A 56,023-nucleotide genomic window follows, 5' to 3' on the forward strand; every position below is an offset into this window, starting at 1 on the left:
GGGCTCGACGTCTCTCCCGACGCCAAGCAGCTGCTGGCCGACCGCGGCTACGACCCCGTCATGGGCGCCCGGCCGCTGCGCCGGACGATCCAGCGCGAGCTGGAGGACTCCCTGTCGGAGAAGATCCTCTACGGCGAGCTCCGGCCCGGTCACATCGCCAAGGTCACCGTCGACGCGCTCGGGTTCGTCTTCACCAGCGAGGACGCGCCCAGCAGGCAGGATGAGAAGGTGACGGCTCCGGCTTGAGATCCCGGCGGGCCCGTCAGTTCTTCGGCTCGGCTTCCTTCCCCCGAGGTACGGCCGGCGGTTTCGGCGGCGGTCCCGGCGGGAGGGGGATCGGATCGTCCTTGAAGAGTTCGGGTACGGCCCGGTAGAGGATGGCGGTGATCGGCACGGCCACGACCGCGCCCGCGATCCCGGCCAGGATGCCGCCGACGGCCAGCACGATGATGATCGCCAGCGGGTGGAAGTGCAGCACCCGGCCGACGATCAGCGGCTGGAGCACGTGGTTCTCCAGCTGCTGCTCGACGATCAGGATGCCGATGAAGATCAGCGCGTAGATCGGGCCCTTCGCGCCGAGCGTGACCAGCGTCGCGACCGCGCCGGCGAACAGGATGCCGACGATCGGGATGAAGCTGGCCAGGAAGATCAGCACGGCGAGTGCCGCCCAGAGCGGGACGCCCATGACGGCCAGCACGACGCCCATGAGCACGCCGTGCACCGCGGCCACGGCCACCGTGCCCTGCACGTAGTGCGACAGCGTGGTCCAGGCGGTCCGCCCGGCCCGGTCGACCCGCGGCGCCATCCGGCCGAACCCCTTGAGGAACCATGACCAGATCTGGTCACCGTCCTTGAGCAGGAAGAACGTCACGAACAACAGGAGCACGATCGAGGCCAGCACCTCCACGACGACCACCGTGCCCGCCAGAACCGTGGAGGTGATCTGCTGCTGCCGCTCAGTGACGAACTTGGCGATCTCATCCACCCAGCCGCTGAGCTGGATCGGCTCCAGGTGCAGCGGACCGGTGTAGAGCCAGCCCTCCACCGTCTTTGCTGTCTGCCTGACCTGTGTCACCAGGCCGGGGAACTCCTCGTTGGCCCGGACGCCGACGATCCAGCCCGTCCCGCCCAGCACGGCGAAGGCGACGAGCATGGTCACCCAGGTGGCGTAGATCGGCCGCAGCCCCGACGCGCGCAGGCGCCGGGTGAGCGGGAACAGCAACGCGGTCAGCAACAGGGCGACCGCCACCGGCAGGGCGACGATGCGCATCGTCGCCACGAAACCGAACACGTAGTTGGCCACGATGCCGATGACGATCAGACACGCGCACCACGCGGCCATCCTCGCCAAGGTCGCCGGAACCAACCGCAGCAGGCGCTCCTGACGTGGATCCATACCCGTCAACTTCCCCACCGGCCGGAGATAGGCACTCTTTCAAGCTTCAAACGAGGGAAATACCGAGAGCAGGCCGGCGGGTACCGCTCTCGCCGAGGCCGCCCTCCCGGCGATCCGGACTTGCTTCGCCGGCCGGCGTGGCCGCGTCTATCGTGCTCCGCCGGGGTTGTCTCTGGCCGCTCGCGTGATGTGCCGCTGTGCCCAGTAGACGACGTGGTCGGCGACCTTCTCCCATTGGGGGGCGCCGAGGGAGAAGTGCGGCATGCGGGCGAACTCCTGGTAGTCGGTGACCGCACGGGACTTGCGGTAGCGCTGGTAGATCGCCCGTACCAGCGTGGTGGGGACGGTGTGGTCGGCGCCGCCGGCGATCAGGAGGAGCGGGGCGCGGGTGTCGTTGTCCACGTCGACCCGGGTGGCGGCGTGCCGCCGCAGGTTGGCGGTGGCGGCCTGGAACAGCGGCCGGCCGGGGGCCGGCACGTGGTAACGCTGGTAGATCGCCTCGGACTCCTGCGCGGTCAGGGTGTTGGTGAAGGCGTAGTGGAACTGTTCGGCGCTGAGCGCCACGGTTCTGGACCGGTTGCGGGGGTTGGCCAGGACCGGCAGGGCCGAACGCAGGCTGCTGAGCGGCAACCGCAGCACGCCCTTGATCGGGGCGGGGTGGATCGCGACGCCGGCGACGCCGAGGCCGCGATCCAGCAGGATCTGCGTGATCAGGCCGCCGAAGGAATGGCCGACGATGATGGGTGGCCGCGGCTGCTCGCGGACGACCTTCTCGTAGAAGTCGGCCACTTCGGTCACGCCCAGGCCTTTCATGACGGACGGATTCTTGCGCAGGGCTTCGACCTCGATCTCCATGCCCGGCCAGGCCGGAGCGGACACCTGGTGGCCGAGCGCGGTGTAGCGCGCTGTCCAGTGTTCCCAGGCACGCGGGGTCAGCCACAGCCCATGAATGAGGACGATGGGACACTTGCTGTCTGTGCTCTCGTTCATGAGGGTTTCTCCTGCCAGGTCATCGATAGGACAGCCGGTGGAGCTCGGGATCCGCGCTGTCCCCTTCAGCGCACAGGAATGGACGGCCGGAGGAAACGGGCAATTCATGCACTGCTCATCTCCTGAGCTGATAACCGAGCCTCGGATGACGAGACCGGACCTGCTCAGAGCTCAAGGACGGCAAGGTGAATGATGTCGAACACGCGACCTCCGCAGGAGGCGGATCCCGCCAACGGTGCGGACCCGGCCCTGGCCGGCGTCCTGAAGGCGATCGGCGAAGCCTCGCGAGCTCTCGCCCTGCGGAACGCGATCGGCCTGGCCCGCGCCGCCGACCGGCAGCGGCTCGCCGTCTACCTGGAGACGATGACGCCTGACCAGCTCGCCGGAATGGCCGACGCCGCACAACTGCTCAGCGTCGAGGCCGGCCGGGCGCTGGCCAGGAGGGCCGAGGACGGGGGTGCGTCACCGGCCGACGCGGCCTCCGGCGACCTCTGACCGCCGGCCCCTTCGTGACGCGGGCGGCGGCGTCAGGCGGGACCGTCCGTGGGTCCGACGGCGGCGCCCGGAGCGCCTTCGACTTATGCGGGCCCGGTGGCCGGGCTGACGGGTTCGAGCCAGCCGAGCCGCCCGGCCAGACTCCGGGCGCTGTCGATGACGGCGGCGATGTGAGGTGAGGGGTTGTCCTGGTGCCACAGCAGTGACCAGGGATAGTGCGTGGCGGGCTCGATCAGGGGCCGCCAGGTGGTGCCCGGCCGGTTGGAGGTGCGGAAGGAGGAGGGGACGCAGTGCACGCAGCGGTGCTGGAGGACGAGATCGGCGGCGGCGCGGCTGCTCTGCACCGTGCCCTCGTAAAGGGTGGGGGCGAACCCGGCCGAGCGGCACAGCGTGAAGACGAACTGGTTGAGCTCCGGCGTCTGGGATTCCTCGCCGAGCAGCAGGAGCTCATCGGCAAGGGCGGCCACGGGTACGCCGTCGGACTCGGCGAAGCGGTGCTCGTCGGGCACCAGCACGCCGAGCGGATCGAGCCTGATCAGCTTGGAGGTCACCTCGCCCGGAGCCTGGGAGGCCTGTCCGATGGCGATGTCCAGGCGGCCGTCGGCCAGTTGCCGGTACTGCTCGGGCGTTCCCGCTTCGACCTGGTGGATGGTGATGCCGGGATGGGTGCGCTGCAGTTCGCGCAGGATCTGCGGCATGGTGTCGTAACCCGCGTCGAGGATGCCGGCGCGCAGCGTGGGTACGGGCGCGGCGGCGTTGCGGGCCACCTGCGCGGCCCTGCCCACGCGATCGAGGATCTGCCGGGCCTCGACGAGGAAGGCGGCACCGGCCGGGGTCAGGTCGACGTGGTGGGTGCTGCGGTCCAGCAGCCGCACCCCCAGCTCGCGTTCCAGCCGCTGGATCTGCTGGCTCAGCGCGGACTGCACGATGTGCTCGCGCTCGGCTGCCCGGCCGAAGTGCAACTCCTCGGCTAGCGTCACGAAATAGCGCAACTGCCGAAATTCCATACACACCACCCCTTCCCGGCCGGGCGGCGACTATCCGGGCCTTCTCCTCCCCCACTCTAAGTGCCACGGGACGGCGTGGCCCGTGCGGACAGAGGCCGTCCGTCAGTCTCCAGCCAGGGCGCGGGCCTGTTCCCGCCGGGGGACGCGGCGGCGTTCGAGGCGCTCCTGATCGGGCCAGTGCACGTTACTCACCCAGCCGAGCCGTTCGAACAGGCCGATCACGGCGGCGGACGGGTCGAGCTGGCCGCGATCCACGCCGTGGCGGGCGCAGGACGGCTCGCTGTGATGACCGTTGTGCCAGCTCTCCCCGAACGACAGCAGCGCCAGCGGCCACAGGTTGGTGGAGCGGTCGTGCCGGCGCGTCTTGAACGGCCGGTTGCCGAGCACGTGGCACAGCGAGTTCACGCTCCAGGTGACGTGCTGCAGGAGCGCGACCCGGATCAGGCCGGCCCAGAGGAAGGCGGTCAGGGCGCCGTACAACGTGCCGGTGATCGCCCAGCCGGCCAGGAACGGCAGCGCCAGCGACAACGCGCACAGCGCGGGAAAGGCGCGCGCCACCCGCGTCATGGCCGGATCGTCCAGCAGATCAGGGACGTAGCGCTGGGCCGGGGTCTGGTCGTCGATGAACAACCAGCCCAGATGGGCGTGGGCAAGCCCCCGAAACTGCCCGCGCAGGCCCGTGCCGTACCGGTAGGGCGAGTGCGGGTCGCCCGGCCGGTCGGTGAAGGCGTGATGACGGCGGTGCACCGCCACCCAGTCGATCACGTTCCCCTGAAAGCCCATCGATCCGGCGACCGCCAGCGCCACGCGCAACCATGGACGGGCCGTGAAGGAGGCATGGGTCAGCAGCCGATGGAAACCGACCGTCACCCCGAGGCCGGTCACCGTATAGAGCACCACGGCGAGCAGGAGGTCGGTGAGCGTGAATCCCCGCCCCCACATCAGGAAGATCGCGACGCCGAGCGCGAGGAACGGCGCCACCACGATCGCCCCTGTCAGTCCCACTTGGAGTCTGCCTGCCGGAACGTGCTCTTCCGCCTCGGGGAAGGGCGATGCGCCGTCGTAGTCCTGACGGCGTTCCGCCGTCTGTTTCGAAATGGTCATGAGTCTCTTTCGTCTCGTCTACACGGTGCGGCGGTGCACGTAGCACCAGCGCCAGGTCGATGGCGATGCCAGGGTGGCGACGACCGGATGGTCGGTCTCCTCGTAGTGGGTGCGGGAGTGACCGCCTCGTGCATCGTCGGAACAGGCCACCCACCCGCAGGTCAGGCACACCAGCAACCGCGCCCAGGCGCGGCCCAGCGCAAGGCATTCCTTGCATTCGGGCAGCCCGGGCTCCACCGTCGGGAGCTGGTCGATGTGTTCGCAGCGCGGGGCCTGACCGTTCAGGCCGGCGCGGTCGGTCGTGTTCGCTCCTTGTGCGTCCAGGGCCATGACGACCCCCTCACGATGACAGCGACGCAAGCTGCGCCGTCTGTTCATCCACCAGTCAAGGCGACCGGCGAACAGGCGGAAACGCGCAATCGCAGCAAGGCTCATCATCTGCCGCGATAAAGGGCCTCCCGGTGGACGTCGTCCGGTCCGGCCCCGGAACCGCCCGGCTCAGTCCTCCGGCTTCTCCTCGGGCGATTTCCCGTCGACGCCGGAGTCGAGGAGGTGGGCCCCGGCGTCGTGCAGGGTGATGCCGTGGCCCAGCACGTGGCCGGGGCCCGGCTCTTCGGGTGTCACGCCGGTCGCCTGGAAGCGAGTGTCGCGGGTCGGGCCGTCGCCGACGAGGTGACCGCGCAGCCGGTGGGCGCGGTCGTACACGGCCCACCGGCCCGCGCCCACCTGCGGCATGGAGTCCGGGTTGTCCTTGAGCCACTGCGCGTTGGCCGCGTGATCGGGCCGCTCGTCAGCTTCTTCCTGCTGAGAGGGGGCCTCTGTGGCATGATCTTCGATCTTGCGAGCACTGCTCATGTCGCGTCTCGCTCTCTGGTGATGGCTGTCGCCTCCGAGACATCGAAGGAGCGTTCTCAGCCTTGCACCACAGGGTATGGCACCGACCCGCACCACACAGGTGATCACGAGTGATGCGCGACTGTGGAGTCTCTTGCCGCCGCTCCCCGGTCATCAGCCGTGGTGATGACCGCTTGCCGCATCAGCGGTTACCGGCCGGCGCGCCGTGGCGTTGACTCGGCTGGGACAGGGCAGGAAGCCGGAGCGTGGGCCCGCGTCCGGCTGCTGTCACTGCCATCGCAGGGTTCTCGCGGAACCGCACCCCAGGGAGAGAAGGCGCGCCATGCCGGACGTACGCCGGAGCGAAACCTCCAACACGTGAGGATAGCGCTGCTGGGACCGATCGCCTGGCGCACGCCTCCACGTCATTACGGCCCGTGGGAGCAGGTGACGAGCCTGCTCGCCGAGGGGCTCCGCGCCGCCGGGGTCGATGTGACGCTGTTCGCCACCTTGGACTCCGTCACCTCCGGAGCGCTGGACGGTGTGTGCCCGCGCGGGTACGCCGACGATCCGTCGCTCGACGGGCGGGTGTGGGAGGCGATGCATGTCGCGCACGCGCTGGGCCGTTCCGGCGAGTTCGACCTCGTCCACAGCCATCTCGACTGGCTGCCGCTGGCCTTCGCCGAGCACTGCCGGGCCCCTTTGCTCACCACGGTCCACGGATTCTCCGGCAGGGGCATCCTGCCCGCCTACGCCCGCGCCCGATCCGCCTATGTGTCCATCTCGGACGCGGACCGTGCCCCCGAGCTGGACTACGTCGCCACCGTGCACCACGGCGTCGAACTGGACGCGTTCCCCTTCGACCCCGTGGGCGGCCGGCGGCTGGTCGTCTTCGGCCGCGTTCATCCCGACAAGGGAACGCACACGGCCATCGAGATCGCCCGGCGGTCCGGGATGCCGCTGACGATCTGCGGCATCGTCCAGGACGAACGGTACTTCGAGGAGGAGATCGTGCCGAAGATCGACGGCGAGCGGGTCAGCTTCCTCGGCTCCGTCGGGCCGGGGACGCGGGGCCGGATCCTCGGCGGCGCCGCCGCACTGCTGCATCCCATCGCGTTCGACGAGCCTTTCGGCCTGTCGGTGGTCGAGGCGATGGCCTGCGGCACTCCCGTCGTCGCCTACCGGCGCGGGTCCATGGCCGAAGTGGTGGATCCGGGCGTGACGGGTTTCCTGGCGGACTCCCTCGACGAGGCGGTCACCGCCGTGGCACGCATCGCGACGATCGACCGCGCGAGCTGCCGCGCGCAGGCGGAACGCAGGTTCAGTGCCGATCGGATGGTGGGGAGTTATCTGACCATATATCGCGAAATGTTAGGACAAATCTAGCGACTGATACTGTCAGGCGTACGCGAACCACGCCATCAGCTGATCGGTCGCGTCGGCCGGGCCCCCGAATGAGGACGGGCCCCCGGTGAAGTCTCCAGGTTCCCCCGCGGACGCACAGGCAGACGGGTAACCGTCTTCACCGAGCGAGCAGCACCCGAGTCCCATCGTGGTGCGGCCGGATGACCGAAAGGCGAGACAGTTGGCCCTCACATACGGGTTCCTCAGCACCCACCCGCCCACCCAGTGCGGGCTCGCGACCTTCAACTCCGCCCTGGCCTCGCATCTGGCCAGGGGTGAAAGGTCCGGCGGAATCGTCCGTGTCACCGCGGAAGGTGACGACGAACGCCCGCAGCCCGGAGTCGTGCACACCTGGACTCCCAGCGGGCCCGGCGGCTGGCAGGCCGCGGCCTCCGCTCTCGAGGACTTCGACGTGGCCATCGTGCAGCACGAGTACGGCATCTACCCCGGCCTGGACGGTCAGGACGTCCTGCCGTTGCTGCGGTCCCTCACCGTGCCGAGCATCGTGGTCCTGCACACCGTCCTGGTCGGGCCCACTCCCCCGCAGAAGGCCCTGCTCGAAGAGATCGCGGACGCGGCGGACGCGATCGTGACCATGACCGGCACCGCTCGTGACCGGTTGACGGCCGGTTACCGGGTGGATGCCGGCAAGGTGTTCGTCATTCCGCACGGGGCCGCCGACCACCTGCGGGTCCCGGCGCGGCGGCGCCCCCGTCCGCATCTGCTCACCTGGGGGCTGCTCGGCCCCGGCAAAGGAATCGAATGGGCGGTGCGTGCCCTCTCGCTCCTGGTCGGCCTCGACCCCGCACCGATCTACACGATCGCCGGCAAGACCCACCCCAAGGTGCTGGAGTTCCAAGGCGAGGCCTATCGCGACGGCCTGCACGACCTCGCCGCCCGGCTGGGAGTGTCCGCGGCCGTGCGGCACGACCCCGTCTACCGGGATCAGCACTCGCTGAGCCGGCTGATCCGCTCGGCGGACGTCGTCGTGCTGCCCTATGACTCGGCGGAGCAGGTGACGTCCGGTGTCCTCATCGAGGCCGTGGCCGCCGGTGTGCCGGTCGTCGCCACCTCCTTCCCGCACGCCGTGGAACTGCTCACCAACGGCCCGGGGCTGCTCGTTCCCCACGGCGACCCCGCCGCGCTCGCTTCCGCCATCCGCCGCGTCCTCACCCGGCCGGGGCTGGCCCAGCAGCTCACCGGGCGTACCCGCGCCCTGCTCCCGACGCTGCTGTGGCCGTCGGTCGCGGCCCGATACGACGGGCTCGGCCGGTCGCTCGTCGCCGCGCGACCGGCCGCGATGCTGCCGTGAGCGCCGCCACACCGGGTTTCGAGCATCTGCTCCGGCTGAGCGACGACACGGGCCTGTTCGAGCACGCCCGGTACGCCGTCGTCCGGCGGGAGCACGGCTACTGCACCGACGACGTCGCCCGCGGCCTCGTCGTCGCCTGCCGCGAACCGCGCCCCGGCCGGCGACTGACCCGGCTGGCCGAGTGCTACCTGGCCTTCCTCACCCACGCGCAGGATCGGTCCGGCGCGTTCCGCAACCGGCTCACCTTCGGCCGTCGCTGGGTCGAGCCGCCGGGCGTCGGCGACTGGTGGGGACGGGCGATGTGGGGCCTGGGCACCGCGGCGGCCCGCACCGCCATCCCCTGGATCCGGGACGAGGCGCTGCACACCTTCGTTCGCGGCGCCGAACAGCGCTCCCCGCATCCCCGCGCCATGGCCTTCGCCGGGCTCGGCGCGGCGGAGGTCCTGCGCATGACACCGGACAGCACCGTGGCCGCCTCCCTGCTGATGGACGCCGTGGCGGCGATCGGCACACCCTCGGAGCAACCCACCTGGCCGTGGCCGCAACCTCAGCTGACCTACGCCAACGCCGCTCTCGCAGAAGTGATCGTCGCCGCCGGGGAGCTGAGCGATGACCGGCAGCTGCTCACCACCGGCCTGCGCATGCTGACCTGGCTGTCGGACATCCAGACGCACGACGGCCTGCTCGCCGTCGTGCCCGCCACCGGCTGGCGGCAGGGCGCGCCCCGGGCCCGCTACGACCAGCAGCCGATCGAGGTGGCCGCGCTCGCCGACGCCTGCGCCACCGCGGCCTGCGTGACCGGCGACGACGTGTGGCACGAGCGGGTACGGCGGTCGGTGGCCTGGTTCGAGGGAGCCAACGACGCCCACGTCTCGATGCGGGACCCGGCGACCGGCGGCGGCTACGACGGCCTGACCGAGCACGGTCCGAACCTCAACCAGGGAGCGGAGTCGACCATCGCGCTGATCTCCACCATGCAGCATGCCAGGCGGCTCTGATGAGCATCAGGGATCTGGCCACCCGGCTCGGCCCGACCCTCACTCCCGACCCGCGAAGAGTGATCATCAAGCTCTTCGTGCCCGGCGAGGACGCCGCGCTCACCCGGAGCAGGGCCGCCGCGCTGATCGACCGCATCACGCTCCTCGACGAGGACCAGACCACCGAGATGCTCCAGGAGACGCTGCGCCGCTTCGGCAACCGGCACCACGACCTCGAAACGACCTTCGCCCATCACCACGACCTGGTCCGCCATCGCGTCCCGCGCGACGTCGACCTGTCCCTGCCGGCCCGCCTCCTCGTGGGCGCCTACTTCAGTCACGAGTACGCCGTGGAGGGCGCGGCGGTGTGCAATCCCTCCATGGTTCCCCATCCCGACCAGTCCGGCCTGCGCCCCGGGCAACTCCGTGTGGCGATCAGCCTGCGGCAGATCGGCGAGGGGCACCTGTCCTCGATCGGCTTCGCCACGGCGCTGCTCGGCCCCGGCTCCGAGCTGGCGATCGGCGACCGCTCGGGAACGTTGTCCGTCGGACGCCGGAACCGGATCCGCCATCGACGCGACCTGCTCGCCGCCGGGCTCAGCGACGACGCCAGGGACAACGAGGTGACGGCCGCCGTTCTGCGATCCCTGCCGGAACGCTTCGACGACAACGACTTCGAGTACGCGATCGCCCGGCTTCCCGGCGACCTGCTCACCCGCACGTCCACCCAACCGACCCTGGAAGAGATGCGCCGCGCCACGCACTCCGACTACGCCGTGGCCTTCCCCGCTGACCTCCCCCTGCACCGGCGCGTTCTCTGGCCATCGACCACGGCCGAGTCCAACGGCATGGAGGACGCGCGATTCGTCCGCATCGCCGACCGGGACGGCGCACCTTCGTACCGGGCCACCTACACCGCCTATGACGGGCGGCACATCCGCTCCCACCTGATCGCCAGTGACGACCTGCGTCACTTCGCGATCACTCCCATGCGCGGCCCGGCCGCCGTGAACAAGGGCATGGCGCTCTTCCCGCGACCGGTCGGCGGGCGGACGCTGGCGCTGTGCCGCTCCGACGGCGAGACCATCGGCCTCACGGCGCTCGACCGGCACAACAGCTGGCAGCCGCCGACGCCTTTGCACAGCCCCCGCCAGGACTGGGAGCTCATCCAGGTGGGCAACTGCGGATCCCCCATCGAGACCGGCGCCGGCTGGCTCGTCCTGACCCATGGTGTCGGCCCCATGCGCGACTACTCGATCGGCGCCCTGCTGCTCGACCTGTACGAGCCGCACCGTGTCATCGCCGAGCTGCCCGGAACGCTCCTCACCGCCGACGACAGCGAGCGCGAAGGCTATGTGCCCAATGTCGTGTACTCCTGCGGCGGCCTGCTTCACGATGACGCCGTGTGGTTGCCCTATGGGGCAAGCGACACCTGGATCGGATTCGCCCGGGTGCCGCTCGGCACCCTCATCAACGCGATGCGTCCGCTGCGGTGAGCCGTCGTCACAGGCGCAGGTGCCGGACCAGGGCGTCGAGGACGACCACGTCCTCCCCCGGCTCCAGTGTCTGGGGGTTCAGCGCGATCGCGTCGCCGGAGACGCCGGTCACGCCGACCGCGATCCGCGGGTCCCCGTCCCACAGGGCCCGCACCAGCGCGTCCCGGGTCCAGCCGCTGGCCGGCAGCAGCCGGACGATCGCTCGCCCGTGCGGCTGGCCCGCCTCGCTCGGGTAGCCGCGTTCGGCGACGACGCCCGGCAGTCCGCGCAGACCCGCGATCCACCGGTCGACGATCTGCTCGTAGCCCGCCAGCAACGCCTGTTCGTCCTGGTCCAGGGTCCATTCGACGGCGGCGTACAGGGCGAGGAGTTCTTCCTTGCCGACCTTCATGCCGCGGCCGATCTCCTGGTTCGGTGACGCGTGGGCCCGGCACCGGTCGACGATCCAGCGCCGCCCCAGCACCAGGCCGCTGGCCTGGGGGCCGCGCAGGCCCTTGCCGCCGCTGAAGATGACGGCGTCGGCGCCGAGGCCGGTGGTGAAGTGCCACAGTGAGGAGACGGGCGGGATCTGGGCGGCCGCGTCCACGAGCACCGGTACGGCCGGGTCGAGCTCCCGCGCGACGCGCAGCACGTCCTCGATCGGCAGCGCGCCCGCCGCGTAGTGGGCGCCGGCGAACCACAGGACGCAGGCGGGGCGGCGGGCCAGGGCGGCCCTGAGCTCCGCGATCGACGGGCCGATCTCGACGATGCGGGCGCCGGTCAGGCGGGCCGCGTAGTCGTAGCCGTTGCGCTGGCCGGTGAACATGACGACCTCGGCCTCGGCCGGGAACGCCTGCGCGGGCCCCCCGACGCAGGACGCGACCGTGAGGGTGATCGCCGCCGCCGCGCCGGACGTCACGCAGGCCGCCTCGTTGCGGGTGAGCGCGGCCAGGCGCTCGCCGACCCGGTCGTGCAGTTCGGGCAGGTCGACGAAGCAGGACGCGGCCTGCGCCATCGCCTTCAGCGCCGGCGGCGGCATCAGCGAGCCGCCCAGCGCGGTGAGCGTCGCGGAGGCGTTGACGACGGGCCGGACGCCGAAGGGGTTGCTCATACGACGAACTTCGACATCGCCGGTACGCCGCAGCGCTCGGCCAGCCAGGCGTCCAGGTGGTCGTTGTCGGTGCCGTCGAGGTGGGTCAGCTGGTAGACGGTCGCGGCGGGCAGGGCGTCGGCGAGCGCGGCGCACCAGCCGGGGTCGTCCACGGCGAGCAGCGTGCGGGCGGTCACCGCGGGTGCGTGCCGGATCGGGTCGAAGTAGGAGAGGGTGTGGCCGATGGTCTGCGCCGATGAGCCGGCGCGCAGGTGGTCGTTGAGCTCCTCCAGGGGGTAGTGGCTCGACTTCAGGCGGGCCTCCATCGCCCGGTGGAACAGCAGCTCCGAGAGCTGGACCGCGCTGAACCCGGGCCGCCGGGCCGCCGTCAGCAGGGCCAGGTCGTCGCCGCGGACGGCCACCCGCGCCGGATCGACCTCGGCCAGGCTCATCAGGAACTCCGCGGCCCGCAGGCAGTCCGCGGCGATCCCGCGATAGACGTACGTCGCCGGGTCGTCGATGCCCATCGTGAGCAGTCCCGGGTACGCCGCCGCGAACCCTTCGTCGGCCAGCCGCTGGCCCCGGTGCATCAGGCCGAACAGGACGTACCGGCTCCGGTCGTTCGGGTGCGGCATGTCGTTGACGCTCCCGTACCGCGGCGTCTGCAGCAGCGCGGGGAACGGCCCGTCACCGGCCGGGATGCTCAGCCAGCCGGTGACGCGGTACGGCCCGGCGCTGGTGAGCCGCACGGTGTAGCTGGTCGCCTCGTCCGTCGTCCGGGCCGGCACCGGGTCGAGCACGGGCCGGGCCGGGATCGCGGCCAGTTCCGCGTCCACGGCGGACCAGTAGGCGTCGAAGGTCATCGGGTCCACCGTCCCGGGGGGAGGTACGTCGGAGTTCATCGGTTCACCGTCCCGGGGTGAGGTGTGCGGCAAGGAAGTCCTCCACGATGCGCAGCACGCCGGGCAGCCCGGCGTGGTGCGCGCAGTGCGGGTAGGCGTGCAGGGTGGTCTCGCAGGTCAGCGCCCGGCGCAGGGCGAACCCGGTCTCCGGCGGGCACACGTCGTCCTCCATCCCGACATACAGCAGCGTCGGCGCCCGCACCTTGGGCGCGAAGTTGAGCCCGTCGTAGTAGGCGACCGTCTCCCGCACCCGGCCGGCGTCCTCCGGGTGCAGCCGCAGGTACTCGTTGATCTCCTCGTACGGGTACGACCGGGTCAGCGTCGCCGCGGTCATGATCCCGCACAGGTACGGCGCCCCCGCCGCGACGCACCGGATCACGTCCGGCATGAGCGCGGCCGTGGAGATCCCGAGCCCGCCGCCCTGGCTCGACCCCTGCAGCCCGATCCGCGAACTGTCGACCTCGGGGCGTTCGAGCAGCACCTCGACCGCCCGCACCACGTCCAGGTAAAAACCGCGATATCCATAGGTCTGGGGGTCGGCGATGTTGTGCGTCAGCAGTCCCGGATAGCCCGGGTTGAACAGCTCGTTCGACCGCAGTTTCCCGCGCGGCGCGACCGCGAGCGCGGCGTACCCGAGCTCGGACCACTCCTTCGGGATCGTCGGCTCCGAGATGTAGCCGGGGATCGTGACCAGTGCCGGATAGGGGGCGGAGGGGCCGCGCGGCACGGTGTACCAGCCGGCCACCCGCAGCCCGCCGTAGCTGGTGTACCGCAGGTCGTGCACGATCACCCGGTCCGTGGACAGCGCCGGCAGCTCGGTCAGGACGGGGTCCAGGGGGTGCGACGCGCAGTCCGCCAGACCGGCCGCCCAGAAGTCGTCGAAGTCGTCCGGCAGCTCGACCTCGACGACCGCGTTTTTCGGGTCTCTCAACAGCGTTCCTCTCAGTACGGGGCTAGGACGGCGCGTGCAGCGCGGTGCCGTCGGAGGCCTTGAACAGGTGCAGCCGCTCCCGGTTGAAGCCGGCGTACACCGTGCTGTCATGACCCAGCCGGAACGGCACCGGCACCCGGGCCTTCAGCAGCTCGCCGCCGATCCGGACGGTGACGAGCACGTCGGGCCCGAGCGGCTCGGACACGAACACCTTCCCCGGCTGGTACCCCTCGACCGGGGTCGGCGACAGCGTCACGTCCTCCGGCCGGACGCCGAGGACGACGGCCGGGTCGTCCGGCGCGTCGTCGTACGGGCCCAGCTCCTGCGTCAGCTCGCCGCCCCGGAAGACCCGCACGCCGTCCACGTCGGCCAGCTCGCCGGTGACGAAGTTCATCGGCGGCGAGCCCATGAACGAGGCGACGAAGCGGTTGGCCGGCCGTTCGTAGATCTCCCCCGGCGTCGCGCACTGCTGCACGACGCCGTCACGCATCACCGCGATCCGGTCCGACATCGTCATCGCCTCGACCTGGTCGTGGGTGACGTAGATGAACGTACGGGCGACGTCCACGTGCAGCCGCTTGATCTCCGCCCGCATCAGCACCCGCAGCTGCGCGTCCAGGTTGGACAGCGGCTCGTCGAGCAGGTACGCCCCGGCGTCGCGGACGATCGCGCGGCCGAGCGCGACCCGCTGCCGCTGGCCGCCGGACAGCTCGCGCGGCTTGCGGTCCAGCAGGTCCTCGATGTCCAGCGTCCTGGCCGCCCGCAGCACCTGCTCGTCGATCGTCGCCTTGGGCACCCGCATCATCTTCAGCGCGAACCCGATGTTCTGCCGCACCGTCTTGTGCGGGTAGAGCGCGTAGCTCTGGAACACCATCGCGACGTCGCGCTTGTTGGCCGGCAGCCAGCTGACCGGCTTGCCGTCGAAGAAGACGTTCCCCTTCGTGGGCCGTTCCAGGCCGCAGATCATCCGCAGGGTCGTCGACTTCCCGCAGCCGGACGGGCCGACCAGGGTGAGGAACTCCTGATCCTCGATGGTCAGGTTCAGGTCATCCACCACGGTCTTGCCGCCGAACGCCTTGGTGATGCCTTCGAGCCGTACCTCTGCCATCTGTCAGCCCTTCACGGATCCGGCGGCCATGCCCTGGACCAGCTTGCGCTGGAAGAGCAGGGCCAGCACCAGGGGTGGGACGACCGCGAGCACGCCGGCCGCGGCCATCACGGTGAACTGGGTGTTGAAGTCGGTGGCGAAGTTCGCCGCCACGACCGGGATCGTCTTCGCCGCCTCGGTGCTGGTCAGGAACAAGGCGAACATGAACTCGTTCCAGGCGGTCATGAACGCGAACACCGCGGCCGCGACCAGCCCGGGGGCCGCGACCGGCAGGAACACCGACCACATGGTCCGGAACCAGCCGCACCGGTCCACCCGGGCCGCCTCCTCCAGCTCGCGCGGCACCGAGCGGAAGAAGTCCTTCAGGATCCAGATCGTGATCGGCAGCGCGAACGTCGTGTACGACAGGATCAGCGCCAGGTAGGTGTCCAGCAGCCCGAACGTCCGCATCAGCAGGTAGAACGGGATGATGATCGCGATGCCCGGCACCATCCGGGTGAGCAGGTAGAGGACCAGCAGCACCTGGCTGCCGCGGAACTTCAGCCGCGAGAACGAGTACGCCGCGAACGTGGCCAGCACCAGGTTCAGCACCGCCGTCGAGGTGGCCACGATCAGGCTGTTGCGCAGCGAGTACGGCGTCTCGTCGATCGCCCGGCCGCCGACGAGCTGCTGCGCCTCGTTCGGGTTGACGAAGCCGAGATAGTTCTCCAGCGTCGCCGGGTTCGGGATCCAGTGCGGCGGTACGGAGATCGCGTCCACCTCGCGCATGAAGCTCATCGCGACGATCCAGTAGAACGGCAGCACCAGATAGAGCGCGAACGCGACCGCCAGCACGTACAGGACGATCTTCTTCCAGGGGATGCGGTAGCGCAGGGGGACCTTGACGACGGTGCTCATACCTCGAAGTTCCCCTTCCGGTAGAGCAGGCCGATGTAGCCGACGGAGATCAGCAGGGTGATCGCGGTGATGACCCAGGCGTAGGCGCTGCCCAGGCCGAAGTCGGTGAAGGTGAGCACGGTCTGCACGTCGAGCAGGGCGATGGTGGTGGTCGCGTCGCCCGGTCCGCCGCCGGTCAGCACGTAGATGGTGTCGAAGGCGCGGAAGGCGTTCATCGTCTCCAGGATCAGCACGATGAGCAGGGGGTGCAGCAGCCACGGCAGGGTCACGTGGACGAAGCGCCGCAGCCCCCCGGCCCGGTCGACGGTGGCGGCGTCGTACAGCTCCGCGGGGATCGTCGACAGCCCGGCGAGCAGGATGATCACCGCGAACGGGAGCGTGTTCCACACCTGGGCCAGCGCGGTGAACAGGAAGGCGCCGGTCCCCGACGTCAGCCATGCCTGGTAACCGTCGATCAGCCCGAGCTGGGTCAGCAGGCCGTTCAGCGCACCGGTCTTGGCGTCGAAGATGGTCCGCCACATGAGGCCGTTCACCACGCCGGGCATCGCCCACGGCAGCAGGGCCAGGCTGAGCAGCAGCCCGCGGCCGCGGAAGCGCTCGTTCAGCACCAGCGCCAGGATGAGCGCGAGGACGACGGTCAGCCCGAGCACGAGCAGGACGAACAGGGCCGACACCTTCAGCGCGGACAGGAAGGCCTGGTCGCTGAGCAGGGCGCCGTAGTTGTCGAGGCCGACGAACTTGGTCGCGCGCGGGCGTTTGAGGTTGTGCCGCTGCAGGCTGACCCAGAACGAGTACGCGATGGGGTAGGCGATCAGCAGGGTGACGACGATGATGGCCGGCGCGTTCAGGGCCCAGGCCTTGGCGTTGTCGCCCAGCGGCCGGCGTTCGGCGAGTGCGGCCATGCTCAGTTGTACTTCTTCTTCAGCGTCTCGACGGTCTGCGCCAGGCCCGCCACCGCCGCGGCCGGCTGCACCTGGTTGCTGAGCACGCCCTGCACGACCTTGTGCATCTCGATCTCGAACTCGGTGTACCAGGGCACGCCGAGCACGTTGCGCGGCGTGGCGACCTCGCCCAGGTGGGCGTAGACCTTCGGGTCGGCGAACTTCTCCAGCGACGCGGTGACCTCCGGGTCGCTCGCCATCGACTTGTAGGCGAAGCCGAGGCCGCGCTGCAGGAACCAGAACTTCGCGGTGTAGGGCTGCTTGTTCGCGTCGAGCCCGCCCAGGTAGGTGAGCAGCTTGAACGCGTCGTCCTTGACCTCGGTGTCCTTGGCCAGGGCGTAGAGCCGGGTGTTGCTGACCGTCCCGTGCTCCTTGCCGTCGAGGCTCGGCACCAGCGCCAGCCGGATCTTGCCGGCGGCCTTGGACTTGGCGGCGTCGTTGTAGTCGCGGCTGGCGTAGCGCGCGCCGATCGTGTACGCGTACCGGTTCGCCTTCATCGCGTTGTCGACCGGGACCGCGAGCAGTTGCAGGCAGGCCGGGTCGATCACCTTCGACTTGGTCGCCGCCTGCTGCAGCCAGGAGAAGACGTCCTTCACCACGGTGTCGGTGGTGTTCATGATCGGCGCCTGCTGCTCGTCGAACATGTTGCCGCCGCTGCCGAAGATGAGCGCCCACACCCAGGCCCACCAGGTGTCGGACAGCTGCGCCGGCACGCCGATGGGGTACTCCAGCAGGCCGGCCTCCTTGATCTTGACGGCCTGCGCCTCCAGCTCCTCCAGGCTGGCCGGAGGTTTCTTGATGCCGGCCTTGTCGAGGATCTCGCTGTTGTAGAGCAGGCAGTTGGAGTCGGTGTAGTACGGCAGGCCGTACCGTTTGCCCTGGTAAGTCATCGCGGCCGCGTTGCCGGGATAGATGGCCGCGTACACCTCGTCGACGCCGGGCAGGCCGTCGAGCGGCTGCAGGTAGTCGCCGTCGACCCAGGCCGCGAGGGAGTCGTCGTAGACGTAGAGGGCGTCGGGGCCGCCGCCTCCGGTGAACTCGGCCACTACCTTCTGCACGTACTGCGCGCTGGTGATGGGGGTGTAGTCGACCTTGATGTTGGTGGTCTTGGTGAAGTTGTCCAGGTTCTGCTGGACGAGGGCGGCCTCGTAGTCCCAGCCCTCGAACTTCACGCTGCCGTCACCCGAGCCTGCTCCGCCGCCTGAGCAGGCGGCCAGCAGGGGCGACACGGCGGGCATGGCCAGCCCGAGTCCCGCGTACTTCAGGATCTGGCGGCGGTTGAGCTCCATGGTTGTCCCTTCAACGCGATGAGCGCAGTAACGCTTGGGCGATGCGTAGCCGGTACAGACGCGTCGGCCGGCCCTTCTGGTGGTGCTGAGCGGTGCCTTCGACGCTCACCAGGCCGCCGGCGTCGAGGGTGCGGATCAGCCGCCGGCCGCTCTGATCCGTGATGCCGAGATGACCGGCCAGCTCGCCGGGCGAGATCGCGCGGCCTTCCAGTTCGTGGTCCAGCGCCGCCAGGCGGGAGACGGTGGCGGCGCTGAGGCCGACGGACTTCGCCAGCCGTTCGACGTCGTCGCCGTGCTCGCGGTAGGAGTAGCTGAGCGCCGCCCGGACCGGGCCCATCGGGCCAATGATCACGCCGCTGTCCTCGATGAGGTAGCCGCACGGCTCGCTCTCCCGCTCGGCCCTGGCGGCGGCCTGCTCGGCCAGGGCCACGCAGTTGCGGGCGGACGCGCCGACGCCGAACCCGGCCGAGACCTGCGCGCCGAGCGCCGCGGCGGCCTCGGCCAGCGCGGGCACGGCGACCCAGTTGCGGGTGATGCGCTCGAACAGGGCCTTGTGGGCGAAGACGACGACGCCGCGCCGGCCGCGGTCCTCGATCCACGCGCCGGCGAACTCGGGGGTGTTGAGCAGCAGGTTCATCAGGCCGATCCGGGCCCGTTCCTCGTCCTGCGAGTGCGAGATGAGAAAGACCCCGGCGGCGAAGCGTTGCGCGCTGGCCCGCTCGGACTCGATCCGGAGCGCGAGCTCGTGCAGCTCGGTCCTGATCGTGGCCGGCACCGGCATGCCGCTCATGATCGGCAGCTCGCCGGACAGCAGCTCGCGGGCGGCGGCGCGGACGCTGATCACGTAACCGCGGCCGCCGAACCGCCGGTGGGCGGAGCGGTGGAACTCGACGATGTCCCGCACGGACTGCGTGGGGGCGTACGGCAGGAACTCGATGGCGTCGGTGTCGAGCTCCAGCGCGGCGGCGACCGCCTCGACCGCCTCGGCGGGAAAGGTGTCGATGCTCACCGGCGTACGGCCCCACCCGCGCTCCTGCGCGCGGTAGAGCGCGAGGGTCAGATCGAGCGCCGACGAGCGGATCACGCCGACCGGGAGGCCGGGCGGGAGGAGCTCGCGGCTGGCCGTGTACGGGACCGGGCCCGCCAGGAAGCCGTCCAGCCGGGTCGTGCGGAGAAACTCGGCGACCTTGGCGTGGATCTCGTCCTCGTGGTCGTAACTGACCCATTCCAGGTCGACTCCACGCAGAGTGTTCGCGGCTTCCCGGAACAATTCACCGTGCAGCGAGTGGGTCACCACTCCGATCACTATGGCCACGACACCCCTTTACGAACCATGTTCGTAAATGACTCGTAAATCCGATGTTGACAAACTTCCCCCTCCTCGGGGTCCAGGTCAAGGGCTCAGCCGAAGAAATTCGCCGGTAACAAAGCCGAAGATCCCGCTAATCGGACGCCACCGAACCGACTTTTTCGGGCATCCAGTCCGATTCGTGCAGATATCTTTCATCGGCGCTCGCATCTTGGTTAGATGCCTTCGCCCGTGCTTCCCCTCAATCCCCAGGAGGGATCAGCTCGTGAACGTCATCACTCGCTTATCGGCCGCCGTCGTGGCGGCCGGTCTGGTTCTGCTCGGCCCGGCGGCGCCCGCGACCGCCGCGACCACCACGGTCGACAACGCCACCGCCGGCCGGTTCACCGCCGGCTCCGGCTGGGGCACCTCGGCCTGGTCCGGGCAGCGGTACGAGGCCGACTACCGCTTCGCGGCGCCGGACACCACCACGAGCGACGCCGCCTGGTTCAAGGCCGCGATCGCGGCGGCCGGAGCGCACCTGGTCGAGGTCTGGTACCCGGCCGACCCCGGCTACAACAGCGCCACCCCGTTCCTGGTGGCGACCGCCGACGGCACCCGCAGCGTGGTCGTCGACCAGCGCGCCAACGGGGGCCGCTGGGTCAGCCTGGGCACGTTCACCCTGGCCGCCGGCGACTACGACGTGGTCGGCGTCAGCCGCTGGACCAGCCAGCCGGGTTACGTCGTCGCCGACGCCGTCCGGATCACGTCCTCCACCGGGTCGCCCGCCTTCTCGCTGCCCCTCGCGCGCACCGCGCTGCCGCGCAGCGAGTACGACGACCCGCACCACGACTACCCGGCGATCGACCTCCCGGTCGGCACCGGCACCCCGGCGTACGCGGTGCGCCCCGGCACGGTGACGATCATCGACGACAGCCTGTGCGGGCGCGGCATCAACCTGACCGGGAACGACGGCGCCATCTACACCTACTGCCACTTCTCGTCGTGGTCGGTCTCCAACGGCGCGTCGGTCGGCACGGGGCAGCAGATCGGGCTGACCGGTAACACCGGCAACTCGACCGGCCCGCATCTGCACTTCGGCATCCGTACCGGCAGCACCCGCCGGTGCCCGCAGAACTTCCTGCTGGCCCTCTACGACGGTGTCACCCCGCCGGCGGCGAGCAGCCTGCCGACGACGGGCTGCTCCTACACCAACCGGTCGGCCGACGCCGAGCCGGTCATCCCGCTCGGCTGAGCCTCACCGCCTCCCTCTTCACCCGCCGGCGGGCGGACTCGTCGTCGGTCTCATGGGCGGGCTCGTCGTCGCGCTCGCCGGCGGGCTCGCTGGTGGTCTGGCGAGCTCCAGCGTCGTTTATCTCATCACCCTGACCTGTCTGTCCGTCCCGCCGCAGGACGCCGATCCGGCTGATGGCGTTCCTGCAGGACGCCCACAGGCTCGGGCTTCTGCGGCAGAGCGAGGCCGTCCACCAGTTCCGGCACATCGACCTGCAGAAACGCCTCGCCGCGCTGGGCACGTCGCCTTCGACCCGTCATGCCGTACGGGAGCCGTACGGGAGCGATCGAACCGCGGGCGACACGCCTCGCTGACCAGCCCAACCCGACACGTGGACCTCACATCCGGGCCCTCAACACGTCCACCTCACAACCCGGAGCGAACGGGTCGAAACCATGCTCGACCAGCCAGTGAATCGCCAGCAGACTCCGCATCGACCACCACCCGCGGATCACGTCGAGATCGACGTCACCGCCATAGCCGGCCACGAGGTCGCCGAGATACCGCTCATGCCCGAGCGTCAGGATGGCGAGGTCGAACAGGCCGTCCCCCTGCCCCGCCTCGGACCAGTCGATGATGCCCGTGACCTCGTCGCCGTCGAGGAACACGTGCGCGATCTGCAGATCGCCGTGCGTGAACACCGGAACCCACGGCCGCAGCGCGGCCTCGGCGACCTCGCGGTTGCGGGTGACCAGTTCGGCGGGCAGGACGCCGTTCGTCACGAGCCACTCGCATTCGCCGTCGAGCTCCGCCCTCAACTCCTCGACGCTCCGACCGGCCCGGCCGAGCCGGGGCGGCAACGGCGCGTCGTGCAGCTTCCGTACGGCGGCGCCCGCCGCGGCCCACGCCGCCGGGGACGCGGTCACCGGCTCACCGAGGCGGCCGAGCGCCGTCCCCGGGACCGCGGCGATCGCCAGCGCGGGCGGCTTGTGCCACAGAACCTCGGGGGTCGGGACCGGCGCCGAAGCCATCGCCTCGACCTCGGCCTCGATGCGCGCCCGATCGGCGTCCACCTTCAGGAACACGTCACCGACACGCAGGGTCGCGCGCTCGGAGTGAGCCACGACCACCTCGACCTCATCCATGGCCGACCAGTATTACCGCGGACGATCGCCGACGTCACCGGGTTTATCGGCAGGCCGCACACACCCACAAAGCCCCGGACCCGATGGAATCCCGTGCGTCGCGCCATAACCACGAGAAAGCCGCCTACCGACCGACAAGAGCCGCTACCGCTGATCACCGGCCACCACGGACCCGCTGCCCCACGGACCCACTGCCTCGCGGCCCCGCGGCTCCGCGGTCCACGGCTCAACGGCTCAACGGCTTCGGTAGACCAGGCCGCGGCGTTCGTACTCCAGGACCATCTCCACGTTCATCGACATCTCGGACCCATAGGTGCGCTCGACGAACCACAGGGCCAGCTCCAGCCCGCTGGTGATGCCGGCCGAGGTGAGCAGGTCGCCGTCGTCGACCACCCGCGGGCCCGGCGAGCCGGCGCCTGGGCCGTTGATGACCTTCCCGCCCTGCTCGGCGAGTAGATCCTTGGCGCCGTGGTGCGTGGTGCACGGGCGGCCACGGACCAGCCCGGCGGCGCCGAGCAGCAGCGCGCCGGTGCACACCGACGCCATGACCAGTCCCGGCCGGCGGACGGCTCGCAACGCGGCGGGGATCGTTCCGCGCCGGATCTCCGCCGCGACGCCCGGCTTGTCGGCGTCCCTCCCGGTCCCGCCGCCGGGCACCAGGATCATGTCGGCCGTGCCGGGGGCCCAGGCGCCGTCCACCTTGATCTCAGTGCCGTGGCTGGCCCGTATGGTGCGCGGCCCGTCCACGGCGACCAGAGTGATCTCGATCGGCGCGCCGAATCGCCCGGCGATGCCCAGGACCTGCAGCGGCGCCGCGAAGTCCAGCTCCTCGACGCCGTCGAAGAGCACGACGTGCACCCGTCGCCTTCCGCCGAGCGCCGTCCGCCCGGCCGCCTGCGCGGACGCGTCGTCGGACGATGCGATGGCGCCGGCCGCGTCGTCGGACAGGGCGATGGCTCCGGCCGCCGCCGCGGCGGTCGCCTGTATGAGGTGTCTGCGTTTCATGATCGGAAGTGTCGGCCCCATGCGACGCCTCGAACCAGCGGCAGCCGTGCCGATCTCCGCTACATTCTGGTCATGCCGCACACCGTGGCCGTCCTCGCCTTCGACGGAGTGGTGGCCTTCGATCTGGTGGTGCCGTGTCAGGTCTTCTCCGCGGCCAGACCGGGCGGAGAACCCCGGTACGAGATCAAGGTGTGCGGGCCGCAGGAGGTCAGCGCCCACGTCGTACAGGCACCCTGTTTCCGGATCAGCAGCGACTTCCCCCTCGAAAGCGCCCTCGATGCCGACAGCATCGTGATCCCCGGCCTCTCCCCGCCCACCCAGCCGCCACCGCCGCCGGTGCTGGACCTGCTGCGGGCCGCGGCCGCCCGGGGCATCCGCATCGCCTCCATCTGCACGGGCGCGTTCGTCCTCGGCGCCGCCGGCCTGCTGGACGGCCGCCGGGTCACCACCCACTGGAGCTTCGCGGACCAGCTCGCGCGGGCTTTCCCCCTTGCGACGGTCGACCCGTCCGTGCTGTACGTCGACAGCGGCCAGGTGCTGACATCGGCGGGCGTCGCGGCGGGCCTCGACCTGTGCCTGCACATGATCCGCGCCGACCACGGCGCCGCCGTCGCGGCCGAGGCCGCCCGCGCCGTCGTCATGGCACCCCACCGGCAGGGCGGCCAGGCCCAGTTCATCCACCACCCCGCTCCCGAGCCCGACGGCGCCGCGCTCCAGCCGCTGCTCCAGTGGATGCAGCACCACCTGCACCACCCGCTGACCCTGGCCGACCTGGCCGGCCAGGCCCGGGTGAGCGTGCGCACCCTCAACCGCCAGTTCCGCGCCCAGACCGGCACGACCCCGCTGCAGTGGCTGCTGGCGGCGCGCCTGGACCGCGCCCGGGAGATCCTGGAAACCTCAGACACCCCGATCGACCGCGTCGCCCACCTGACCGGCTTCGGCTCCCCGGTAACCCTGCGCCGCCACTTCACGAACCGCCTCGGCGTCAGCCCCAGCGCCTACCGCACCGCCCACCGCCAGCAGGGCCACCCAGCTCGCTGACCCCCTGCACCATCACCGTTCGAGACCGCGGCGGCAAGAAGCGTGCGGCTTTACCCATGTCTGCGAGTTCGCCAATACCGGCCATTCACGACATGAGATACGGCCTTAATCATCACAAAGGCGGAGAAAAGCCGAATCACCGAGTACGCATACCGTATCGCCAGCTGAATCTAAGAACATGAACCCGAAGGAAATATGCCGCGTCTTTGAGCAAACCTGCTGATCAGACACCCTCAACACCGTGAAAAAGGCTCCACCAGAACCACGCATCTAGCATCCTGAGCATAACCAGATCCTGGCCTGAGCTGAGCTCTCATTCTCTGGTACCCCCTTTCCTTGAAGAGGTCTCCGTGACTCGGTATGCCATCGACCGCGCCCACAACACGCTCCTCGCCCAGTGGAGCAGCGGCATCGGCGACACCGCCACCGTCGTGGCCAGACTCACCCACGACCAGGTGCACCGCAACACCCGCCGGCTCGCCGGCGAACTGACCCGCCTGTCCCACATCTGCTGGCGTTCCTACACCCACCCCCCGAGCGCCGCAGACCGGCATGGCCCCAACAGTCTCGGCTGGCACCGCCAGCAAGAACGCGACGCCTTCGACAGGATTCTCCCTGCCCTCATCGCCTCCACACAGCCCACCGACAATCCCATCAGCACCAAGGTCGAACAGACTGCCCACGCCGTCGCCCGCACCCTGCGCACGCTCGACAGCTCCCAGCTCACCACCCACATCACCACCGACGTCGCCGCCGAACTGGCCGCCATCGAACAGGCCGAACGCGGCGACCTGTCCGAACGCGCCCAGCAAGCCACGGCCCTCAGCCGTGAAGACGCCTCACCCCTGCAAATCTCCCAAGCCGACCGTCTCCTCCATGACAGCCCATTCGGCAGCCACGATCTCTTCACCCAAGTGGACCCCACAGCAGCCGCCATCGCCGCCGCCCACTGGTACTACGCCGCCGTCACCATCACCGCCCAGCGCACCGGCATCCACCCCGTCCACATCGTCGCCAGCGCCGAACAACACGAAAAACCTCTCACCCTCGAAAGCCTCACCGACATCACCACAGCCATGGACGCCGGCATGCGAGCCCGCCACGTGGTCATGCCCCTCATCCGCAACGCCCTCCATGTCGCCGACGGCCACCTCCATGGCATCCACGAAATCGAGCAACGCCTCACTGCCGCCCACGAAATCATCACCAGAGCTCACGCCGACCACCCAGAAATCGACATCACTCCGGACACCATCTACCTCCCCCTCACCTCCCTCGACCCCACCCGCCCCGCCCCCGACCTCCTCGACACCCTCCTCCACGGCATCCACACCTGCTGGAACCTCTACTACCACCACCACACCAACTCCACCCTCGATACCCCTCGAACACCGCACCAACAACTCCGCCAAACCTTCCTCACCACCATCCGCCAAGAAGCGGGCACCAGACCCGAACGCCTCCTCTAACACAGACGAGGCCATCCACGCGCCGACTCACACTTCGGCCAAGTCCGCCCTCGTGGCAGACCGGCCGAGGCGCTGACCGCACACCAGGACCCCGTAGCCCTCGCCGCCGTCCACCCGCTCCAGCCGCAGACGTGCCTCGCCGTGGTAGCCAACGGCGACAATGCCGCCTGTTGATCCCCTGAAAGCGTGGAGACGGTTCTATGCCACAGCGGTCCTCAGCAGGGCCGATGAGGCTGCCTCCACAGACAGGGCCGTGTCCACCAGGGTCCGGAGTCACACCTGTGGCTGCGTCCCCACGTCATACGAGCTGTGCGAGGCGGCGGGCCTGGCCTTCATCCGCCGCACCGTACGCTCGTCCGCCAGCACCCACGTCAGCGAGGGCTCCTGGCTGCGAAGGGCAGCGGCGATCAAGCTCTGGACAGCTCTGCTGGAGGGGTGGCGCGATGAACGAGCCTCACTTTCGCGATCGTGGCGCGCGCCATCTGTTTGCGGACATCTCGACGACTCTCCGTGAAAATCCCGCCGATGCTCGCTCGTCCCCCGCACGAGACGGCAAGGAGGCAAGCTGGAACCTGCCCGCCGTACCTGAAGCGGCGGCCGTAGCGTGTCGGCTCGTGCGCGAGGCCCTCGCCGTGTGGGGCCTGTCCGCTCTGGCCGACGACCTTACCGTGGTCGTGTCGGAGGTCGTGACCGGCGCGATCGGCACGCGAAGTGCGCGGTGACCCTCTCCCTGCACCTGCAGGCCCCAAGCGTCCGGGGAGAGGTGGCCGACCACAGCCCCGTCTGGTCGACTCCGCTACCTGCCGGCCGGACGAGGAGCACGGACGCGGGCTGGCTATCGTCGCGGCCTGCTCCGAGCGGTGGGGTATCGATCCGACGCCGGACTGCAAGAGCGCCTGGTTCGTCCGCGAGGAACGCCTGACTTCATGAACAAGTCGTCGACGTCCGAGAAACGCGCTCTTTCTCGACGACTTCGACACTCTGCAGGGCACCAGCCTGATCAGCATCCTCAGCCAGCTCCGCCACGGCTAGAACGAGCGGCACAAGGGGCTTCCGTTCCCCGCCTCGGCGGTGCTGTGCGGATTGCGCGACCTGCGCGACTACAAAGTCGCCTCCAGCAGCGACCCGGCACGGCTCAACCCGGCCGGCTCGTTCAACATCCTCGCTGACTCACCGCGTCTGAGCGACCTCACCACCGACCAGATCGCCGAGCTGTACGACCAGCACACCCAGGCAATCGGTCAGGAGTTCACCAAGGACGCCGTGGACCGGGTCCTCGAGCTGACCCAGGGACAACCCTGGCTGGTCAACGCCCTCGCTCATGCGATCACCTGCAAGATGAAGGTGACCGGCACCATCACCACTGAGCCGGTGGAGGACGCTAAGGAACGGCTGATCCGGGCGCGCCCCGTCCACCTGGACGCCCTCATGACGCGGCTGTACGAGCCCCGAGTAGAACGGGCAGTTCGGGCGATTATGGAGGGAACGCCGCCGGGCACGGACGCTTCCTTCGACGACGTCTCCTACGTTCGCGATCTGGGCCTCATCCGGGGAACCGGAGCACCGGAGATCGCCAACCCGATCTACCGAGAGTTCCTGCTGCGGCACTCCCTTCTGTGCGCCGACCTGCTGCGCCGGGAACAGCACGGACCTTTCACCGACGAGGCACTGATCCAGGCTCGTCGGAGAATCTTCGGAGCGGCATATTTCGGCGACGTTCCGAGTAGGCCTTGCTGAGTTTCGACTACGACCGTCGAGGTGATGCGACCTACATCAACTGAGGCCCACCCTGAGCGCCCCACGCTCAGATGCCTACGCGACGACCTATTCCTACCCGTCCCATCACCCCAGACGACACTCGACCGGATCGACCACCCTCTGCTACAGAAGGTGAGCGAGCAATTCGCTGCCTCGGACACCCCGCATGAGCGGATTCGGGCCATCGATGATGTCATTCTCTTCAAGGTCAAGAGCGGCCGATGGCCAGGTGCCGTCCTCAACCACGTACCGACTCCGAGGTGTGGCTTGATCTCGGCCAAATGCTCTTCTGCCTGGGAGCACAGCCGTCCGGTGGCCTGACCGGCGGTCTATCCGCTGCCCTTTTACCAGCATGGCCGGCACGGCCGAAGAGCAATCTCCAACCCTCTCGTTATGACCCGGCCGAACAGCGAACCACGCTGGACGGCGGCCGCGTACTTCCGGGCAATCAACGTCCGGGAGAGCAGTCATGGCCATCCGATCCTTACTACTCACGCTCGTCGTCGCGCTGGTCTCGCCCACCGCCGCCTCCGGTACCGGATCGCAGAACGCCGTACCGAACTGCGGCCGCAAATACACGCATGGAGTGCCAGGGAAAATCAAGATCATCATGCAACGGCGAGGTGGGGGCATCACCAACGGTAAACGATGGATCGCCTACTACGTCGAGACCCAGGTCCCGCTCGAAGGAGACGGTCTGCTCAACAGAGCCGGAGCCAAGGGCGTCCTACAGCGCACGTGGGGCAAGCAGTACAACGAAACCCGGTATCGCTGGATCCAGCGGAAGCTGTCGTGGGCGACACCACTCAAGAAACAATGGGAAGTTCACTACAACATCAAGGTCGAGCCGGGCTCACAGGTGAGAAATGAGGGACAGCTGCTCGTAGCGGGCTACAATGGTTACGTAGCCGCCGCATGGTTCTCATGCTGGGCCCGCTGACCACGACCGGAGCCGGATCGGATCACCATGGCGATGTCCAGGGCAGAGACGATCTCGCACGTTCTTGATGGCACGAAGCCTCTGACGCAACGCCTTCCCGGCCCTGGACAAGCCGATGCCGTCGCCCGTTGGCTTTCCGCTGACGGCCTTGGAGCAGTGCTTTTCGTCAGACACCGGCGAGACGGAATGCTGGCCGCCGAACTGTCTCTTGCCGTGCGTGACGCTGCGGGCAAGTGGCGAGACTTGGAGCTGGATTCGGGAGGGAACGGATATCCCGACTTTTTCTCAGGACTGCTAGATCCAGCCGCAGCCGTCCTTTTGGGCAGCACGGAGACCCTCGTCTCCGAGTCGGAGTTCCGAGATGGAGCGGCGACCATTGTGCGATTTCTTGAGGTGTGGGTCGGCGGTGCGATCACCTCGGTCACCTGCACTGCCGATTCGACCTCAGTGGATCAGGAAATATCGCCGCTCGGTGTCTGCCTGGCGGGCGTTGTCGGGGAAGAGAGCGCCGCGGTGCATGTGCGCGCGGAGGAGGAAACCCTGTACGTCATGCCTCTGACCACGTCCGCCATCGAATAGGAGTTCCTGCATGCGTCGGCCTGACGTCCTCTTGGCCCCTCCATCATCCGGTCGACTCGTGCGACGAATCGGTGACTATTCACGTCAGTTCGTGAGTGCGGGTGTCCAGGGGCTGCCGAGCAGCGCGTCGTAGAGGGACTGGGAGGCACACAGGCCGTTCTTGCGGACGGCGGAGATATTGCCGCGGATGACCAGGAAGGCCTGGGCGCCTTTGAGCGTGCGGAAGCCGCCGCTGACCTCGGTCTTCGTCTTGATCACGCGGGTGTCTTGCTCGGCGCGATTGTTGGAGAACGCGACGGCGACGTCCGTGGCGGACCGCAGCACCTCGTCTTTTCGATCCCGCAGCCGCAGCGCCAGGTTCCGGGCCGGGCCATGCTTTCACGAGCCGCGTGGGGGATGTGCTGCCAGGGCCCGTTCCACCAGGGCATCAAAGCGCCGGGACAGATCATCGAGCTTAGAAGCCGGCAGGCGATCGTGTCCTTCGTCCCGCCAGGCGGCCACCCACCGATAACCGTCGCCCAACAGCCACGCGGCAGCGGCTGACGTGCTGTCCGCACACGCCTTGAAGGCCGTCCGGTCCGCTTGGGTGGGCAGAAGCCTGTAGCGCAGCTCTCCCTGCTGGAACTTGTTGATCAGGTGCAGCTCGTTGACCGTTTCAGAGCTGCGGGATCCTCGGCCATGAGATGGTCCCGAATCGCACACAGCGCGAGCATCAGGGCGGTGAGACGCTGTTGTCCATCCACGATGATCCATTGCTACCGGCTCGGTGCCGGTTCTGGCCCAGGAGCGAGAACCACCGATCCCAAGACGTGGCTGGGTGCGTCGTGCCTCTGCTCGGCCAGCACGTCGACCTGGGCGGTGATATCGGACCACCGTTGGGTGAGCTGTGGACGTTCCCAGGTGCATTGACGCTGGTGAGGGGGACCAGAAATTGCTGGTCCGCCTGAATGAGCTTACGAAGGGTGGTTTCGTTCGCCTTCACGCCAGTCCCGTTCATCGTTCGTGCAATCGACGTGTCCCCGAAGGGACATAATCTACGATGCGCCGCCGATGAAAAACGTGGGCTCGCGCTGGCGATGGACAGCGGCACTTGCGCGATACGCGGCACCACGCAGCAGAGTGCACCTGCAACAATCAGACAAATGTTTCGACTTGGGATCACCCCTTCACCCGGTGATTATAGATCTGTAGAGATCAGTATCAATAGAGCGATATAATCCGTGGGTCGTGATCGCCAGCGGCCAGCGCGCTACCGGCCGAGCAAAAGCGCTGATCAGGACTTATCCGCAGTGTCGAAAACTCTCCCCGGGGCGGCGGATCCAGCATCCTGGGCACAACCATGAACTGGCCCAAGCAGAGCCCTCACTTTCTGGCCCCCCTTTCCTTGAAGAGGTCTCCGTGAGGTCGCTGCTCGAAATCACTGGAGCCAGGTCGGACCGGACCGCCAAGAGGAGCAGGGCGAATTCGCCGATGAGGAGCTCATCGAGGCCCGGGCTCAAATCTTCGCGTGAGGCGAAGTAACGCGGTGGTTTTCGACGGACGCCGCACCATCGGCGCATGCATACGGCTGCGAGCGCGGGCGGGCGAACCCTCCGTACAGCGACCGAGCCGGGATCACGTGTGGGAGGGCAAGACCTACCTCCGGCCGGGGGCACCTTCAAGTTCACGACTGCTACGAGGCCTGGTCGAGGGGATGTGTTCGACCTGGGGCAGCGGGATGCCACCTGCCGGCTGCTCCGATCTGATCGTGCAGGGCGATGCGGCTGCGGTCACAAGGTCTGGTGTGCCTGGTGGGCCGGGCGGCTTTGGTTGGGTGGATCTGGTGCCTTTTGTGCGGGAAGATCATGTAACGGCTGGGTCTGTGGGCCGACTTGATAGAACGGGCTTATTTTGCGGTAAATCGTGACAAAGCTAGGAATGGAGCAGCTTGTGGGCGATCCCTCCCCCTCCGATGCCTTCGATCGGATCGACACCACCCGGCCCAGTCAGGCCAGGGCGTGGAACTACTGGCTGGGCGGCAAGGACTACTACCCGGTCGACAAAGAGCTCGCCGACATGCTGGAGCAGACCTATCCCGGGATGCAGGAGATCGCCCTGCACACGCGGGCGTTCCTGCGGCGGGCCGTTCGTCATCTGGCCGAGCGGGAGGGGATCCGCCAGTTTCTGGACATCGGGACCGGTCTGCCCACCGTGGACAACACGCACGAGGTGGCGCAGCGGGTGGATCCGGCCAGCCGGATCGTCTACGTCGACAACGACCCGGTCGTGCTGGTGCACGCCCGCGCGCTGCTGACCAGCCATCCGGACGGGGCCTGCGACTACCTGGACGCCGACGTACGCGATCCCGACGACATCCTCGGCCGGGCGGCCCGCACGCTGGACTTCAGCGAGCCGATCGCGCTGCTGATGCTCGGCGTCATGGGCACCGTGCGGGACGACGACGAGGCCTGCGCGCTCATCGGCCGTTACCTGCATGCCATGCCGGCCGGCAGTTTCCTGGTCGTCGAGGACGGCACCAACGTGGTCAAGCCGCAGGCGGCCGCCCAGGCCGAGCAGTTGCGCGACGAGGGGCAGGTCTACTCGTACGAACTGCGCACGCCGGAGCGGATCGCCCGCTTCTTCGACGGTCTGGAACTGCTCGAACCGGGTGTCGTGTCGGTGTCGCGCTGGCGGTACGAGGGCGAGGCGATCGACGGCGTGCCGGACGAGGTGGACGCCTTCGGCGGCATGGCGCGCAAGAGCTGAGGCGTCGCGCGCACGAGCTGAGGCGTCTCAGGCACGAGCTGAGGCGTCGCGTGCACGAGCTGATCCGGAGGTTGTTCAGCCGCCGATGAGGTCGCGGGCCAGCGCGGCCGTCGCCGAGGCCGGTAGCGCGGCCACGCTGAGCTGGTCCATCAGGGCGTGGTAGGGCAGCACGTCCGTGCTCTTGGTGAGGTATTGGGCCGTGGTCAGGTGTTCCATGCAGACGACGTCGGGCAGCTCCTGCTGCGGGAAGCGCAGGATCGTGACGGGGCCGATGCCGCCGACGATGCCGCCGGAGGTGAACGGCAGCACCTGTACGCTCACATGCGGCTGCTCGGCCATCCGGGCCAGGTGCTCCCACTGGGCGTCCATCACGTCGGGCTCGGCCACGCGGCGGTGCAGTACGGCCTCGTCCATGATCACCCACAGCCGGTGCGCGTCCGGCTCGCCGAGCAGGCGCTGACGGCGCGCCCGCAGCGCGAGCCGCCGCTCGACCTGCAGGGGAGAGGGCCTGGGCGAGCTCCGGCTGATCACCGCGCGGGCGTAGTCCTCGGTCTGCAGCAGGGCGGGCACCACCTGGACCGCGTAGGTGCGGATCAGGCTGGTGTCCTGCTCCAGCCCGAGGTACGACTCGAACCAGTCGGGGATCACGTCCCGGTATTCCTGCCACCACCTGGGGGCGTTGGCCTGCTCCACCATGGCGAGCAGGGTCCCTCGCTCGGCCTCGTCGCTGACGCCGTACAGGGTGAGCAGATCGGCCACGTCCCTGACCTTGAAGCCGGTGCGGCCGGCCTCCATCCGGCTGAGCTTCGACGGCGAGGCCCGGATCGTGTATCCGGCCTGCTCGCGGTCCATGCCGCAGGCTTCGCGATGCTTACGGAGCTGTACGCCGATCAGGAGGCGGACGGCCGTGGACCCCGACCACGCGGGTGCCTCACGGGTGACGTCACTGAGATCGTCGTCAGTCGTCGGCATGCAGTCTCCTCGATCGGACGTACCCCACCGCGATTCATCCCTGAAACCCATCCTGCCACGAGAAAATCGTCTGTCGATCTCTTCGGTCCAAGTCGAGCCTGTGACGCCGGGTGTGGTGCGGCGGGCGGACAGCGCGGCGTCAGCGCAACCGCGCGATGGCGGCCCCGAGGAAGTGGTCGCGGCGGAGAGTGGCGTGGGGGCTGTACATCTCGGTCGGGGTGTTGAGCGCGGCTACGGCGTCCCAGTAGGCGATGTCGTCGGCGCGACTGCCGGAGGCGCGTTCCCAGCCCTCCAGTACGTGGCCGGGAGCGTCGTCGTCGTAGCGGATCGCGAACTGCTTGCGCAGTTCACCGAGGTCCACACCCGGGTTGCCGACGCCGGCGGTCTTCCAGTCGATCAGGCCGCGGATCCCGCCGCCGGCGACCACCGTGTTGCCCGGCCACACGTCGCCGTGCACGAAACCGACCGGCGTGCCGGGACGCTTGATCGCCCGGACCCGGGTGTCGGCCAGGTCGAGCAGGGCGGTGGTCGGCATCCGGCCCTCCCGGCGGTCCCGGGCGAAATCGTCGACCGCGATGGGGCGGGGCCGGAACGGGAGGTCCGGCGTCGGGTCGAGGGTGACGGCGTGGACCCGGGCGAGTGCGGCGCCCGCCGCCAGAAGGAGTTCGGTGGAGGGTGCTTCGGGCCAGGTGCTCGTTCCGGGCACGACGGTCTCCAGGCTCGCCGGTGTGCCGGCGGCACGGCCGTCGAGGTCGGCGGCGAGCAGGCGGGGAGCCGACAGGCCGTGCTTCTCGGCGACGGCGAGTGCGGCTACGTTCGTGGCGATCTGGTCCGACGAGATGCGACTGCTCGGGGATCGGAGGATCACCGAGCTGGTGATGCGAGGTTGGAGGAACGTCGAGCTGGTCGCGCCGACTCGGTGGCCCTCTGAGCAGGTCGTCCCTGTCCGGCGACCCTCTGACCATGTCCTGTCGCCTGGCGTCGTCAGGGCGATCCACCACGGGCTTTCGCCGCCGTGGAGGGAGCGGACGGCGCTGATCGTCGTCCGGCTGTCCAGCTGTTCCGCCAGCCAGGCGCGCAGCTGTTCAGTGGGGCCTGGACCGCGTCTTCTACCCTTCCCGCACTGGACGACTGTGATCCTTACGGGGGCGTCTGTCAAGGCCGCCGGACGGGCCCGCGCGTCGAGATGCGGGCCCGCGCGGCGGTGTCGGGGGCCGTCAGCGCTGGTCGGCCACCACGATGTCGTCGAGGTGGAGCGAGGCGCCGGTGCCGCCGGTGCCGCCGGTCAGCTCCAGGGCGACCGTGGCGGTGCCCGTGGGTGCGGTGAGCTGGGCGGTGAACTCCTGCCAGCTCGCGCTCAGCCCGCCGAGCGTGATCTCGTCGCTCCGCAACGCCTGCTGGCCGGCGTCGTACCACCGCAGCCGCAGCGTCGCGGTGGAAATGCCGGGAGTGCCCTGCCGGGCCCACACGCTGACCCGCTTGCCGCCGGGGGCGGCGTCGAAGCCGGGCCAGTTGCCGAGCTGCACGCCCCATCCCCCGCCCTCGGTGACGTCGATCCGCAGGCCGTAGGCGCCGCCGTGGGCCGCTTCGGCGGCTCGCTGCACGGCGCTGCCGTACCAGGCGTCCCACTGGCCGAGCGAGCCTTCGAGCGTCGCGGTGTCCTCGTCGAGGGCGTTGGGCACGGGAGGCGGGTCGGTCACGCCGTTGAGGGTGCTGCCGGCCTCCTGGTTGAACGGGGCCGAGCGCCAGGCGTTCCATGAGACGGTCTCGCCCCAGCCCTTGGCGAACTTCCAGTTACCCACATAGGTGTTGTCGTGGAAGCTGTTGCCGCTGGTGTGCATGACGCTCTGCTGGATCTCCGCGACCGTGTACGGCATCCAGGGCAGATTGTCGGCCCCCTGCGCGTACAGGGCCTGAACGCCGCAGTAGGTTCCGGCGCAGGGCACGTTCGCCTGGTCGAAGCGGAATTCGTTGCCGAACACCTTGACGTTGCGCGAATGCCAGCGGCAGTCGCTGCGGAACGGCTCGTTCGCGATGGAGGTGTAGCAGGGGTGGGTCGCGTTGATCGGGTCGAGATAGTCCCCGTCGTGCGGCTCCGGAATCACCGTCGGATCGACGAACGGCGTGCAGTAGCCCGTGCTGGTGTTGCCGTTGGAATTGCAGAACCGATTGGTGTTCTCGAAGATCGTGATGCCGGAGAAGTTGTCCTCGAAATAGTTGTCGTTGATGTTGAGATCTGCGCTCCCGCTCGTTTCCGAAGCGAGCCGGGCGTCACCACCGGATTCCGAGATGTAGATGGCCGGCGCCGGTGAGCCCAGGTTCTCGTTGCCGGTCACCCAGGCGTTCCGCTTGAAGACGTTGCGGGTGACGGTGGCGTTGTAGCTGATCTCGTACCAGAGGCCGATGCTCTCGTTGTGCTCGATCCAGTTACGGTCGAAAAGAAAGTCGATGTTGTTCGTGTCGGCCCAGAGGCCCACGCTCAGGTTGTCGTGCACGTAGTTCTGCGTGACGGTGGCGCCGTTGACGTCCCAGAACTTCACGCCGCCGGTGCAGCCGCACCCCTCGATCTCGCTCTCCCAGTCGTGCTGGTTGTTGGCGGCGATCTCGTTGTTGTGCACGACGAGGTCCTTGATCGCGGAATCGCCCTCGATCGGCGCCTTGTACATGCTGATGCCGTACTGGCCGTTCTCCTTCAGGCAACTGTGGCGGATCGTGTTGGCGCTGCCGAGGAACACCGCCGCGCCGTCGTTGTGGTGGGCGTAGAGGTGCTCCATCACCCAGCCGGTGCCCGAGTCGTGGTTGACGACGCCTTCGTTGTGGTTCCTGGTTTCACCGCCGAAGTTGCGGATTTCCAGGTACGCGATGCGCACATTGGAGGCGACGCCGCCGAAGGCGTACTTGTTGAGCCTTCTGCCGTCGAGGACGGCGCCCGGAGCTCCGATGAAGACGCTGTCATTGCCGGGCTTTATCTGGCTGTATTCGCCGTCGCCCAGCGTGTGCGTGCCCGGGGCGAACCAGTAGGTCTTGCCGGCCTGGCCGAAGTCGACGCCGAGATTGTCGCCCTCCGGGACCACGATCGCGCCGGACGGAGCGCTGGACGGGCCGTCCTTCCACGTGGCGTTGTCACAGACTTTCATGGAGGCCGGTAACTCGGTGTACCAGCCGCCGGACGCGCGCTCCGCCTGCGCAGCGGTGGCGGCACTGGTCGGGGCGGCGCCGGCCGGGGTGGCCCACAGGCCGGCGGCCACCATGAGTAACGCGCCGACGACAACAGAGTGTCGCATGAATGCTCCCGTTCTACCGCTGACGTTGTTGCCAGCGAAGATTAGCGCCAAGATCGCCTACGGGTTGGCGAATAGCGTCAAGTCGCCCGGTCAGGAACCGTGGCGACCGCCCTCGGCCTCGGGATACAGGGTTGACCGCGGTCAGCCCAGCGCGGCTGCCCGCCGTAGTCAGTCCAGCGCGGCGGCGGCCTTGATGGCCTCGCGGATGCGGAAGTACGTGCCGCAGCGGCAGATGTTGCGCAGGCCGTCGAGGTCGGCGTCGGTGATCTCGCGGCCTTCGGCGGCGGCGCGGCGGACCAGCGCCACGGCGGCCATGATCTGGCCGGGCTGGCAGTAGCCGCACTGGGCGACGTCGTGGTCGAGCCAGGCCCGCTGCATGGGATGCAGGTCCGCGCCGGCCGTGGCCGCGAGGCCCTCGATGGTCGTCACCTCGTCCGCCGGCGCAAGGTCTTGGACGGGGATCGCGCAGGGGTTGATCGCTTTGCCGTTGAGGTGGCTGGTGCACGCCTTGCACACGTTGATGCCGCAGCCGTACTTCGGGCCGGTGATGCCGAGGACGTCGCGCAGCACCCACAGCAGGCGCACGTCGCCGGGGACGTCCACGGTGACCTGTTCGCCGTTGACGCGGAAGGTGTACTCGGGCACGTGGCTCTCCTCGGTTCAGCGGGCGTGGTCCAGGCCGTCGGCCGGCGAAGGAGGGATGGGCGGGACGGTGGGTTTGGGGGTGAAGGAGAGGGTTCCGTGGTTGATCGGGAAGCTGGTCGGCATCGTTCCCGTCGCGCGGCCGTACGCGCACGCGACGGCGGCGGTCGAGGCGGCCACGGCCAGTTCGCCGGCGCCGCCGGGCTGCTCCGAGGTGCCGTCCATGACGCCGCCCATCATCTGCGCCTCCAGGCCGCGCGGGTTGACGGCGAGGCCGACGTCCACGGCGAAGACGGCCTTGGTGACGCGCGGCCCGGTCACGCCGTCGCGGATGGGGCGGTTGACGGTCTCCGGCCGGCAGTCGATCTCCACCAGGGCTGCGCTGACCGATTTGTACTCGGCGTGGAACGCGATGCCCTGCGCGGTGCCGGCCGGCATCGCCCGGCCCCACGCGCCGGCCTCGGCCACCTTCGCCGGCACCGCCCGTGAGCGGTCGCCGCGCAGGAAGTCGCGCCGGAGCCGGTACGGATCCCGCCCTGTCTTCGCGGCGAGCCGGTCGACGATCAGCTCGCCCGCCTCTTTCCTGGCCACGCCCAGCCACGTCATCGACCTCGACGACGACGCCCAGCTCGCCGCCGTCGCCCGGCAGTTCCTGATCCCCATGCTGCGCCCCGCCCACCGGGGAGCCGGGACGTCACGGGGTGAGGCGGAGGTCGGACGGGGTCCAGCCGGCTGTGCCGGCCACGATCCGGACGGCCGCGCGGGCCAGTGGCTCCAGGCCCGCCACGTCTACCTTGTCGATCGTGTCGGCCGAGTCGAACAGGTACATCGGCGCCGACAGGAAGTGCACCAGCGGCACGCCCTCGGGATGGAAGAACGCGCCGTCCGTGGGCGGCATCGGCGAGAACGCGTCCGGCGGCAGGACGAACGAGCGGCGCAGGTCCTCCGCCTCCAGTGTCGCCGCGACCAGCCGTTCCAGCCGGGGAGCCCGCGTGGTGAACCACCATCTGACCTCCGGGTCGGTGGTCGGCACCAGCTCGCCGTCCACCGCCTCGCAGCGCAGCGCGGCGTGCTCCAGGTGCAGCTGGAGCAGCACGTCCGCGAGCTCGGGCCGGTGCCGGTCGATGTAGGCCCGGGTGCCGGCCGCGTGGGCCATGTGGCCGGAGGTGAGGAGGAACGTCAGGTTGTGCGGGCGTTCCTCCCTCGGGACGCGGGCCCAGTGACGGGCGGTGGCCAGGACGAGGGCCAGGCCGGAGGCGTCCTCGACGGCCGAGGCCCACGGGGCGTCGTGGTGCGAGGCGACGATGACCGTGTGCGGGGAGGGTGGCGACGACGTTGTGCGTGGTCACCGTGTCGACGGCGGACTCGGCGATCAGCTCTCCCTCGCACGGGAGCCGGGCCAGGAGGCGGCGGGCGTCGGTGCCGGACAGCCACAGGCCGGGGATCGGGCGTTCGACCGCGTCGTACGGGACGTAGTAGTCACGGGTGTCCCAGGGCAGGCCGGTCAGCGCGCCGACGAACCCCGCGGCCCCCGCCGCCAGGGCGGGCTCGACGACCTCCATCATCCGCGGGCCGAACGGGATCGTCTGGACGAGGGTGTCGAAGCAGCCCTCGGGGTCGTAGGCCGAGGTCGCGAGCGTCTTCACGTACGACTGCGGCAGCTCGGTGAAGGCCAGCTCGTCCACCACGATGTCACCGGGCCGGGCGTCGGCCGCCGTGGCGACGCGCGCCCGCAGGCCGGCGGCCGGCGCGGTGAACGGCAGCGGCAGGCCGGTGAACGAGGTGCCGTCGTCGAGGCGGAGCAGGCCGGCGCCGGGCCGCCAGCGCGGCACCTCGACCGGTTCGAGCGCGACGTCCAGGCCGAACTCCGCGAGCCGCTCGGCCAGCCATCGCTCGGTCCACGCGTCCGCCGAGTAGCCGGGGCGGCGGATGCCGCGCTCCACGACGGTCTCGATCCAGCCGAGCATCTCGGCGGCGGACGGCACGTGCTCCATGGTCACGATCCAACCATTGACAGGACCCGTTTGTGAAGCGAGAGTTCCGGTCATCCGTACAAATCTGGGGAGCTCGGATGAAGCTGATCGTGCTCGTCGTCGTGGCCTTACTGGGACTCCACACCACTCCGGCCCAGGCCGACGCGGCCCGGGTCGCGGACGCCGTCGAGGCGCACTACGAGGTGGCCGGGCCGTGGTCTGTCGCCACCGCAGAAGCGCCGGGCTACCGGCTCCACTACCCGGCCGACCTCGGCGCCGGCGGTGTCCTGCACCCCATCGTGACCTGGGGCAACGGGACCGGCGCCGTGCCCACGCAGTATCCGGGGCTGCTCGGCCTGCTGGCCTCGTGGGGGTTCGCGGTGGTCGCCTCCACCGACACCACGACGGGCACCGGGTCCGAGATGATCGCCGCGGCGCAGTACCTGATCGCCAGGAACGCCGACCCCGCCAGCGTCTTCTACGGCAAGCTCGACGTGACCAAGGTCGGCGCGGTCGGCCACTCGCAGGGGGCGGGCGGCGCGGTGAACACCGCCACCAAGTCCGGCGGGCTGATCGACACCGTCGTCCCCATCGCCCTGCCCGCCCCGATCTGGGTGAGCCCGGGCGACCGCTTCTCGGTGAGCGAGCTGAGCTGCCCGGTGCTGTTCGTCAGCGGGGCGAACGACGTGATCATCTCGCCCGACTCGGCGTTGCGGTCGTACTTCGGGCAGGTCCCGGGCGCGGCGGCGAAGGCGCTGCTCAAGGGCGCCGGGCACAACACGATCCAGGGCACGGGCGGCGGCTTCCTCGGGTACGTGACGGCGTGGCTGATGTACCAGCTCCAGGGCGACGCGTACGCGCGCGGCGCGTTCGCGGGCACGTCGCCCGAGATCAATACCAACGCCGGCTGGCAGAGCCAGACGCAGAAGAACCTCCCGTGAAACGGAACCCGCGCCGTCAGTGGCTCATGAGGGCGTTCTTGGCGTCGTTGAGCTCCACCGAGAACACGGTCAGATCACCGCGGGCGTGCCGGATCGTGTACTCGACCGCGATCCCGCTCTCCGTGCTGGTGCTGCGGGCGGTGGCCAGCAGGGCCGCGGCCATGGGCACGCGCAGCAACTCGGCCAGCCGGTAGTCGGCGTTGACCGCGCCGATCGTCTCCCGCCCGCTCGCCGGGACCAGCCCGTACCTGGTGCGCAGCAGGTCGTACAGGGAGCCGGTGAGGTCCTCGCCGAGGATGCCGGGGACCGGCTCGACGGGCAGGTGGGCGCTCTCGACCATGCACGGCACGCCGTCGAGCAGGCGCAGCCGTTCGATGAAGACGATGTCGTCGCGCTCCCCCACCCCGAGGGCGACCGCGACGTCGGGCCCGGCCGGCTGGAGCCGGGCCTCGATCACCCGCGTCGCCGGCTTGCGGCCGAGCCGGGCCATCGTCTCGGTGAACCCGACCGGCCGCGAGCCCAGCTCCGGCGTCAGGGCCAGCGGCGCGGTGTAGGTCCCGCTGCCCTGCCTGGCCACCAGCAGCCCCTCCTGGACCAGGTCGCCGATCGCCCGCCTGGCCGTCGCCCGGCTCACGCCGGCGAAGACCATCAGGTCCTTCTCGGCGGGAATCATGGTGTCGGGCTCGCAGTCGCGGATGACCGCGCGCAGGCGCTCGCGCAGCTGGTAGTAGAGCGGCACCGCGGCCGACGGATCGAGCGCCAGCCTGCGTTCCCAGTCGGTCATCCGGTCCTCGCCTCATTTGTACGGACGACCGCATCTTTCTCCCACACCCGGGAACGTGTCAACCCAGGCTCAATCCGGCGCCGACTCGATCGGGACGGTGAGCCGGCGTCTGACCGGCGCGGGCTCCCTGCGTTCGCCGAGGAGGTCCATGAGCTGGTCCATGGCGACCTCGCCGAGCCGTTCGCCGTCCACGTCGATCGAGGGGACGTCGTGCAGCCCCAGGCTCTCGACGACCATGCGTTCCGAGCTGACCACGACGTCGCGGACGCCCCGGTTGAGCAGGGCGAACATGAGGCCGAGGCCGATCGAGGTGGCGTAGGGGACGACGGCGGTGGCGCGGGCGGCGACCACGGCCCCGGCGGCCTCCACGCCGGCGGCGAACGTCGAGGGGCAGGGGCCGAGCATGGTCAGCGTCGCGCCGCTCGGCTCGGCCGCGGCGCGGATGGCGGCCTGGCGCTGGCGGTCCTGCCAGGATCCGGCCGGGCCGCCGATGTAGACGACGCGCTCGTGGCCCTTGCCGGTGAACCAGGTGACGAGCGCGCCGAAGGCGGTGGCGGTGTCGGCGACGGCCGAGGTCATGCCGTCGATCTCGCGGTCGATGAGCACGGTCGGCTTGTACGACGCGGCGGCGCGGACGATCTCGTCCGATCCCCGGGGCGCGGTGAACAGGAAGCCGTCGACCTGGTGGGCGAGATGTTCGACCGCGGCGAGCTGGGCCGGGTGCTCCAGGGAGTGCACCGCGATGGTCAGCTGCACGCCCGAGGCGGCCGCGCGGGCCTGGGCGCCGCCGATGATCGGGTTGAAGAAGGTGTTGTCGAGCGTCGGCACCACGACGGCGACCACCCCGGTCTTCCCCCGGGCCAGCTGGGTGGCCGCCCGGTTGGGGACGAATCCGAGCTGCTCGGCGGCGGCGCGGACGCGGGCCACCGTCTCGGGGGCGGCCAGGTCGGGCCGGCCCAGGGCGCGGGAGGCCGTCGCCTTGGAAACCCCGGCCAGCGCGGCGACGTCCGCGAGTGTCGGCACTGATGCTCCCTTGGGTCGTTACCTGGATTTCACACAGGGGTTTGTGCGGGAGGCCGCCCATAATCTATGGTCAGGCTCCTGGAACCGGTTCCGCAACCGGTTCCGCACCACCGTACGCCATGCAGAAAGGACGCCGACATCTCACGCACATCGGCCCTTCTCCTGGTGCCCGGTCTCGTCCTCCTCGTCGTGGGCTTCCTCATCCCCTCGGCCGCGATGCTCTTCGCGCCGCCCGACGTGGCGACCGGCGAGATCTTCACGCGCCTGGGCGAGATGCTCACCGATCCGTACGACCTGGAGGTGATCGGGCGCACGGTCGGGCTCGCCCTGGCGGTCACGGTCATCTGCGTCGTCCTCGGCTTCCCCATCGCCTACTGGCTGGCCCGCTCGCCGTCCCGCTGGAGCGGCGTGCTGCTGGCAGTGGCGATCTTCCCACTGATGCTGAGCAACGTGGTGCGCACGTTCGGCTGGCTCGTGATCCTCGGCTCGAAAGGGGCGCTCGGGCGGCTGCTCGTGCAGCTCGGCGTCGTGGACGTGGCGCCGCAGCTGCTCTACACCAAGCTCGCCATCGTGCTCGGCCTCACCCAGCTGTTCCTGCCGCTGGCCATCATCTCCTGCTACTCGGCCGTCGCCCAGGTCGATCCGGGCCTGGACGACGCCTCGCGCGGGCTCGGCGGGAGCCGGATCCGCACGATGTGGAGCATCGTCATCCCGCTCACCATGCCGGGCATCGTGGTGGCCGCCACCCTCGTCTTCGCGGGCTCCGTCACCGCCTACACCACGCCGTACCTGCTCGGCGGGTCCAGCCAGCGGATGTTGTCCACGCAGCTGTTCTCGTACGCGACCACCACGGTCGACTGGGCCTCGGCCTCGGCGACGGCGCTCATCATGACGGTCCTGGTCTTCCTGGTCTCCGGGCTGTCGTCGCTGATCGGGCGGAAGGGGGCCACCTCGTGAAGCGGCCGGTCACGGCGGCGCTGGCGGTCGTCGGTTACCTCATCATGATCGTGCCGATCGTCTTCGTGGTCGCCACCGCCTTCACCGCCGGCAGCACCCTGCGCTTCCCGCCGGACGGGTTCTCGCTGCGCTGGTTCGGCGAGGCGTTCGCGTACGAGCCGTTCGTCGAGGCCACGATCTCCAGCGTGCAGCTGGCCGTGCTCGCCGCCGCGCTCGCGCTGCTCATCGGCGTGCCCGCCACGCTCGCCATCCACCGCGGCAGGATCCCCGGCAAGGGGCTGGTCGAGGGGTTGTTCCTGTCGCCGCTGATCGTGCCCGAGCTGGTCGTCGGCCTCGCGCTGTTCCAGCAGCTCATGGTCGGCCTGGACCTGGACAACTTCACCGCCCTGCTGGTCGGGCACACCGCGCTGATGCTGCCCTACGCGGTACGCGTCACCGGCGCATCGCTCGCGCTGGCCGATCCCGCGCTGGAGGAGGCCGCCCGAGGGCTCGGCGCCTCGCCGCTGCGCGCGTTCGTCAACGTGACGCTGCCCGTCCTGCGGCCGGGGATCTTCTCCGCCGGGCTGCTCAGCGTGGTCACGTCGTTCAACAACGTGCCGCTGTCGCTGCTGCTGCAGGGACGCGACTTCCGGACGCTGCCGGTGACGATGCTCGACTACGTGCAGCAGTCGTACGACCCGATGGTCGCCGCCGCGTCCACCCTCATCCTGGCCGCCACCGTGGTCATCGCCGTGATCGCCGAGCGCACGGTCGGATTCGCCAAAATCTTCGGAGGGATCAGCCGATGACCGCCGCCGCCGAGTTGATCGGGGTCACCCAGAGGTTCGGCTCCTTCACCGCCGTGGACGCCGTCGATCTGGCCGTCCCGCCGGGCAAGCTGACGACGCTGCTGGGGCCGAGCGGCTGCGGCAAGACCACCACGCTGCGGATGATCGCGGGCTACTCGGCGCCGACGTCGGGGACGATCCGCATCGACGGGATCGACAGCACCCGCACGCCGCCGGAGAAGCGGAACCTCGGGATGGTCTTCCAGTCGTACGCGCTGTTCCCGCACATGACGGTGGCCGACAACGTCGGGTACGGGCTCAAGCTGCGCAAGGTGCCCGCCGCCGAGCGACGGGCGCGGGTGATGGAGACGCTCGAACTCGTCGGGCTCGCGCACCTGGCCGGTCGCAAGCCGAAGAAGCTGTCCGGCGGGCAGCAGCAGCGGGTGGCGCTGGCCCGGGCCATCGCGATCCGGCCCAGGCTGCTGCTGCTCGACGAGCCGCTGTCCAACCTCGACGCCCGCCTGCGGGTGCAGATGCGGACCGAGATCAGGCGCATCCAGGCCGAGACCGAGCTGACCGTCATCCTCGTCACCCATGACCAGGACGAGGCGCTGGAGATGTCGGACGAGATGGTCATCATGAACGAGGGCCGGATCGTCCAGCAGGGCGCTCCTCAGCAGGTCTTCCCGCGCCCGGCCGACCGCTTCGTGGCGGAGTTCCTCGGCTACGAGAACTTCCTCACCGCGGCGGACGGCACCCCGCTGACCATCAGGCCCGAGCACCTGCGCCTGGCCGAGCAGGCTCCCGGCCTGCCCGCGACGGTGGCCGACGTGGCCTTCCGCGGCGTCGACCTGCTGGTCTCGCTGGACGTCGTCGATCCGTCGGGGGCCACCGTCCGGCTGCTCGCCGACGTCCGCGGCGGTACGGCTCCCGCTCCCGGATCGAGCGTCACGGTGGTCACGCCGGACGATCACCTGGTACGGCTCCCCCGCTGAACCACGCAACCACGCCAAGCCCCGACGAACCCCGCTGAACCCGCCGAAAGAAGGAACCCCATGCCCACGCGCCGCGCCGTACTGGCCGCCGCCCTGATGGTGCTCGCCGCGGCCGGATGCTCCGGCTCCGGCTCGGGCGAGCAGCAGGCGGAGGCGAACACCGTCGTCGTCAGCACCTTCCCCTTCGGGGTGAAGGAGTTCGAGCAGGCGGTCATCACCCCGTTCACCCAGCAGACCGGGATCAAGGTCGAGCTGGACACCGGGTCCAACGCCGACCGGCTGTCGAAGCTGAAGCTGGCCAAGGGCGAGCCGGAGGCGGACGTGGTGCTGATCTCCGACTACTTCGCCGCGCTCGGGCAGAAGGACGGCCTGTTCCAGAAGGTCGACGTGCCCAACATCAAGCAGCTGGCGCCGTTCGCGACCGAGGGCGGCTACGAGGGTCCGGCCTACACCCACCAGCTGAACGGGGTCATCTACAACACCGAGCAGCTGGACCAGAAGCAGGCCGCCGACTGGAACCTGTTCGCCGACGCGGCGCACAAGGGCAAGGTGGCGCTGCCCGACATCTCGGTGACCGCCGGGCAGCTGATGATCTCCGGGGTGGGCGAGGCGTACGGCAAGGGCCCGTACGACATCGACGGCTCGCTGCGCACGCTGGCCGGCTGGGCCCCGAACGTGCTGCAGTTCTACACCTCATCCACCGAGGTCACGAACCTGCTCACCCAGGGCGAGATCGTCGCCGCCGACGCGCTGAGCGGCTTCGCCACCAAGCTCGTCTCCTCCGGCGAGCCGATCGCCTGGACGGCTCCCGCCAAGGGCCGCTACATGGCCACGAACCGGGCGATGATCCCCAAGGGCGCCCGCAACCCGGAGGGGGCGGCGAAGCTGATCGACTACATGCTGTCGGCCGAGGCGCAGAGCGCCATGGCGAAGACGGTCGGCGACCTGCCCACGAACCCGAAGGCGGACATCCCGCCCGAGATCGCCAAGGTGACCGGCGAGGCGGCGAAGGACCCCGTGGCCGCCGGCTACAAGACCCTCGACCCCGCCGAGCTCGTGGACACCCGCGCCACGTGGGTGGACCGCTTCACCCGGGAGGTGGCCGGCAAGTGAGGCTCGACCTGATGCCCAAGGTCGACCTGCACTGTCACCTCATCGGCACCGTGCGCGCCTCGACCTTCGCCGAGCTGGCCAGGCGGGAGCGGCTCGACCTGCCCGCCCCGCCCGAGCGGATCTACGCGGACGTGAACTCGCTGCCGCCGGACCCGGCGCTCTACCTGGACACCCGGATCCCGGTGCCGCAGGGCAGGAGCGCGGACGAGCCGGAGGTGTCGTACTCGCTGTTCCAGGTGTCGTCGTGGGTGCTGCAGGTGCTGCGCGACGCCGACGACCTGACCAGGATCACGTACGAGGCGTTCGAGGACGCGCACAGGACCAGCGCGACCCGGCACCTGGAGGTGTCGTTCGACGCGCTGACCGAGCATCAGGAGAAGCTCGGCTACGCGACGGTGGTCGAGGCGTACGCCGAGGGCATCAGGATGGCCGAGCGCGACTTCGGCATGTCGGGCCGGCTCATCGCGGCCGTGGACCGGAGCCGGTCGGGCGATGAGGCGCTGTCCTGGGTGCGCACGGTCGTGGACCATCCGCACGACTACGTGGCCGGCATCGGGCTGGACAACCTGGAGACGTCCGGGCCGCCCGAGCGGTTCGCGGCCGCCTTCCGGCTCGCCGGGGCGGCCGGGCTGCGCCGCACCGCGCACTCCTCCGAGCACGCGCCCGTCGCCGTCAACACGATCACCTGCCTGGACGTGCTCGGCTGCGACCGGATCGACCACGGCTACTTCGTCCTCGAAGACGACGAGGTGGTGGCCAGGGTCAGGGACGAGCAGGTGCCGTTCACCGTCATCTCGACCACGTCGCGGCGCTCGTGGCGGCCGTGGCGGCGGGCCTCGATCGCGGCGATGCTCGCGGCCGGGCTGAACGTCATCCCGGCCTCGGACGATCCCGGGATGTTCCCGACGTCGCTGGCGCAGGAGTACCGGATCCTGTCCGACGAGCTCGCCGTGCCCGACGAGCGGCTGCGCGCGATGGCGCTGGCCGGGGTGGAGGCGTGCTGGCTGCCCGAGCCCGAGAAGGCCGCGCTGCGCGAGCGCTTCGAACGCGAGCTGGCCGGCTCGGAGTGACCCGCCGCGCGCCGGCCGACGTGGGGGCGGCCGGCGCGCGGCTGGAACGGGTGCGGCCTTCGCCCGGTTCAGGTGATCGCGTCGTGGGGCAGGACGGCGTGCACGCCCCACGTCTCGTTCGCCACCTGGGTGACGCGCAGGTCCACGACCGTGCTGGCCAGCGCCGTGGCGGTGCCCCGGTCCAGCTCGTACAGGTGCTGCATCCAGGTGAGCATCGCGGCGAGCGCCTCCGCGGTGGCCGCGTTGAGGTCGGCGTCGAACCCGAACGTGACGCGCCCGCCGGGCGTCACCGCGTGGATCCCGGGCACGGGCGGGCCGGTGACGACGTCGAGCGTCACCTCGGTCGTCATCGGGCACTCGATCGCGGTGCCGCACACCTCGCCGTCGCCCTGCGCGGCGTGACCGTCGCCGAGGTGCAGCAGCGCGCCGGGCACGGTGACCGGCAGGTACAACGTCGCGCCGGCGGTCAGCTCGCGGCAGTCGATGTTGCCGCCGCCGGCCGCGCGCGGCGGGACCGTGGAGTGCGGGCCCGGCTCGGCGGGCGGCAGGCCGATCACGCCGAGGAACGGCGCGGTCCGTACGGTGTGGCCGCGGTCGCTGGTGGCGGTCCCGGCGTCGGCGTCGATCTCCCACAGCAGCCAGGACGGCTCCCCGGTGAGCCCGAGCGCGCGGTTCAGCGCGTTGTCCTTGGCGCCCGCGATGGTCCAGCCCCACTCTCCCGGCCTGGCCGAGTCGATGCGGACGGCCAGCACGTCGCCCGGTGCGGCGCCGCGCACCTCGACCGGACCGGTGAGGCAGTGACCGCGCCGGTCCGCGAACATGGTCGGCCGCCGCTCCCCCGGCGTGCGCTGCCGCTCCAGGTGGCCGGACGCGTCGAGCGATCGGACGACGACGGTGTCACCCGGGTCCACGCTGAGCGCGGGCGGCGTGTCGCGGTCGAGCACGTCGATCGTGGATCCGGGCTCGGGATGCAGGTGGTGGATGGTCAAACCGGCTCCTCGTTCTCGTAGGGGCCGACGACGATCTCCGGCGATCCGGCCCGCGACACACAGGCCACCATGCTCCCAAGGCGCTCCTTCTCAGTGGACACCGCGTCACGGTGATCCACCTCACCGTCGAGGACCGTTAGCCGGCACGTGCCGCAGACGCCCGCCTCGCAGGACGAGTCGACGCGCACGCCGGCCCGGCGCAGCGCGGCCAGCAGCGACAGGTGCGCGGGCACGGGCACCCGCCGCCCGTCGGGAGCCCAGACAGCCGTGAACGGCAGCGACATCCCGGTGCCGGCGGCCGTGAACTCCTCCATGTGGATCCGGCTCGCCCGCCAGTGCGCCGTCAGCGTGCGCACGGCCCGCATGAGCGGGGCGGGCCCGCAGCAGTAGACGCGCACGTCGTCGTCCGGCACGGCGAGGTGGGGCCACAGGTCGAGCGGCCCGTGGCCGTCGCTGTGGTGCACGGTGTCCTCGGGGCCGCCGAACTCGTTTAGGAACGGGGTCTCCGCCGCCGACCGCGTCAGATACAGCAGCCGTACTCCGGTACGGCCCCCGGCGCGTAACCGGCGCACCATGGCCCTGATCGGCGTGATGCCGATGCCGCCGGCGATGAACAGGTAGCGGGGCGACGGTTCGAGGGGGAAGCCGTTGGCCGGCGCGGAGACCACCAGCTCGGTGCCCATCGTCACGTCGCGGTGCATGCTCGCGGAGCCGCCCCGGCCGGCGTCGTCGCGGCGCACGCACACGACGTACTCCCGTGGCCGGGCGCCGCCCGGTTCGACCAGGCTGTAGCCGCGCTTGTGCCCGGCCGGGACGGTCACCACGACGTGCGCGCCCGGCTCGTACGCCGGCAGCGCGCCTCCGTCCGGGTCCCGCAGGACGAAGCGGCGCACGGCCGGCGTGAGGTCGGCCGCCTCACTGACGCGCAGCCGCAGCTCAGAGGACAAGGTCGCTGCCCCGCCGCACGGATCCGGCGGTGCGGACCTCCAGGTGGACGCCCATGAGCTGGTGCCCGTACGTCCTGTCGAGCAGGGTCACCACCGGCAGGTCGCGGCGGCCTGTGTCCGGATCGACCTCGGTCGCGGCGCAGCGCTTGGTCCGGTGCACGGCGCGGACGCGTACGCCGCCCAGGTCGAACTCCTGGCCGATCAGCTCCAGCTCGGACCAGGCCGGCAGGCCGTCCACGAGGACGTTGGCCCGGAACCTGCGCGGATCGACCACCCTGCCCGTACGTGACTCCAGATCGCGCACCGAGGCCAGGTTGACCAGCGAGATCCAGCCCATCGGCCCGTCCCCGGCCGCGGCGGCGTCGGTGAAGCGCCGGCCCGGCTCCCGCGCGAGCAGCGGCGTCACCCCGGCGGGCAGGTCGAGGATTCGGGCGAAGAAGCGCGCCGCGCCGTCGCGTCCCCGCTCGGTGCGCAGGTCGGCCCTGAGCACGTCGTGGCCGCCGACGCGGGCGGTGAGCACGTCGGTCTCCGTGTCGAGGTGCGTGCCGAGCCCGGCCAGGCGGTGGTCCGAGACCAGGGCGTAGAACTCCCGCTTCGACAGTCCCTCCCGGGTCCCCGGCCGGTAGGCGCCGTCCGGCCGGGCGAGCGCGTACCTCCGGTCGTACGGGACGCCCTCGCCGGGCCGGAGCTCGGTGTGGTCCAGGGGTTGCGCGCTGAGGCCCTTCACCGGGTAGACGAACAGCTCGCGCACCCGGCCGGCGCTCGTGCGCGTCACGACATGTCCCTCCTTTTCGCGGATTGCCTCCTCCGGCGTGTCCCTCACTCGACGGTCGTCTCCGTCGCGACGGCTCCGCCGCGGCGGCGCAGATGGCGGACGACCTCGATGACGCCGGTGACCAGGAACGCGAGCGCGAGGCCGACGGCGATCGCGAGCAGCGTGTTCTCCTGGAAGATGACGCCGCCGAGATAGCCGGTGAGCACGGTGTAGGCGCTCCAGGTCGCGGTGGCGAACCCGACGAAGGCCATGTACGCGCCCAGCGGGTAGCCGACGATCCCGGTGGACAGAGTGGCCAGATAGCGGCCGACCGGGATGAACCGGGTGGTCACCAGGACGAAGCCGCCACGGGCGTCGAGCTGCCGGGTGAACCAGTCGTGCGCCCGCCGCCGCTTGGTGCCGGGTGGCAGCCGTTTGAGCACGCGTGGCCCGAGCAGCCGCCCGGCGACGTACGGCACCATGTCGCCGAGGAACGCGCCGAGCGTCGTGGCGGCGATGACGAGCACGAGGTCGGTCTTGCCGGTGGCGGCGTAGACGCCGGCGACGACCACGACGGCCTCGCTCGGGATCAGCGGGAGGAAGGAGTCGAGGCAGGACACGGCGATGAGCACCGCGTACAGCCAGGGTGAGGTGATGAGCGATTCGGCGAGCTCCAGCCAGTCGATCATGGTGTTTCCCTCAGGGATGTCGGTGCGTCGCGTCGGCGGGTCTGTGTCGGTGGATCGTGTCGGTCGATCGTGTCGGCGGGTCGCGTCGGCGGGTCATGTCGGTGGATCGCGTCGGTGCGTCAGGGGGTGGTGAGGCCGGGGAGCTGGTCGTCGCGCCATTCGGCGCGCGCCCCCGGGCCGTCGGCCAGCTCCTGTTCCCGGGTCCGGAGCTCGACGCGCCGGATCTTGCCGGAGATGGTCTTGGGCAGGTCGTAGAACTCGATCCGCCGGACCCGCTGGTACGGGGCGAGGTGCTCACGCGCGTACCGCAGGATCGACAGCGCCGTCTCCCGCGTCGGCTCGTGACCGGGCGCCAGCGCGACGTACGCCTTGGGCACGGCCAGCCGGACCGGGTCGGGGGCGGGCACCACCGCGGCCTCGGCGACGGCCGGATGCTCGATGAGCACCGATTCGAGCTCGAACGGGCTGATCTTGTAGTCGCTGGCCTTGAACACGTCGTCGGTGCGGCCGATGTAGGTGATGTAGCCGTCGGCGTCGCGGGCCGCCACGTCGCCGGTGTGGTAGTAGCCGCCGCTCATCGCGTCGCGGGCGGTGTCGTCGCGGTAGCCGGTCATGAGCGGCAGCGGCCGGGCCGACAGGTCGAGGCACAGCTCTCCTTCGCCCGCGCCCGTGACCAGGCCGCCGCCGGCCGGGTCGACCAGGACGACCGGGACGCCGGGCAGCGGCCGGCCCATCGATCCGGCCCGGACCGCGGCGCCGGGAGGGTTGCCCACCTGGGCGGTGGTCTCGGTCTGGCCGAATCCGTCGCGCACGGTCAGGCCCCATGCCTGCCGGACCCGTTCGATGACCTCGGGGTTGAGCGGTTCCCCCGCGCTGATCACCTCGCGCAGCGCGTCCGGGCGCGCGCCCAGGTCGGCGTTGATCAGCATCCGCCAGACGGTCGGCGGGGCGCAGAACGAGCTGACCCCGCGGTCGCGCAGCTGCTCCAGCAGCGTCACCGGGTCGAAGCGGCGGTAGTCGCAGACGACGACGGCCGCCTCGGCGATCCACGGCGCGAAGAAGCAGGACCAGGCGTGCTTGGCCCAGCCGGGTGAGGAGAGGTTCAGGTGCGTGTCGCCGGGGCGCAGGCCCAGCCAGTACATCGTGGACAGGTGGCCGACCGGGTAGGACACCTGCGTGTGCTCGACCAGCTTGGGCCGCGACGTGGTGCCGGAGGTGAAGTACAGCAGCAGCGGGTCGTCCGGCGCCGTGCCCGGGTGCGCGACGCTCGTGTGCGCCAGCTCCGCGGCCGCCCGCAGGTCGGACCAGCCCGGCGCGGCGCCGACGCTGATCCGCGTGTAGCCGCCGGGCACGTCGTCGAACGCGCCGGTGTGCGCGGCGTCGCAGATCACGTGCCGGACGCGGCCACGGGTGATCCGGTCCGCGAGGCCCTCGGGACCCATCGCGGTCGTGGTGGGCAGGATGACCGCGCCCAGCTTCATCACGGCCAGCATCGACTCCCACAGCTCGACCTGGTTGCCGAGCATCAGCAGGACCGGGTCCCCCTTGCGGACGCCGGCCGTGGCCAGCCAGGACGCGAGGCGGTCGGAGGCGCGGGACATCTCGGCGAAGGTGCGTTCGGTCGCGGACCCGTCCTCCCGAACGACGACGAGGGCCGGGCGGTCGTTGCCGCGCGCTACGGCGTCGAACCAGTCCACCGCCCAGTTGAACCGGGTCCCGAGCTCCGGCCAGCGGAACTCGGCCACGGCGCGGTCGTGCCGGTCGCGCAGGCGCAGCAGCTGGTCCCGGCTCTGCCGGTACGCGGCGGTCACGTTCACGGTGTGTCCTCCTCGGTGCGGGTACGGGGCACGGCGTGCGTCAGGTGAGGCGTTCGGCGGGTCAGCGGAGTGCGGAGCCGGGGGCGGGTTCCAGGCGGATCGTGGACTCGGTCCCGGCCGTCAGGTCGGAGACGGTCTCGGCCACGCCGGCGCACCGGGGATCACCGTGGACGGCCTTCAGGACGCGTTCGCGGTCGGCGGCGTCCTCGAAGCGGCGGATCCAGACGAAGGCGTCCTCGTCGCCGATCACGGTGAACGCGCCCACCACGTGCATCCCCAGCTCCTGGTGCAGCGGGATGACGGTCTCGTCCATGTAGCCCGCCAGCTCGGCGCCCCGGCCGGGGCGGGCGTGTTCCGTACGGATCTCGTAGAACATCGATGCTCATCCTTCGTGGCGGTCGTCGGAGCGGGGGGTGACACGCGCGGCGGCGAGCGCGTAGGCGTCGGGGGATCCCTCCCACGGGCCCGTGCGCACCACGGCCCAGTGGGTGATCAGCCAGCGCCCGCCGAGCTTGCGCAGCCTGAGCTGCCAGTAGCCGCGCATCGTGCAGTGGTCGACGACACCGGGATCGGCGGGGACGTGGTGGTAGGCGACCATGTGCGTACGGCACTCGGCCTCGCCGTCCGACAGCCGTACGACGAGGTTGGAGGCGGCGTGGTGGGTGCAGTCGAAGCCGTCCAGGGTCTTTCTGGCCAGCTCGACCAGGTCGGGGGCCGTCACGGTGGTCGGCGGCCGGCCGTAGTGGTGGGTCGACAGGTCGAGCAGCACCTCGTCGGCGAACAGCCGGCGCAGCGCGGGCCAGTCCCGGTCGTCCTGGGCGTGGGCGAGGCCGGCGACGACGTCCGCGACGGCCGCCCGGTCGGCCAGCTCCTCCAGCGTGGTCATGACCGCGCCTCCGCTTCCGTGCTCTCGGTGCGGGGTCGGGCGTCCGCTTCCGTGCTCTCGGTGCGGGGTCGGGCGTCCGCTTCCGTGGTTTCTGTCAGGGGTGCCGAGCCCGGGCGGTCGATCAGCGGCAGCACCAGGCGGCTGGGACGGCCCGGGCCGTGGTGGACCCGGTTGACCGCGACCACCAGGTCGTCCGGGCCGTCGGTGGCGATCGTCGCGCCCGTGTTGGTGTTGCGGTCGTAGCGGGGGAAGCAGCTGCTGGAGACCTCCAGCAGGATGCGGTGCCCGGGCAGGAAGACGTTCGACGTCACGCCCAGGTCGATGCTCAGCTCGTAGACCGTCCCCGGCTCCATGAGCTCGGGCTCGGTGAGCGAGCCGCGGTGGCGGGCGCGCTGGATGCCCTCGCACAGCAGGATCGCCCTGCCGTCGGGGTGCACGTCCACGAGCTTGCCGGTGAAGTCGGTGTCCGGGGCGGAGGAGGAGACGTGCAGGACCAGGCCGACGTGGCCGGTGACCTCGATCGGGCGCTCCAGGACGGCGGTGCTGAAGCACAGCACGTCGTCGCGCGCCTCGGCCGCCGTCTGGTCGGCCGGGCCCGGGTAGGCGCCGGGCAGGGCGGCGAGCACGGTGCCGCCCAGGCTCGGCACCGGGTGGCGCGGGTCGTACCGGAAGGTGTCGGCCGCCTCCGCCGCCGGGACGTCGCGCCGCAGCAGGCCGTCGCCGGCGGCGGTGTTGGCGCGGCCGGCCCCGTCGAGGAAGAACGGAGTGTGGCGGGTGTCAGGCAGCGGCCAGTCCGCCTCGTCGCGCCACCGGTCGGCGCCCATGACGAAGATGCGCACCCGGTGCGTGTCGTCGGAGGCGCGGTCGGGCGCTCTGTCGGAGGCGCCGTCGGAGGCGCCGTCGGGCGCGCCGTCGGAGGCATCCGGCCTGCCCCGGACCCATCGATCGAAGAACCCCAGGTGTGCGCCCGTGACGTCGGCGGCCTTGATGCCGGCGTCGAGCCCGAACGACCGGTCGGGGAAGGTGCCGAGGTCCGTGCCGTCGGCATGGCTCCAGGGGCCGATGATCAGCCGCTGACCGTCGCGGGCCGCGGCGCCGCCGCCGTGACGGCGCATCATCGTGTAGGAGCGGACGGTCTCGCGGATGAAGACGTCGTACCAGCCGCCGATGTGCAGCGCGGGGACGGTGATGTCGGCGCAGCGGTCGATCGCGGCGATGTCCTGCCAGAACGCGTCCCGTTCCGGATGGCCGAGCACCTGGCCGGCCCAGGGCAGGTGCCGGGTCAGCGCGGCGCGGTCGGCGAGCGGCAGGGAGTCGTGCAGCAGCTCGGGATCGGACAATCCCGCCATGAGCCTGCCGGCATCGGCGGCATCCGCGTTCCGGTCACCGTCGCCATCGTCTTTGGCGTCGGCGAGGGTGCGGTGCAGGTTGCGCAGGGCCGACAGGGTGCCCCAGGTCAGCACGGCGTCCTGCGACAGCGCGCCGCCCGGCGAGTACCACGGCGCAGCGTACGGATCGGCGGAGGTCATCACGGGTGCGATGGCCCGCAGCGCCGGCACCTCGCGCACGGCCGCCTCCCACTGCGCGAACCCCATGTAGGACCCGCCCCACATGCCGACCGCCCCGTCGCACCACGGCTGCGCGGCGAGCCAGGCGAGCGTGTCGGCGCCGTCGCGGCCCTCGTGCGCGTGCGGCACGAACGTCCCCGGCGAGCGGGAGGTGCCGCGCACGTCCTGGGCCACCACCGCGTAACCGGCGGCCACGAGGGCGAACACGTCCGGCAGCTTCGGGTTGCCGTACAGCCCGGCGTCGTCCTTGCCGTAGGGGGTGCGGACCAGCAGCGCGGGAAACGGTCCAGGGCCGGCGGGCCGCCAGACGTTGGTGGCGAGGGCGATGCCGTCGCGCATCGGCACCGGCACGTCCACCTCGACGGTGAATGTCATGCCCGCGCCCGTCCCGTCTCGGCGTGCTGGGGCTGGGACCGGGACTGGGGGGTGATCATCCAGTGGCTGAAGGCGGCGTAGTTCCGTGCGAAGAGCTCCGGCGTGGGAGCGTGCTCGACCGCCGCCGACAGCCGCGCGACGTGCTCGTACCGGGGGATCTGGGCGGCCTCGTAGGCGGCGAGAGCGGCGGGTACGTCGCCGCCGGGGGTGAGCAGGCGGCCGAGCAGGGCGGCGTCCTCGATGCCCAGCGTCGCGCCGGCGGTGATGTGCGGCGACATCGCGTGGGCCGAGTCGCCGGCCAGCACGACCCGCGCGGAGACCCAGTGCGGCAGCGGCGGCACGAGCATGATCTGGTTGTGCAGGATCACCTCGTCCGGCGTGGCCTCGATCAGCCGGCTCAGGATCCCGTCCCGCCCGTCCTCCTCCAGGTGGGCGGCCCGTTCCAGGGCCTGCTGCTTCGGGGTGCCGGTCAGCGGGGGCGAGTTGAACTGGTTGACCAGCCAGTAGACCTTCCCGTCCTGGGTGCGCAGGTACCCGCCCCGGCAGCCGTTGCCGCCCAGGATCAGCCGGTCGTCCGGCACGGGGATGCCGGGGGCCGGGAAGACGGCGCGCCAGGCGTGGTGGCCGTCGTGCTCGCGGGCCTCGGTGCCCGGCACCAGTTGCGCGCGTACCGCCGAGTACGCCCCGTCCGCCCCGACGAGCACGTCCCCCTGCTCCTCGCCGCCGTCGGTCAGCCGGACGGTGACGTGGTCCGCGTGCTCGTCGTAGGCGTCGAACCCGGTGGACAGGCGGATGTTGGCGCGGCCCACGGCGTCGGCGAGCAGATCGTTCAGCTTCGCCCGGTGCACCAGCAGGTACCGATGGTCCTCGACCCCGAACTCCGGCGTTTCGAGCAGCCGCCCGGCCGGGTCGTGGAAGTACATCTCGCTGGGTTTGCCGATGGCGCGCACCTCGTCACCGAGGCCGAGTTCGTCGTACACCGCCAGCGCGTTGGCCCACAGTCCCAGCCCGGCCCCCGCGGCGCGGATCTCCGGCGCCTGCTCACAGATCACCACCTCGATCCCGGCGCGGCGCAGCGCGAGCCCCGTCGTCAAGCCCACGATCCCGCCACCGATCAGCACAGCCCGCATCACAGCCACCTCCGTCGTTCTCGGCACATGTTCGTCGCGCTGCCCACCGTAGGAACGACTCCGGATTAGCACCAGTGCAACATCGGTACGGACTCATTGCGCGTGTGATAATCGGCGGATGGACCACGTCGATCTCAACCTGATCGAGGCGCTGGACGCGCTGCTCGCCGAGAACAGCGTGACCAAGGCGGCCGCGCGCCTGCACACGTCGGCGCCGGCGATGAGCCGGGCCCTGTCCCGGCTGCGCCGCGCCTTCGACGATCCGCTGCTCGTCCGCGCCGGCCGCGATCTCGTACCCACGCCCAGGGCCCTGGAGCTGCGCGGTGAGGCGCACGCGATCGCGACCCGGGCGCGGGCGTTGTTCGCGCCGTCGACGGCCGCCGATCCGCGGACCACGGTGCGGGTGTTCGACCTCCAGGTCACCGACATGTTGTCCACGACGTTCATCCCGGCCCTCATCGACGACCTGCGGGTCGAGGCGCCCGGCATCTCGCTGCGGCTGCGGCCGGAGAACCTGGAGGACACCCCGGCCCTGCGCGAGGGGCTGGTCGATCTGGAGATCGGCAGCATCCGGCCCGGCGATCCCGAGATCCGCGTGGAGACGCTGGTCACGGAGACGCTGGCCGGCGTGGTGCGGCCCGGCCACCCGCTGGCGGAGGGGGCGGCCGTGACGCCCGAGCGGTTCGCCGCGGCCGATCACATCGTGGTGTCGCGGCGCGGGCGGGCCCACGGCCCGATCGACGAGCAGCTGGCCGCCCTTGACCTGCGCCGGCGGGTGGTCGCCGTGGTGCCGACGTTCGCGGGGGCGCTGTTCCTGGCCCGCGAGACCGACGTGGTCTGCGTCGCCCCGACCCGGCTGGGGCGGCCGATGCTGGAGACGCTCGGGCTGCGTACGTTCCCGATCCCCTTGACGCTGCCCACCGTGACGATCGACATGGCGTGGCATCCGCGCAACCACCACGACCGCACGCACCAGCTGCTCCGCGAGCGC

Annotated in this window: 55 protein-coding genes and 2 pseudogenes (1 of these 57 cut by a window edge); 23 read left to right on the plus strand and 34 right to left on the minus strand. The window is 70.3% G+C overall.

Annotated features, from left to right (window positions below):
* Positions 1–246 (plus strand): annotated as a pseudogene (locus B0I32_RS29810) (ATP-dependent Clp protease ATP-binding subunit ClpC); the annotation flags it as partial.
* A 16-nt stretch (positions 247–262) separates the two neighbouring features.
* Here B0I32_RS29810 and B0I32_RS29815 read toward each other — a convergent pair.
* Entirely contained in the window at positions 263–1,396 is a 1,134-nt protein-coding gene (locus B0I32_RS29815) for an AI-2E family transporter (RefSeq protein WP_106245449.1), read from the minus strand.
* A gap of 147 nt (positions 1,397–1,543) precedes the next feature.
* The gene (locus B0I32_RS29820; RefSeq protein WP_106245451.1) at positions 1,544–2,386 is read right to left on the minus strand and encodes an alpha/beta hydrolase; all 843 of its coding nucleotides are present in this window, start codon (positions 2,384–2,386) and stop codon (positions 1,544–1,546) included.
* A gap of 189 nt (positions 2,387–2,575) precedes the next feature.
* Here B0I32_RS29820 and B0I32_RS29825 point away from each other — a divergent pair, with 189 nt between their 5' ends.
* Positions 2,576–2,881, plus strand: a complete 306-nt coding sequence (locus tag B0I32_RS29825; RefSeq protein ID WP_106245453.1) for a hypothetical protein — start codon at positions 2,576–2,578, stop codon at positions 2,879–2,881.
* Between the two features lie 83 nt (positions 2,882–2,964).
* Here B0I32_RS29825 and B0I32_RS29830 read toward each other — a convergent pair whose 3' ends face one another.
* The 4 genes from B0I32_RS29830 to B0I32_RS29845 form a co-directional block, all read right to left on the minus strand.
* Positions 2,965–3,888 carry a LysR family transcriptional regulator gene (locus tag B0I32_RS29830; RefSeq protein ID WP_106245454.1) on the minus strand — a complete coding sequence of 308 codons (924 nt, stop codon included), beginning with the start codon at positions 3,886–3,888 and terminating at the stop codon, positions 2,965–2,967.
* A gap of 102 nt (positions 3,889–3,990) precedes the next feature.
* Positions 3,991–4,992, minus strand: coding sequence for an acyl-CoA desaturase (locus tag B0I32_RS29835; protein WP_106245456.1), 1,002 nt, complete (start codon positions 4,990–4,992; stop codon positions 3,991–3,993).
* An 18-nt stretch (positions 4,993–5,010) separates the two neighbouring features.
* Entirely contained in the window at positions 5,011–5,322 is a 312-nt protein-coding gene (locus tag B0I32_RS29840) for a UBP-type zinc finger domain-containing protein (RefSeq protein WP_181307923.1), read from the minus strand.
* Between the two features lie 168 nt (positions 5,323–5,490).
* Positions 5,491–5,847 (minus strand): hypothetical protein, encoded by a 357-nt coding sequence (locus tag B0I32_RS29845; RefSeq protein WP_106245459.1) that lies wholly within the window; start codon positions 5,845–5,847, stop codon positions 5,491–5,493.
* A 357-nt stretch (positions 5,848–6,204) separates the two neighbouring features.
* Between B0I32_RS29845 and B0I32_RS29850 the strand changes: the two genes are divergently transcribed.
* From B0I32_RS29850 to B0I32_RS29865, 4 genes are all read left to right on the plus strand, one after another.
* A complete protein-coding gene (locus B0I32_RS29850) occupies positions 6,205–7,212 on the plus strand; it encodes a glycosyltransferase family 4 protein (RefSeq protein WP_106245461.1) in 1,008 nt (335 codons plus the stop codon).
* A 199-nt stretch (positions 7,213–7,411) separates the two neighbouring features.
* The gene (locus B0I32_RS29855) at positions 7,412–8,542 is read left to right on the plus strand and encodes a glycosyltransferase (protein WP_106245462.1); all 1,131 of its coding nucleotides are present in this window, start codon (positions 7,412–7,414) and stop codon (positions 8,540–8,542) included.
* Entirely contained in the window at positions 8,539–9,540 is a 1,002-nt protein-coding gene (locus tag B0I32_RS29860; protein ID WP_106245464.1) for a glycosyltransferase, read from the plus strand. The genes B0I32_RS29855 and B0I32_RS29860 overlap by 4 nt, the downstream gene beginning before the upstream one ends.
* Entirely contained in the window at positions 9,540–11,015 is a 1,476-nt protein-coding gene (locus B0I32_RS29865; protein ID WP_106245465.1) for a glycoside hydrolase family 130 protein, read from the plus strand. The genes B0I32_RS29860 and B0I32_RS29865 overlap by 1 nt, the downstream gene beginning before the upstream one ends.
* A gap of 7 nt (positions 11,016–11,022) precedes the next feature.
* Here B0I32_RS29865 and B0I32_RS29870 read toward each other — a convergent pair whose 3' ends face one another.
* Genes B0I32_RS29870 through B0I32_RS29905 form a run of 8 tightly spaced genes read right to left on the minus strand, consistent with a single transcriptional unit; the run spans position 11,023 to position 19,467 of the window.
* Positions 11,023–12,105 carry an aminotransferase class V-fold PLP-dependent enzyme gene (locus tag B0I32_RS29870; RefSeq protein ID WP_106245467.1) on the minus strand — a complete coding sequence of 361 codons (1,083 nt, stop codon included), beginning with the start codon at positions 12,103–12,105 and terminating at the stop codon, positions 11,023–11,025.
* Complete coding sequence (locus B0I32_RS29875) at positions 12,102–12,986, minus strand: acetylxylan esterase (protein WP_106245469.1); 885 nt, start codon at positions 12,984–12,986, stop codon at positions 12,102–12,104. Before B0I32_RS29875 ends, B0I32_RS29870 begins: the two co-directional genes overlap by 4 nt.
* A 4-nt stretch (positions 12,987–12,990) precedes the next feature.
* On the minus strand, positions 12,991–13,917 hold the full coding sequence (locus B0I32_RS29880) for an acetylxylan esterase (protein ID WP_181307925.1): 927 nt from the start codon (positions 13,915–13,917) through the stop codon (positions 12,991–12,993).
* A gap of 22 nt (positions 13,918–13,939) precedes the next feature.
* Positions 13,940–15,025, minus strand: a complete 1,086-nt coding sequence (locus B0I32_RS29885; protein ID WP_106245472.1) for an ABC transporter ATP-binding protein — start codon at positions 15,023–15,025, stop codon at positions 13,940–13,942.
* A gap of 3 nt (positions 15,026–15,028) precedes the next feature.
* Positions 15,029–15,922: a carbohydrate ABC transporter permease gene (locus B0I32_RS29890; protein WP_106245474.1), complete on the minus strand. Its 894-nt coding sequence runs from the start codon at positions 15,920–15,922 to the stop codon at positions 15,029–15,031.
* Complete coding sequence (locus B0I32_RS29895; protein ID WP_106245476.1) at positions 15,919–16,824, minus strand: carbohydrate ABC transporter permease; 906 nt, start codon at positions 16,822–16,824, stop codon at positions 15,919–15,921. Before B0I32_RS29895 ends, B0I32_RS29890 begins: the two co-directional genes overlap by 4 nt.
* Positions 16,825–16,826: 2 nt before the next feature.
* Positions 16,827–18,152 (minus strand): extracellular solute-binding protein, encoded by a 1,326-nt coding sequence (locus B0I32_RS29900; RefSeq protein ID WP_106245478.1) that lies wholly within the window; start codon positions 18,150–18,152, stop codon positions 16,827–16,829.
* Positions 18,153–18,162: 10 nt separating this feature from the next.
* Positions 18,163–19,467, minus strand: a complete 1,305-nt coding sequence (locus B0I32_RS29905; RefSeq protein WP_219912067.1) for a hypothetical protein — start codon at positions 19,465–19,467, stop codon at positions 18,163–18,165.
* 259 nt (positions 19,468–19,726) lie between these two features.
* Here B0I32_RS29905 and B0I32_RS60130 point away from each other — a divergent pair, with 259 nt between their 5' ends.
* Both B0I32_RS60130 and B0I32_RS29915 read left to right on the plus strand, forming a co-directional pair.
* Entirely contained in the window at positions 19,727–20,695 is a 969-nt protein-coding gene (locus B0I32_RS60130) for a golvesin C-terminal-like domain-containing protein (RefSeq protein ID WP_281262626.1), read from the plus strand.
* Positions 20,696–20,868: 173 nt separating this feature from the next.
* On the plus strand, positions 20,869–21,048 hold the full coding sequence (locus B0I32_RS29915; protein WP_106245479.1) for a hypothetical protein: 180 nt from the start codon (positions 20,869–20,871) through the stop codon (positions 21,046–21,048).
* A 24-nt stretch (positions 21,049–21,072) separates the two neighbouring features.
* Here B0I32_RS29915 and B0I32_RS29920 read toward each other — a convergent pair whose 3' ends face one another.
* Together B0I32_RS29920 and B0I32_RS29925 are read right to left on the minus strand one after the other, a co-directional pair.
* On the minus strand, positions 21,073–21,819 hold the full coding sequence (locus B0I32_RS29920; RefSeq protein ID WP_106245481.1) for a phosphotransferase family protein: 747 nt from the start codon (positions 21,817–21,819) through the stop codon (positions 21,073–21,075).
* Positions 21,820–22,053: 234 nt separating this feature from the next.
* Positions 22,054–22,824, minus strand: coding sequence for a DJ-1/PfpI family protein (locus tag B0I32_RS29925; RefSeq protein WP_106245483.1), 771 nt, complete (start codon positions 22,822–22,824; stop codon positions 22,054–22,056).
* 72 nt (positions 22,825–22,896) lie between these two features.
* On the opposite strand from B0I32_RS29925, the gene B0I32_RS29930 reads away from it, so the two are divergent.
* The 6 genes from B0I32_RS29930 (at position 22,897) to B0I32_RS56670 (ending at position 28,611) form a co-directional block, all read left to right on the plus strand.
* Positions 22,897–23,865: a GlxA family transcriptional regulator gene (locus B0I32_RS29930; protein WP_106245484.1), complete on the plus strand. Its 969-nt coding sequence runs from the start codon at positions 22,897–22,899 to the stop codon at positions 23,863–23,865.
* Positions 23,866–24,215: 350 nt separating this feature from the next.
* Positions 24,216–25,334 (plus strand): hypothetical protein, encoded by a 1,119-nt coding sequence (locus B0I32_RS29935; protein ID WP_106245486.1) that lies wholly within the window; start codon positions 24,216–24,218, stop codon positions 25,332–25,334.
* Between the two features lie 443 nt (positions 25,335–25,777).
* The gene (locus tag B0I32_RS57940) at positions 25,778–26,056 is read left to right on the plus strand and encodes a hypothetical protein (RefSeq protein ID WP_181307927.1); all 279 of its coding nucleotides are present in this window, start codon (positions 25,778–25,780) and stop codon (positions 26,054–26,056) included.
* Positions 26,057–26,417: 361 nt separating this feature from the next.
* On the plus strand, positions 26,418–27,071 hold the full coding sequence (locus B0I32_RS29950; protein ID WP_146178355.1) for a hypothetical protein: 654 nt from the start codon (positions 26,418–26,420) through the stop codon (positions 27,069–27,071).
* 490 nt (positions 27,072–27,561) lie between these two features.
* Positions 27,562–28,032 (plus strand): hypothetical protein, encoded by a 471-nt coding sequence (locus B0I32_RS56665; RefSeq protein ID WP_146178356.1) that lies wholly within the window; start codon positions 27,562–27,564, stop codon positions 28,030–28,032.
* 33 nt (positions 28,033–28,065) lie between these two features.
* On the plus strand, positions 28,066–28,611 hold the full coding sequence (locus tag B0I32_RS56670) for a hypothetical protein (RefSeq protein WP_146178357.1): 546 nt from the start codon (positions 28,066–28,068) through the stop codon (positions 28,609–28,611).
* Positions 28,612–28,695: 84 nt separating this feature from the next.
* Here B0I32_RS56670 and B0I32_RS29965 read toward each other — a convergent pair.
* Positions 28,696–28,971: pseudogene (locus B0I32_RS29965) on the minus strand (IS66 family transposase); the annotation flags it as partial.
* 1,557 nt (positions 28,972–30,528) lie between these two features.
* On the opposite strand from B0I32_RS29965, the gene B0I32_RS29970 reads away from it, so the two are divergent.
* Positions 30,529–31,356, plus strand: a complete 828-nt coding sequence (locus B0I32_RS29970; RefSeq protein ID WP_106245492.1) for an SAM-dependent methyltransferase — start codon at positions 30,529–30,531, stop codon at positions 31,354–31,356.
* A 75-nt stretch (positions 31,357–31,431) separates the two neighbouring features.
* Here B0I32_RS29970 and B0I32_RS29975 read toward each other — a convergent pair whose 3' ends face one another.
* The 6 genes from B0I32_RS29975 to B0I32_RS59030 form a co-directional block, all read right to left on the minus strand.
* Positions 31,432–32,328 carry a helix-turn-helix domain-containing protein gene (locus B0I32_RS29975; protein ID WP_106245494.1) on the minus strand — a complete coding sequence of 299 codons (897 nt, stop codon included), beginning with the start codon at positions 32,326–32,328 and terminating at the stop codon, positions 31,432–31,434.
* Positions 32,329–32,467: 139 nt separating this feature from the next.
* The gene (locus B0I32_RS29980) at positions 32,468–33,196 is read right to left on the minus strand and encodes a phosphotransferase family protein (protein WP_219912068.1); all 729 of its coding nucleotides are present in this window, start codon (positions 33,194–33,196) and stop codon (positions 32,468–32,470) included.
* Positions 33,197–33,545: 349 nt separating this feature from the next.
* A complete protein-coding gene (locus B0I32_RS29985) occupies positions 33,546–35,612 on the minus strand; it encodes a right-handed parallel beta-helix repeat-containing protein (RefSeq protein WP_106245496.1) in 2,067 nt (688 codons plus the stop codon).
* Positions 35,613–35,780: 168 nt separating this feature from the next.
* Positions 35,781–36,257 carry a (2Fe-2S)-binding protein gene (locus B0I32_RS29990; RefSeq protein WP_106245498.1) on the minus strand — a complete coding sequence of 159 codons (477 nt, stop codon included), beginning with the start codon at positions 36,255–36,257 and terminating at the stop codon, positions 35,781–35,783.
* Positions 36,258–36,272: 15 nt separating this feature from the next.
* Complete coding sequence (locus tag B0I32_RS61460; protein WP_342751781.1) at positions 36,273–36,917, minus strand: hypothetical protein; 645 nt, start codon at positions 36,915–36,917, stop codon at positions 36,273–36,275.
* Between the two features lie 31 nt (positions 36,918–36,948).
* Positions 36,949–37,560, minus strand: coding sequence for a M28 family peptidase (locus B0I32_RS59030; RefSeq protein WP_219912090.1), 612 nt, complete (start codon positions 37,558–37,560; stop codon positions 36,949–36,951).
* Between B0I32_RS59030 and B0I32_RS59035 the strand changes: the two genes are divergently transcribed.
* Entirely contained in the window at positions 37,559–38,284 is a 726-nt protein-coding gene (locus B0I32_RS59035) for a hypothetical protein (RefSeq protein WP_219912069.1), read from the plus strand. The two genes, B0I32_RS59030 and B0I32_RS59035, sit on opposite strands and share 2 nt — an antisense overlap.
* Before the next feature lie 41 nt (positions 38,285–38,325).
* Entirely contained in the window at positions 38,326–39,168 is an 843-nt protein-coding gene (locus B0I32_RS30010; RefSeq protein ID WP_106245500.1) for an alpha/beta hydrolase family protein, read from the plus strand.
* A gap of 16 nt (positions 39,169–39,184) precedes the next feature.
* Here B0I32_RS30010 and B0I32_RS30015 read toward each other — a convergent pair whose 3' ends face one another.
* Together B0I32_RS30015 and B0I32_RS30020 are read right to left on the minus strand one after the other, a co-directional pair.
* Complete coding sequence (locus B0I32_RS30015; protein ID WP_106245502.1) at positions 39,185–39,952, minus strand: GntR family transcriptional regulator; 768 nt, start codon at positions 39,950–39,952, stop codon at positions 39,185–39,187.
* 69 nt (positions 39,953–40,021) lie between these two features.
* Positions 40,022–40,975 carry a LacI family DNA-binding transcriptional regulator gene (locus tag B0I32_RS30020; RefSeq protein ID WP_106245504.1) on the minus strand — a complete coding sequence of 318 codons (954 nt, stop codon included), beginning with the start codon at positions 40,973–40,975 and terminating at the stop codon, positions 40,022–40,024.
* A 165-nt stretch (positions 40,976–41,140) separates the two neighbouring features.
* Here B0I32_RS30020 and B0I32_RS30025 point away from each other — a divergent pair, with 165 nt between their 5' ends.
* The 5 genes from B0I32_RS30025 to B0I32_RS30045 are packed head-to-tail and all read left to right on the plus strand — an operon-like array spanning position 41,141 to position 45,877.
* The gene (locus B0I32_RS30025) at positions 41,141–41,932 is read left to right on the plus strand and encodes an ABC transporter permease (RefSeq protein WP_245956114.1); all 792 of its coding nucleotides are present in this window, start codon (positions 41,141–41,143) and stop codon (positions 41,930–41,932) included.
* Positions 41,929–42,720: an ABC transporter permease gene (locus B0I32_RS30030; protein WP_181307929.1), complete on the plus strand. Its 792-nt coding sequence runs from the start codon at positions 41,929–41,931 to the stop codon at positions 42,718–42,720. Before B0I32_RS30025 ends, B0I32_RS30030 begins: the two co-directional genes overlap by 4 nt.
* The gene (locus B0I32_RS30035; protein WP_106245507.1) at positions 42,717–43,694 is read left to right on the plus strand and encodes an ABC transporter ATP-binding protein; all 978 of its coding nucleotides are present in this window, start codon (positions 42,717–42,719) and stop codon (positions 43,692–43,694) included. Before B0I32_RS30030 ends, B0I32_RS30035 begins: the two co-directional genes overlap by 4 nt.
* A gap of 60 nt (positions 43,695–43,754) precedes the next feature.
* Positions 43,755–44,807, plus strand: coding sequence for an ABC transporter substrate-binding protein (locus B0I32_RS30040; protein ID WP_106245509.1), 1,053 nt, complete (start codon positions 43,755–43,757; stop codon positions 44,805–44,807).
* Positions 44,804–45,877 (plus strand): adenosine deaminase family protein, encoded by a 1,074-nt coding sequence (locus tag B0I32_RS30045; RefSeq protein ID WP_219912070.1) that lies wholly within the window; start codon positions 44,804–44,806, stop codon positions 45,875–45,877. The genes B0I32_RS30040 and B0I32_RS30045 overlap by 4 nt, the downstream gene beginning before the upstream one ends.
* A 68-nt stretch (positions 45,878–45,945) precedes the next feature.
* Here the strand turns inward: B0I32_RS30045 and B0I32_RS30050 are convergent, their stop codons facing one another.
* From B0I32_RS30050 to B0I32_RS30090, 9 genes are all read right to left on the minus strand, one after another.
* Positions 45,946–46,866: an acetamidase/formamidase family protein gene (locus tag B0I32_RS30050; protein WP_106245510.1), complete on the minus strand. Its 921-nt coding sequence runs from the start codon at positions 46,864–46,866 to the stop codon at positions 45,946–45,948.
* Positions 46,863–47,813 (minus strand): PDR/VanB family oxidoreductase, encoded by a 951-nt coding sequence (locus tag B0I32_RS30055; RefSeq protein ID WP_106245512.1) that lies wholly within the window; start codon positions 47,811–47,813, stop codon positions 46,863–46,865. Before B0I32_RS30055 ends, B0I32_RS30050 begins: the two co-directional genes overlap by 4 nt.
* Positions 47,803–48,588: an MOSC domain-containing protein gene (locus B0I32_RS30060; RefSeq protein ID WP_146178359.1), complete on the minus strand. Its 786-nt coding sequence runs from the start codon at positions 48,586–48,588 to the stop codon at positions 47,803–47,805. Before B0I32_RS30060 ends, B0I32_RS30055 begins: the two co-directional genes overlap by 11 nt.
* A 44-nt stretch (positions 48,589–48,632) precedes the next feature.
* Complete coding sequence (locus B0I32_RS30065) at positions 48,633–49,256, minus strand: DedA family protein (RefSeq protein WP_106245515.1); 624 nt, start codon at positions 49,254–49,256, stop codon at positions 48,633–48,635.
* Positions 49,257–49,375: 119 nt separating this feature from the next.
* The gene (locus B0I32_RS30070) at positions 49,376–51,073 is read right to left on the minus strand and encodes an AMP-binding protein (protein ID WP_106245516.1); all 1,698 of its coding nucleotides are present in this window, start codon (positions 51,071–51,073) and stop codon (positions 49,376–49,378) included.
* Positions 51,074–51,134: 61 nt separating this feature from the next.
* Positions 51,135–51,449 carry an NIPSNAP family protein gene (locus B0I32_RS30075; RefSeq protein ID WP_106245518.1) on the minus strand — a complete coding sequence of 105 codons (315 nt, stop codon included), beginning with the start codon at positions 51,447–51,449 and terminating at the stop codon, positions 51,135–51,137.
* Between the two features lie 6 nt (positions 51,450–51,455).
* Complete coding sequence (locus B0I32_RS30080) at positions 51,456–51,959, minus strand: nuclear transport factor 2 family protein (RefSeq protein WP_106245520.1); 504 nt, start codon at positions 51,957–51,959, stop codon at positions 51,456–51,458.
* Positions 51,956–53,902, minus strand: coding sequence for a CocE/NonD family hydrolase (locus B0I32_RS30085; protein ID WP_106245521.1), 1,947 nt, complete (start codon positions 53,900–53,902; stop codon positions 51,956–51,958). The genes B0I32_RS30080 and B0I32_RS30085 overlap by 4 nt, the downstream gene beginning before the upstream one ends.
* Entirely contained in the window at positions 53,899–55,032 is a 1,134-nt protein-coding gene (locus B0I32_RS30090) for an FAD-dependent monooxygenase (RefSeq protein ID WP_106245523.1), read from the minus strand. The genes B0I32_RS30085 and B0I32_RS30090 overlap by 4 nt, the downstream gene beginning before the upstream one ends.
* A gap of 118 nt (positions 55,033–55,150) precedes the next feature.
* Between B0I32_RS30090 and B0I32_RS30095 the strand changes: the two genes are divergently transcribed.
* Positions 55,151–56,023, plus strand: the 5' portion of a protein-coding gene (locus B0I32_RS30095; protein ID WP_106245525.1) for a LysR family transcriptional regulator. The gene runs 39 nt beyond the window's last position; 873 of the gene's 912 nt are visible here — the first part of the coding sequence; its start codon is at positions 55,151–55,153; the stop codon falls past the right edge of the window.

The organism is Nonomuraea fuscirosea, assembly GCF_003001935.1.
Classification (GTDB): Bacteria; Actinomycetota; Actinomycetes; order Streptosporangiales; family Streptosporangiaceae; genus Nonomuraea; species Nonomuraea fuscirosea.

What these genes read in the sequence shown, in the direction of transcription:
- B0I32_RS29815 (WP_106245449.1), bottom strand. Translation starts at nt 1,396, where the DNA reads ATGGATCCACGTCAGGAGCGCCTGCTGCGGTTGGTTCCGGCGACCTTG.
- B0I32_RS29820 (WP_106245451.1), bottom strand. Translation starts at nt 2,386, where the DNA reads ATGAACGAGAGCACAGACAGCAAGTGTCCCATCGTCCTCATTCATGGG.
- B0I32_RS29825 (WP_106245453.1), top strand. Translation starts at nt 2,576, where the DNA reads ATGATGTCGAACACGCGACCTCCGCAGGAGGCGGATCCCGCCAACGGT.
- B0I32_RS29830 (WP_106245454.1), bottom strand. Translation starts at nt 3,888, where the DNA reads ATGGAATTTCGGCAGTTGCGCTATTTCGTGACGCTAGCCGAGGAGTTG.
- B0I32_RS29835 (WP_106245456.1), bottom strand. Translation starts at nt 4,992, where the DNA reads ATGACCATTTCGAAACAGACGGCGGAACGCCGTCAGGACTACGACGGC.
- B0I32_RS29840 (WP_181307923.1), bottom strand. Translation starts at nt 5,322, where the DNA reads ATGGCCCTGGACGCACAAGGAGCGAACACGACCGACCGCGCCGGCCTG.
- B0I32_RS29845 (WP_106245459.1), bottom strand. Translation starts at nt 5,847, where the DNA reads ATGAGCAGTGCTCGCAAGATCGAAGATCATGCCACAGAGGCCCCCTCT.
- B0I32_RS29865 (WP_106245465.1), top strand. Translation starts at nt 9,540, where the DNA reads ATGAGCATCAGGGATCTGGCCACCCGGCTCGGCCCGACCCTCACTCCC.
- B0I32_RS29870 (WP_106245467.1), bottom strand. Translation starts at nt 12,105, where the DNA reads ATGAGCAACCCCTTCGGCGTCCGGCCCGTCGTCAACGCCTCCGCGACG.
- B0I32_RS29875 (WP_106245469.1), bottom strand. Translation starts at nt 12,986, where the DNA reads ATGAACTCCGACGTACCTCCCCCCGGGACGGTGGACCCGATGACCTTC.
- B0I32_RS29885 (WP_106245472.1), bottom strand. Translation starts at nt 15,025, where the DNA reads ATGGCAGAGGTACGGCTCGAAGGCATCACCAAGGCGTTCGGCGGCAAG.
- B0I32_RS29890 (WP_106245474.1), bottom strand. Translation starts at nt 15,922, where the DNA reads ATGAGCACCGTCGTCAAGGTCCCCCTGCGCTACCGCATCCCCTGGAAG.
- B0I32_RS29895 (WP_106245476.1), bottom strand. Translation starts at nt 16,824, where the DNA reads ATGGCCGCACTCGCCGAACGCCGGCCGCTGGGCGACAACGCCAAGGCC.
- B0I32_RS29900 (WP_106245478.1), bottom strand. Translation starts at nt 18,152, where the DNA reads ATGGAGCTCAACCGCCGCCAGATCCTGAAGTACGCGGGACTCGGGCTG.
- B0I32_RS29915 (WP_106245479.1), top strand. Translation starts at nt 20,869, where the DNA reads ATGGCGTTCCTGCAGGACGCCCACAGGCTCGGGCTTCTGCGGCAGAGC.
- B0I32_RS29920 (WP_106245481.1), bottom strand. Translation starts at nt 21,819, where the DNA reads ATGGATGAGGTCGAGGTGGTCGTGGCTCACTCCGAGCGCGCGACCCTG.
- B0I32_RS29925 (WP_106245483.1), bottom strand. Translation starts at nt 22,824, where the DNA reads ATGAAACGCAGACACCTCATACAGGCGACCGCCGCGGCGGCGGCCGGA.
- B0I32_RS29930 (WP_106245484.1), top strand. Translation starts at nt 22,897, where the DNA reads ATGCCGCACACCGTGGCCGTCCTCGCCTTCGACGGAGTGGTGGCCTTC.
- B0I32_RS57940 (WP_181307927.1), top strand. Translation starts at nt 25,778, where the DNA reads ATGAACGAGCCTCACTTTCGCGATCGTGGCGCGCGCCATCTGTTTGCG.
- B0I32_RS56665 (WP_146178356.1), top strand. Translation starts at nt 27,562, where the DNA reads ATGGCCATCCGATCCTTACTACTCACGCTCGTCGTCGCGCTGGTCTCG.
- B0I32_RS56670 (WP_146178357.1), top strand. Translation starts at nt 28,066, where the DNA reads ATGTCCAGGGCAGAGACGATCTCGCACGTTCTTGATGGCACGAAGCCT.
- B0I32_RS29970 (WP_106245492.1), top strand. Translation starts at nt 30,529, where the DNA reads ATGGAGCAGCTTGTGGGCGATCCCTCCCCCTCCGATGCCTTCGATCGG.
- B0I32_RS29975 (WP_106245494.1), bottom strand. Translation starts at nt 32,328, where the DNA reads ATGCCGACGACTGACGACGATCTCAGTGACGTCACCCGTGAGGCACCC.
- B0I32_RS29985 (WP_106245496.1), bottom strand. Translation starts at nt 35,612, where the DNA reads ATGCGACACTCTGTTGTCGTCGGCGCGTTACTCATGGTGGCCGCCGGC.
- B0I32_RS61460 (WP_342751781.1), bottom strand. Translation starts at nt 36,917, where the DNA reads ATGGGGATCAGGAACTGCCGGGCGACGGCGGCGAGCTGGGCGTCGTCG.
- B0I32_RS59035 (WP_219912069.1), top strand. Translation starts at nt 37,559, where the DNA reads ATGACCGTGTGCGGGGAGGGTGGCGACGACGTTGTGCGTGGTCACCGT.
- B0I32_RS30010 (WP_106245500.1), top strand. Translation starts at nt 38,326, where the DNA reads ATGAAGCTGATCGTGCTCGTCGTCGTGGCCTTACTGGGACTCCACACC.
- B0I32_RS30015 (WP_106245502.1), bottom strand. Translation starts at nt 39,952, where the DNA reads ATGACCGACTGGGAACGCAGGCTGGCGCTCGATCCGTCGGCCGCGGTG.
- B0I32_RS30035 (WP_106245507.1), top strand. Translation starts at nt 42,717, where the DNA reads ATGACCGCCGCCGCCGAGTTGATCGGGGTCACCCAGAGGTTCGGCTCC.
- B0I32_RS30040 (WP_106245509.1), top strand. Translation starts at nt 43,755, where the DNA reads ATGCCCACGCGCCGCGCCGTACTGGCCGCCGCCCTGATGGTGCTCGCC.
- B0I32_RS30065 (WP_106245515.1), bottom strand. Translation starts at nt 49,256, where the DNA reads ATGATCGACTGGCTGGAGCTCGCCGAATCGCTCATCACCTCACCCTGG.
- B0I32_RS30075 (WP_106245518.1), bottom strand. Translation starts at nt 51,449, where the DNA reads ATGTTCTACGAGATCCGTACGGAACACGCCCGCCCCGGCCGGGGCGCC.
- B0I32_RS30080 (WP_106245520.1), bottom strand. Translation starts at nt 51,959, where the DNA reads ATGACCACGCTGGAGGAGCTGGCCGACCGGGCGGCCGTCGCGGACGTC.
- B0I32_RS30085 (WP_106245521.1), bottom strand. Translation starts at nt 53,902, where the DNA reads ATGACATTCACCGTCGAGGTGGACGTGCCGGTGCCGATGCGCGACGGC.
- B0I32_RS30090 (WP_106245523.1), bottom strand. Translation starts at nt 55,032, where the DNA reads ATGCGGGCTGTGCTGATCGGTGGCGGGATCGTGGGCTTGACGACGGGG.